Here is a 56,341-nt window from a genome sequence, read left to right as displayed (position 1 = left end):
CTCTCGCGGGTAGTTCAAAACCGGCATTTGGTACGGCTTGCCAACCGTCGTAGGGTTGATCGCATGGGCATGCTGTGCGCGGTCAGCTTCAACCGGTACGGCCGCCTCTACTACCTCGATCCCGCCGGTTTCACCCCGGCTGTCGGTGACCGCGTCCTGGTCCCGACCGATGACGGTCCCGAGGTGGCGGAGTGCGTCTGGGCGCCGCAATGGGTCGACGAGGACACCGATGGGTTCCCCAAGGTCGTCGGTCTCGCCGATGATCAGGACCTGCGCCGGGACGAGACGCTTCGTAAACGCAAGGCCGAGGCCAAGGTCGCCGCGAAGAAGCTGATCAAGGCGCATGACCTGCCGATGAAGGTCGTCGCCGTCGATCACGTGCTGGACGCGCCCGGCAACGGCGGCGCTCGCACCACGATCTACTTCACGGCCCCGCACCGTGTCGACTTCCGATCGCTGGTCCGTGACCTGGGTGCCACCCTGCACTGCCGGGTCGAGCTGCGCCAGCTGTCGGCCCGTGACTCGGCCCGCGTCCAGGGCGGCATCGGCTCGTGTGGCCGCGACCTCTGCTGTGCCACCTTCCTGACCGACTTCGAGCCGGTCACGATCCGCATGGCGAAGGATCAGGATCTGCCGCTCAACCCGTTGCGCATCTCCGGCGCGTGTGGCCGCCTGATGTGCTGCCTCAAATACGAGCACCCGCTCTACCAGCAGTTCCAGGCCTCGGCCCCGCCCATCGGCACGCGGGTGACGAGCCCGGAGGGTGACGGTCGCGTCGTCGCGCACAGTGTGCCGAAGGACTCGGTCGTGGTCCGGCTGGATGCTGACGGGTCCCGTTGCTCGTGCAGCCGGGCCTCGGTGTGTGCCCCGCGCCAGGCTCACGACGCCCACTACAACGCCGGTGACGCTACGGCGTGAGCCTGGTGACCCACTCCCTCGGCACCTGGATGGTGTTGTCGAGGTAATCGGTGAGCACGGCCGTCTCGTGCGATCGCCCTCCTGATGCTCTGGATGATCGGGATCGGTCACGACCTGAGGGTGGGGGTCACGCGACCGTGAACGGCTCCTCGATCCGGTGCACGGTGAGCGGCGTCTGCGGGCGCAACCACGACGCGTGCGGGTCGCCGTCGGGGTCGGCCTCCCAGCTCTTGCAGATCCGTTCGACGCCGAGCGGGTGGACGGTCAGGGTGCCGTCCGCGCCGATGTGCAGGCGCAGGAAACTCTTCGCCTGCTCGATGCCCTGGCCGGCGTACAACTCGTTGAGGTTGACGTCGAACCTGGCGGCGATCAGCAGATAGAGGGCGAGGAGCTGGGTGGAGACGATCGCGATCACCGGGCCGTAGGCGAGTGCCGCGACGGCCAGCGGTCCCGGCCACTGCCAGTTCCGGAACGGGAACTGTTCCCACACCCAGGTGCCACCGACCGCGAGCCCGATCTGACCGAGACCGTGTGCCGCGCCGAGGACCCAGTGCCGTACGTTCCCGTCCGGTTTCGCGAACAGCACCGTGCCCGCCATGATCAGAACCAGCATCAGGACCAGCGGGATGCTGAACAGCCGCTGGATGTTGCCGCCCTGGCTGACCGCGCCGGCCATCGCCAGCATGGTGAGGGTGTGGATGATGCCGAGCATCGTGGCGAAACCGGCGTTGCGGTGCGGCACCCGGTGGAAGACGCCCCAGCCCATCCGCCATGACGCCGTCGAGTCGGGGAAGGTCGCCTTCCGCTCGTAGCGGCGGCTGCGGCTCCGGCTGCGGGCCAGCGTCTCCTTCGGCGGCACCATCAGGTGGTCCGGAAGGTTCTGCGTCCCCAGCGTGTACGCCCCACCGCCACCGCAGGTGATCAGTTCCCGGTCCTCGCCGGAGTAGCGCGCGTAATGGTGCAGGTCGCCGGAGACGAGCACCCGCACCTGCGCCTGGGTGGGCGCGAGGATGGTGCGGATGAAGTAGTCGACGGCGTCGTACGCGTTCGGATCCTGCCGTGCCTTGACCCAGGTCGGTGACGGTGTCATCAGGATGACCCGGTCCTGTGGCCCGACGTTCTCGGCGGCCCGCTCGAAGTAGAGCAGTTGCGGGTCGTCGATGTAGGCGCCGAACTGCTCGTCCACCGCGAACAGCCACCAGTCGCCCGGCAGCTTGACCGCGAAGTACGACCGCCGCTGCTCGGTGCGCCAGCCGCCGATGTGGCCGTCCTTGCGCCGTGCGAAGAGTCGCAGGAACGCGGTCAGCCCGTCATACCAGTCGTGGTTGCCGGGCAGGGCGAAGAGAGTGGGGCGCGGCACACCGGCCGGTGCCTCGGGCAGAGCCGCACGGTACGGCCCTTTCATCCGGTTCTCGTAGCCGTCGCCGCTGGCCAGCGGATAGACCTGGTCGCCACCCATCAGCAGCAGCCGGCCGCGGGGCAGCCGATCACCGTCGACCTCGAGCTCCTCCTGGGCCAGCAGGTAGGCGATGGAGTACGTGGCGTCGAACCCGTCCCCGAGGTCGGCCACGTAATCCAGCCACAACTCACCGGTGGCGGTGGCCGAGTGGTCGAAGACGTCACCGTCGAGCGCGTTCTGCAGCTCCCGCTTGTCGAGATAGGCCCCGAACAGGATGTGCAGCAGTGTCCGCAACCCGGTGCTGAGCAGCAGCAGCGGCGCGAGCCAGCCGATCGGACCCTTCCGGGTGAACCCGAGCTCCTGCGGATCGAGGCTCCGAGGCCGGTTCGGCACACTCGGTTCGGACTCGGCGAGACGCTGTCGGGGAACGATGGTCACCGAACGATCCTCCCCCGGCGAGAGCGCGTCCGTCTATGCAGTACACTTGGCAATCGCTGCCGCCTTAGCTCAGTCGGCTAGAGCGACGCACTCGTAATGCGTAGGTCGACGGTTCGATTCCGTCAGGCGGCTCCATCGACGATGGGCCGGACCCTCTGGGTCCGGCCCATTCGTGTTTCTCCGCGGCAGTGGCACTTGCCCCCGCGGGTCACGGTTCCGGACGGGGCAGACACAGAGATCGATGTCCGTTAGGGTGCGTGTGAGCCTTAACAAAGGCAGATGTCTATTTCACGGGGAGGTAATTGTGGCATCGAATCTGCGTAAGAAGGGCCTGGCCGCGGCGGCCGTGGCCGGGGTCGCGGCCTCGGTGATGGTCGGCACCCCCGCCCTCGCCATCAGCGACGGATGCTCGCTGACCAGCGTGGGTAGTTTGACCAGCTGTCAGTCGCTGTACATCAACGCCAACTACTCCGGTCACTTCATCGACTGGCGGGTCTGCGGCGGCACGCTCGGCACCAACTGGCGTGTCCGTGACTACACGGGCGGCGTCGTCGTGGGTAGTGGCATCGTTAACACGGCGCAGTGCAAGTCGGGCCGGATCAATGGCCTCTACTCGATCTACCGGATCGAGCTCTACGCCGGCACGCCGGGTGCCTCCGGCACCATCGACAACGTCTGACGGCTATTCGCAAATGCGCAAAGGAATGGCCCGGATCGTCGATCCGGGCCATTCCGGCGCGTCGGATTCCAGCGGTCCGTCAGTAGTTCCGGTTGCCGACCGCGGCGCGGGCGAACGCCGGTGGGCGCCCGTTGGCGATCTCGCCGCCGAACCATGCGCCGAAGCCGGCCAGTGCGAGGGCCAGTAGCTCGACGGTGAACAGCCCGCCGCCGATGATCCGGTCAGCGGCCTGCACCCGCAGCATCGCGATGACCGCGAAGACCACCAGCACGCCCACGTTGATCAGGCTGCGCAGCGCGCCGAGCCGACGGTCCTGCGAGCGGCGGGCGAACATCACGTCGGCCGCACTCGCCACGGTGGCCAGTGCCCCGCCGACCAGGCCGGCCACGATGTTCCAGTAGGCGAGGGCACCGAGAATGCTAGGCCCGCCCAACAAGTCCGCCATATCGAACATAACGGCCATTGCGAACAGCCCGAGTGGGAACATCACCAGAATCGGCTGCACCGCCTGGCCGGCGACGCTCAATCGGCTCTCCATTCGGTATCGCCCTTCCTACCTGCACAAACGCAGGTTCATACGGCATCCGAGGTTGGCCTACCCGGTCGCTTCAGGCGGCAAACACGTAGGCGTCCGCCGATGGCTCGGCGTGGCAAACGTCGCACAGCTTGTACGCAATCTGCAACATGGCAGATTGAGTGGTGGCGGGCTGCCGGGTGGCGTGCTTCACTTCTTGTAGGGCAACAAGGGCGGAGTTGGAGGGAGAGACAAGCAACGGCACCCGGCGGCAAACGGGTGCCGTTGTCTGCCTCTGAGGCTTACTCCTCAGCGGCAGCTTTCTCAGCGGCTTCGTTCGTTGCGACTCGAGCGAGGCGGGAATGGGTCTCTCGCGCCAATGGTGGCTCGACTCCTTCTCCTCTCGCAAGAATCCGTGAAGAGGAGTTCGCCATGCGCACACGGATCTACTATCGCGGGCCGGACGCCCTGGTGTCCGACGATCGGTTCGTCTGGCACCCCACTACCGCGCCGCTGGTCTTCACCATTCCGGATCTTCGCAATGTCGGCCTGGTCCAGGCGCCCGCCCGGGTCCGTCCCTACGCTCCCGCATTCGCCGTCGTCGCCATCGCCGCGGCGGCCGCCGGCTGGATCCTGCTCCCGGATCCGGCCGTCTACGTTCTCGTCTTCCTGGGCCTGGCCATACCCGGAGTAGCGATGCTGTGGCGTGAGCCTGGCCGCTGGGAGCTGCACGCGCAGTACCGCGGAACAGCCGTGGTGCTCTACTCGTCCGCTGATGCACGAGTGTTCAATCAGGTCAGCAGGGCCCTGAGGCGTGCCATGGAGGACCGGCGCCGGACCTCGTGGGGCTATGGGCTCGCGGCAGCCTGACCTGCGCTTTTGTGAGGACCTCTCGGGTGAGATTGCGAATTGATCAAAACCGCACCTTGCACCCGTCGTTCTGATAGGACAGTAATAGGATGTCCGCGACCTCGCTGGTTGCCACCTGGCAGGCAGCGAGGTGGCTTACCGCAGCTTAGCCGTTACTGATCGTCACCACACGCTTCGACGATGAAGGACTCATGACCGAGGGTGACTCGCCGACGATCGCGCGCCGGCGCGTGCGTCTCGCGCTCCGTGAAGCGCGAGAGCGAGCCGGTCTCACCCAAAATCAGGTCGCCGAAGAGATGGAGTGGTCGCACAGCAAGGTCATCCGGATCGAGAACGGTGATGTCAGCATCTCCCAGAACGATCTGCGACCGTTGCTGAGTTTCCTCGGTGTGAAGGACAAGGCGGTCATCGCCGATCTGGTCGCCGCCGCACGCATCGCCCGGACCCGTCAGCAGGTGTGGTATCAGGCCGCCGAATTCCGCGACACCCTCACCGACGGCATGCGTAAACTGATCGAGTACGAGAGCGAGGCCTCGGAGATCCGCTCGTACTCGATTTATTACATACCGGGTCACCTACAGACGCCCGCCTACGCGGAAGCGCTGATGTCCCGGTTCGAGGACGAACTCTCCGCGGACCAGCGCACAAGACGCATCGAGGCGAGGAACAAACGGCGCGAGGTCCTCGAGGCCCGCGACGTGATGTTCCTCCTCATGGTGGACGAGTCAGTGCTCCGCCGTACCATCGGCGGCCCGGAGGTCTTCGCGGAGCAGCTCCGACACCTGAAGCAGAACGTTGAGAACGGCTACGTCCGTATCCGGATGGTGCCGTTCTCGCTCGACGCGTCGGTGACCAACAACGCCAGCTTCGACCTGCTTCAGCTGGGTCAGGGTGAGGTGCTGTACCGGGAGACCGGTCTCAATGACGAAATGATCGAGGACCGGGAGACGATCGCGAAACATCGCGCTCGCTACGACCGGGTCTGGCACGAGGCCGCCGGTGAGGAAGACACGATCCAATTCATCGAACGGCAGATAAAGGAACTGGAACGTGGAAATACAGGTTCCGCGTCCCCGGAAAAAACATAAATCAGCGAGTAACACTGTCCGAGAGGTCCTCATGGAAGAGATGAACGTGCCCGCATGGCGGAAGAGCAGCCGCTGCGGAACGTCGACGTGCGTCGAGGTCGCGAAGGTCGAAGACCAGTACCTGATCCGTGACTCGAAGAACCCCGAGGCGCCTGCTCTGAGCTTCACCCGGGCCGAGTGGGACGCCTTCGTGGAGGGTGTGGCCGCGGGCGAGTTCCGCTTCTGAAGTCGTTCGGCCGCGCCCGCTCTGGCCGCGAGGCAATCAGAGCGGGCCGGTCCAAAAAATTCACAAAAGTGAATAATGACAATAAATTGACGCCGCATAACTCGCATTGAGTGAGTTAAGCGGCATTTTTTCATTTTCATTCACGTACGCGTCCGCCCTGGTCCGATTTCCTCGCATAACGTGGATTCCGAACCGTCACGGAGGTGCACAGACATGATCAAACCGACGGAAGAGCCCCGTTGGCGCAAGAGTCGTCGATGTGCCTACGGCGCGTGTGTCGAGGTGGCCCGGGTCGAGGACCGGTTGCTGGTCCGCGACTCGAAGAACCCCGGCACCGTGTCCCTCAGTTTCAGTGAAGAGCAGTGGGACGCGTTCGTGGCAGGAGTCAAGGCGGGAACCTTCGGTTTCTGATGACTCACCTTCCTTCGGTGGACCCCGGCGTCGCGGGCCGAGCGCGGCATACTGCATGGGTGGACGGCAAACCGGGTGCCACCGAGACCGACCGCTTCGCCACTCTGCACGAGGCGGCCGAAATCCTGCTGGACGAGCTCACCGAGCGCTACCAGGTGGAGCGCCGGGAGGGCAAGGAACCACTCGGGCTCGACGAGGCGCTCGTGCGGACCGTCCGGCTCATCCCCCGCATGCCGACCGCCGCGCCCTTGGCGGTCCACTTCACCGAGCCGGGGCTCTCGCTCCGATTCGGCCGATGGTGGGCGGAGACTCTGCCGGTGTGCGCCTGCGAAACCTGCGAGGAGGACCCGGCGATCCTGGCCGACCGGCTGCGCATCCACACCGGTGCGCTCGTCGAGGGCGGGCTGTGGGAACGCGTTCGCCGTGGATTGAGCGGGTCCTGGTTCGAGACCAGGCTGATCGGCACGGGCGTCAAATCCGACCGGGAGGGGCCGCTGTCCGCGGCCGGGGCCCGGGACGCCCGGCGCGGTGGTTTCGCCGCGCCGATCCAGTGGGCGCCCTGGCAGCGTCGTTCCCTCTGACCGCCGTCATCACCGGGCGGGTGGCTGACCCGGCCGCCCGCCCACCACGCGAATGCTGCCCACCACGCGGATACGGTGAACGGAGCAAACGCTCTCACAGCACCCCCGGAGTCATCGTTTGAGTACGGTCGAGACAGCTGACCTGCGGGCCACCACCCGGTCGGTCTACATCACCTTCATCTTCCTCGGCGTGGCCATGGCCAGCTTCGCCGCCCGCATTCCGCAGATCCGTGACCACCTCGGGCTCACCCCGTCCGGGATCGGTCTCGTCCTGCTCGCCATCGCCGCCGGGTCGATCACCTCGCTGCCACTGGCCGGGCACCTGGTTCACCGCTTCGGCTCCCGCACCATGGTCGGCACCATGGCGGTGGTGCTCGGTGCGGCGCTGGCCGGCGCCGCGGTCGGCTACCAGTACGGCGTACTCCCGGTGGTCATCGCGCTCTACGTCTACGGCTTCTCCACCGGCGCGTGGGACGTCGCCATGAACGTGCAGGCCGCCGTGGTGGAACGCCGCCTCGGCCGGTCGATCATGTCCCGGTTCCACGCCGGCTACAGCGTCGGCACGGTCGCCGGTGCACTGGCCGGGGCGGCTGCGGTCAAGGCCGGACTCCCGGTCACGCAGCACGTGGTGATCGCCAGTGTCCTGGTGGTGATCGCGGTGGTCCTCGCGGTCCGCGGGTTCGTCGTCGACGAGAGCACACCCGAGGAGGAGACCGGCAAGTCCGGTGGCGCTCTGGCCGCCTGGACCGAGCCCCGGACCCTGCTGATCGGCCTCTTCGTGCTGGCCTTCGCGCTCACCGAGGGCGCCGGCATCGACTGGATCAACATCGCGCTCATCGACGATCACGGCACCGACGCCTCCACCGGCACGCTCGGCTTCGCGGTGTTCCTGGCCGCGATGACGGTCGGCCGCTGGTTCGGCCCCAACCTGCTGGACCGATACGGGCGGGTGCCGGTGCTCCGGTTGCTGGCCGTCACCGGGCTGGCCGGGCTGCTGATCTTCGTGTTCGGGCCGCACCCGGCGGTCGCCTTCGCCGGGGCGCTGCTCTGGGGGCTGGGCGCCTCACTCGGCTTCCCGGTCGGGATGAGCGCCGCCGCCGACGAGCCGGCGAAGGCGCCGGCCCGGGTCGGGGTGGTCGCCTCCATCGGGTACTGCGCGTTCCTCGGTGGACCGCCGCTGATCGGTTTCCTCGGTGACCACTTCACGGTCTCCCGCGGCCTGCTGGCCGTGGCGATGCTGCTGGTGCTGTCACTGGCCCTGACCCCGGCGCTGCGAGAACCGCGGTAGGGCACCACCGCCGTCCCGCGCTGCGGGAACCCGGCGGTAGGGCCGCCGCTGTCAGGCTTCCGGGGCGGACCCGGTGCGGAAGGCGGCGGTGGCGTTCCACTCGTCGTCGGCAGCCTTCTTCAGGGCCATGCCGTGCTCGCCGTTGTAGCGCAGGAACTTCGGCAGGGCGGCGGCCAGGGCAAGGCTGCCGGCGACGCACAGGACACCACCGACCCAGATGGAGCCGGCCACGCCCAGACCGGTACGGGCCATCGCGCCGGCCCGGAGCTGTCCGAGCAGAGGGCCGGTCGTGTAGGAGAGCATCTCGATGCCGGCCAGGCGTCCGCGCAGGTGGTCGGGGATGGTCTGGTTCCAGATGATCATGCGGAACAGGCCGGAGACCATGTCCGCCGCTCCGGCGAAGGCCAGGCAGAACAGGGTCAGCCACAGGGTGTTCGACAGGCCCACGCCGACGATGCCGACACCCCACAGGGCGGCGGCGATGAGCACCATGAGGCCGTGCCGGTGCACGCGGGCGGTCCAGCCGGAGCCGATCGTCGCCAGCAGCGAACCGATCGCCGGGGCCGCGTAGAGCAGGCCCAGCACCTTCGGGCCGCCCAGGTCCTCGGCCAGGAACGGGTACAGCGCGGACGGCATGCCGAAGAACATCGCGTTGATGTCGACCAGGTAGGTGCCGAGCAGTTCGGGGCGGGACTTCGCGTACTTCAGGCCGGTGACCACGCTCTTCACCGACGGGCGGTCGGCGGCCACCGGCGGCGGGACCGCTTTCACCAGGAACAGGCAGACCAGCGAGGCGGCGAAGGTCAGCAGGTCGAACGCGTAGACCCAGGCCAGGTCGAAGCTGGCGAGCAGGACGCCGGCCAGCGGCATGCCGGCGAGCTGGGCGAACTGCATACTGAGCGACTGCAGCGACATGGTGGCCGGCAGTTCCTCCGGCTTCACCAGCCGGGGGACCATCGCCTGCAGAGCCGGGCGCTGCAGGCCGGCGACGGCGGCGGTCAGGAACGCGGCGACGTAGAGCAGCCACAGATGCGGTTCGTCGGAGAGCGAGTTGAGCAGCAGGATGCCGCAGATCACGGCGAGTGCGGCCTCGCTGCCCCAGACGAGCAGCCGCCGGTCGATGTAGTCGGCCAGCGCTCCGCCGACGAACGACATGAAGATCAGCGGCAGCAGCTCGCAGACGCCGATCAGGCCGACCATCAGGGGATCGTCGGTCAGCTTCGCCACCTGGTAGGGGATGGTGACGTAGCTGATGAACGAACCGAACGCGGTCACCAAGCCGGCGATGAACACGAGCCGGAAGTCCCGGGAGGTGCGTAACGGGGACAGATCCAGGCTCACGCGGCGCTTCTTGGTCACGAAGGGCCATCCTGCCCCAGCTAACCGGACGCCGCACCGCGATTTAGCCCACCCTTACTTCATCACGAGGATCCCGGTCTCGCGGAAGGTGGCCAGGTCGGCCAGCGCCTCGTCGATGACGAACGATTTCTGGCCGGGCAGCGCGTCCAGCGGGAAGAAGCCGGCGTCCACGCTCTCCTCGGTCTCGCGCAGCAGCTCACCCTCCCACGAGTGCACCACGAACGTCATGAGCACCTGCTGGTACGTGTGCTCGTACTCGTTCGTGTAGGTGTAGGCCGTGTAGAACGCATACGGCGTGAGGGACGTGGCACGCAGGCCGGTCTCCTCCCACAGCTCGCGGACGGCGCACTCCTCCATGCTCTCGCCGAGCTCCATCGCACCGGCCGGGATCGCCCAGCGGTGATTGTCGGACCGCTGGATCAGCAGCAGCCGGCCCTGCTCGTCGAACACCACCGTGCGGGCGCCGACGAAGAAGATCGTGTCGGTGTCGCCGATGCTGGCGCGCACCTTGCCGAGGTAAGAATCCGCCCATGCAACTCCCATGGGAGAAGATTAGTCACGCCGACTTCTTGGTGGCCTTCCGCGGCGTGGTGGTTTTCCGTGGTGCTGACGCGCGGGGCGCCCGGGCCGCCTTTTTCGCTGGTGGGGGCGCGTCGTCCGTACCCTCGCCGCGGGCTTTCTTGGCTCTTTCGACCGAGGCCTTGAGCGCTGCCATCAGGTCGACGGCGGCGGCCGGCGCCTCCTCGGCCTCCTCCGGCTGGACCACCTCGCGCCCCTCGATCTTGGCGTCGATGACCTCCTGCAACGCGGCCCGGTAGTTGTCGGTGAACTCGTCGGGCTTGAAGCTGCCGGCCATCGAGTCGATCAGCGAAGCGGCCATCGCGAGTTCGGCCGGGCGGGTCTCGATGTCGTCGTCGAGGAAGCCGAATTCGGGGGTACGGACCTCGTCCGGCCACATCATCGTGTTGAGGACCAGCACGTCGTCACGGACCCGGAGGGTAGCGAGCTGCTCGCGCTGCCGGATCGCGATCTTGACGATGGCCACGCGCTCGGCGTCCCGGAGGGCGTCGCGCAGGAGCACGTAGGGTTTCGCGGCCTGGCCCTCGGGTTCCAGATAGTAGGCCTTCGCGAAGAGGATCGGGTCGATCTGCTCAGCGGGGACGAATTCGAGCACGTCGATAGCCCGGGAGGTGCTCAGTGGCAGGTCGGCGAAATCCTCATCAGTCAAGATCACCATTTCCCCGCCACCGACGTCGTAGCCCTTGGCGATGTCGTCATAGCTGACCACCTCGCCGTCCACCGAGCACGTGCGCTGGTACTTGATACGGCCCCCGTCGGTGCGATGCACCTGGTGGAAGCGGATGTCCTTCTCCTCGGTCGCCGAATAGAGCTTGACCGCGATCGACACCAGACCGAATGAGACAGCGCCCTTCCAGATCGCTCGCATGTCCTCAGAATGGCATCACTGGGACGCCTGCGTAAGGTGAATGCTTTTGCCTATGGTGATCGGGTGGCCGGATCACCGCTCACCCCGATGCTCGCGACAGCGGGCGGGTTGCCGGTGGGCCCGGACTGGAGCTACGAGTTCAAGTGGGACGGCGTCCGCGTCCTGGCGCTGTTCGGTGACGGCCCGCCCGCGCTCTACGCCCGCTCCGGTGCCGTGGTCACCGCCGCCTATCCGGAGATCGCCGACCTGCACCTGCCGGAGGGCACTCTCCTGGACGGCGAGATGGTGGTCTTCGACGCGGACGGCCGGCCCTCGTTCACCGCGCTGGCCGAGCGGATGCACGTCCGCGACAAGAGCAAGGCGGCGCGGCTGGCGGCGGCACTTCCGGTCACCTACCTGATCTTCGACCTGCTCTACCTCGACGGCATGGACTACACCGGCCTGCCCTACCTTGCCCGGCGCGAGCGCCTGGAGGAACTCGACCTGGCCGGGCCACGCTGGATGGTGCCGCCGTCCTTCGGTGACGGGCCGGCCACCGAGGCCGCCGCTCGCGAGAACCGGCTCGAAGGCGTCATGGCCAAACGATCCGATTCGGTCTACCTGCCCGGCCTCCGATCGCCGGACTGGGTCAAGGTCAAGTTTGATCGGACCGGCGACTACGTCATCGGCGGCTGGCGGCCCGGCGCACGCAAACTCGGCGGCCTCCTGGTCGGCGTGCCGACACCGGACGGTCTGGCCTTCCGGGGCCGGGTCGGCGGCGGCATCGGGGCGGCGGCCGAACGTGACCTGCTCTCGCGGCTGGCGCCGCTCGCGACCGACGATTCGCCGTTCGCTCCCGGTGCGGTGCCGCGCGAGGACGCCAAGGGCACCCATTGGGTACGGCCGGAGCTCGTGGCCGAGATCCGCTATGGCAACCAGACACCCGACCGTCGCCTGCGCTTCCCCCGCTTCCTGCGGCTGCGCGACGACAAGAAGCCCTCGGAGTGTGCCGACGATGCCCCGTGACCGTATCCCGGTGACCATCGAGGGCCGTGAGCTCGAACTCTCCAACCTGGACAAGGTCATGTATCCGGCGGCCGGCTTCACCAAGGGCGAGGTGATCGACTACTACACGCGGATCTCGCCGGTCCTGTTGCCGCACCTGCGGGACCGGGCGGTCACCCGGATCCGCTATCCCAACGGCGTCGACGAGGCGCATTTCTTCGAGAAGAACAAACCGGGGGGTACGCCGTCCTGGGTCCGCCTGGAGACGATGCCGGTGCCCGGTTCCACCAAGAGCCGGGAGACCATCGACTTCGTGGTCGTCGACGAGCTGCCCACCCTCGTCTGGCTGGCCAACCTCGCCGCGATCGAGCTGCACACCCCGCAGTGGCGGATCGGCGCCGACCCGGACATGCTGGTCGTCGACCTGGATCCGGGTGCGCCGGCCGGGCTGACCGAGTGCTGCGCGGTGGCGGTGCTGATGCGGGACCGCCTGGCCGCCTCCGGGATCGCGGCCTATCCGAAGACCTCGGGCAAGAAGGGGATGCAACTGTGCTGCCCGATCTCCGGCACACAGTCCGCCGAGGTCGTCGCCGCCTTCGCGCACGCGGTCGCCGAGGAGCTGGCCGCCATGGTGCCCGGGTCGATCACCGCGAAGATGGCCAAGCAGCTGCGACCGGGGAAGATCTTCATCGACTGGAGCCAGAACAGCGCGGCGAAGACGACGGTCACGCCGTATTCCCTGCGCGCGGGCTCGTCGCCGGCCGTCTCGGCCCCGTTGACCTGGGACGAGGTCGTCGCCATGGCCACCGGCGAGACACCGGCCCGCCAGCTCGGGCCGGCCGAGGTCTTGGACCGGGTCGCCACCCACGGCGATCTGCTCGCCGACCTGTTGCGGCCAGGCCCTAGGGTGCCCGATCAGGACACTTCTCATCGGGGGACATCGCGGTGACGGCGCCGATGTCATCGTGGTCGAAGCAAACGGCAGGTCCCGTCCGTTCCGCGCCGATACCGCCGTCGAGATCCGCGCGTGGCGCGCTGACACCAGCTCCTCGGGAAACGGCCCGGCTCCTGGTGAGCCGGGCCGTTTTCCTTTTCCGGAAGTGCTGTGTATAACTGTTCTAGAACTCAGTTCTAGAACAGTGGAGGTGTGGCATGACCGAGATCGCGTTGCCGCGGCCGGCCGCCAGTGTCATGAGCGATCCCGGGGCGCTCGGGCGGTTCGGGGAGTACGGCGGGCGCTACGTGCCCGAGTCGCTCGTCCCGGCCTGCGCGGCTCTGGAGGAGGCGTTCCGGGAGGCGTGGGCCGATCCGCGGTTCCGGCGCGACCTGGACCGGCTGCTCGCCGTGCATGCGGGCCGGCCCACCGCGCTCACCCCGGCCTGGCGGCTCTCCGCTGAGCTGGGCGTGAACGTGCTGCTCAAGCGTGAGGACCTGGCGCACACCGGCTCACACAAGATCAACAATGTGCTGGGACAGGCGCTGCTCGCCCGGCGGATGGGCAAGACCAGGCTCCTCGCCGAGACCGGCGCCGGACAGCACGGTGTTGCCACCGCCACGGCCGCCGCGCTCCTCGGGCTCGAAGCGACCGTCTACATGGGTGAGGTCGACATCGAGCGGCAGGCCCTCAACGTCTTCCGGATGAAGATGCTCGGGGCCGAGGTCGTCCCCGTCACCAGCGGCACCCGCACACTCAAGGACTCCACGAGTGAGGCCCTCCGGCAGTGGGTGACCTGCGTCGACGAGGCGCACTACTGCCTCGGATCGGTGATGGGGCCGCATCCGTACCCCTGGATGGTCCGTGAATTTCAAAGGGTCATCGGCGACGAGGCCCGGCAGCAGTGCGCGGCCGAGCTCAGCACCGGGATCCCCGACTACGTGGTCGCCTGCGTCGGTGGCGGGTCGAACGCGGCCGGCACGTTCGCCGGATTCGTCGACACTCCGGCCCAGCTGGTCGGCGTCGAGGCGGAGGGAGGTGCGGCCGTCGCGTTCGGGCAGGTCGGTGTGCTGCACGGGTTCCGGTCCTACCTCATGCAGGATGAGTTCGGGCAGGTCACCGAGGCGCACTCGATCGCCGCGGGGCTCGACTATCCGGGTATCGGACCGGAGCACGCGCACCTCAAGGACAGTGGGCGGGCGCGGTATGTCACGGTTCGCGACGAGGAGATCGTTCCGGCTGTGCACCGGCTCGCCCGTACCGAAGGAATTCTTCCCGCCCTTGAATCCGCACACGCCATCGCGTGGGTGATCCGTGCCGCCGAATCCGGCGAACTGCCGCCGTGGTCGACGGTGCTGGTGACGCTCTCCGGCCGCGGCGACAAGGACATGGCGACCCTGATGGAGGCGTCATGACCACGCTGGTCCGCACCGGACGACCGCTGCTGGTGCCCTACGTGACCGGCGGCATCCGGCCGGATTGGACCGACTACCTGCACGAATACGCCCGCAACGGTGCCGACGCCATCGAGATCGGGCTGCCGTTCTCCGATCCGATCCTGGACGGGCCGACCATCCAGGAGGCGTCCGACGCCGCCCTGCGCCGTGGGGTGACGGTCCGGAGCATCCTCGACGAGGTCGCCGCGATCGACGCCGGTGTCCCGCTGATCGCGATGACCTACTACAACCTCGTCGTGCACCGCGACGCCTCGACGTTCTGCCGTGACCTGGCCGCCGCCGGGATCCACGGACTGATCGTCCCGGACGTGCCGGTCGACGAGTCCGCCCCGCTCGCCGCCGCTGCCGCCTCCGCCGGGGTCGACCTGACGCTGCTGGCGGCACCGACCACACCGGCCGGCCGGCTCGCCGAGATCGCGGCGGTGTCCCGGGGATTCGTCTACGCGGTCTCGACGATGGGCACCACCGGCTCCGCCTTCGCCGCGTCGGGTGGCCGGCTGGCCGCCGAGCTACGGCCGCTCACCGACCTGCCGGTGCTGCTCGCCTTCGGTATCGCCAGCCACGCCGACGCGGTGACCGCGAGACGGTCCTCCGACGGCGTGGTGATCGGGGCCGCGCTGATGCGGCGCATCCTCGACGGCGGCACTCCGGCAGAACTCGGCGCGGTGCTGGCCGGGTTCCGCCGGGCCCTCGACGACGATGGGCCAGACTGTGTCCCGTGAAAGTTCCCGCATACCGGCGTATCGCAGCGGACCTGGCCGACAAGATCAGGGCGGGGGAGTACCGGCCGGGTGACGCGCTGCCGGCCCAGCGGGAGCTCAGCGCCGGTTACGGGGTCACGCTGATGACCCTGCGACAGGCGTTGCAGCAGCTCCGTGAGGACGGGTTGATCGTCCAGCAGGCCGGGCGGGGGACGTTCGTGGCGCCGGTGCAGGCCGCCTACCGGGTCGACACGCTGCGCAGTTTCGTCGAGGACCTGCGCGAGCAGGGGCATCAGGTCACCACCGAGGTCGTCTCGGCCTCCGCCGGCCCGGAGTTCCGGCTGGAGCGGCTGCGGGTCCTCGACGGGCGGCCGGTGATCCACCAGACGTCGCGGGTCCCGTCGCCGTGGGCGGCCGCTCTGGTCGGCGAGGACTTCCGGCGGATTTCGCTCTACGCGGCGCTGGCCGAGGCCGGGGTGACGATCGTGCGGGCCTCGGAGCGGATCGTTCCGGGGCTGCTCGCCGAGCCGATCGCGGGGTTGCTGCGGCGTCCGGCCGGGGAGCCGGTGTTCGTCAGCGAGCGGACGACCTATGCGATGGACGAGCAGCCGGTGGTCGTCGACCGTGCGGTGATCCTCGGCGATCTCATGGAGATCCGGGCCGAGCGGGCAGCCACCCGCCTGTCCCTGCAATGGGGGACGGTACGGGACCGTCCAAACGGTTGATCGACGCCGATGATCACTACCCGTAGGCTGCCGGAGCAGCCATTTCACGGGGAGCTTCCACAATGGGCATACGAAGCCTCGCTGTCGTCACAGCGCTTTCCACCTCACTGATCCTCACCTCCGCTCTGCCCGCGGCGGCCGCCGCACCGGCGATCGTCTCGACCGGACTGACTCCCGGTCAGGTCCTCGGCATCGAGACGACCATCTATCCCCAGTTCGCCGGCGAGACCTACGGCCTGGATCGGCTCGACGTGCTGATCGACGGCGTCGTCGTGGGTACCCGGACCAGCGCCGAAGGCAATGTCGCGCTCCGCGGTGTCACGTTCAAAGCACCGGTCGCCCACGACGGCAAAGAGGTGCAGCTGGTGGTCCGCGCCACCGACTTCGTGGGCGCGACCAGCGAAGCGGCCACCTCGGTCGTCATCGACACCACGCCGCCGGTCCTGGCCGACTTCGGCCCGGCGGCGGGCACCCTCCTGCCCGGCCAGGTCACCTTCACACCGACCGGGCTCTCCAGCGACGTCGCCTCGGTGGAGCTCCTGCCGCCGACCGCCTACGGCTCACAATGGCCGGCCAGCAAGGCGACCGCCGCCCCCTGGGCCCTCACCTGGGACAACAGGGGTAGTCACAACACCACTGTGACGGTCTCGATCAGGGTCACCGACCGGGCCGGCAACCAGAACCAGTACAACCGGGAATACCGGATCGACAACAAGGGCCCGTACATCAGCCTGGACTACTTCCCCGAGGTGGGTACCGGACCGAGCCGGCTCAGCGCCTGGGTGACCGACGACAACGGGGTCGATCGCCTCGAATGGTGGATCGACGGCGCGGTCCGGTCCACCGCCGAGACCTTCGACTACGACTTCGGCAAACGTGACCGCACCGTCCCCGTGCTGCTCAAGGCCTGGGACACGCTGGGCAACCTGGGCACCGCGGAGGTCGACGTCAAGGTCGACGCGACCGCGCCGGCCGTCACCGTGCTGACGCCGGGGAGCTACGTCCGGCAGCGGGGGATCATCAGCCGGGCCCGGGTGTCCGACGCCAGCGGTGTCGCCTACGTCGGCATGCGAGGCGGAAGTAAGGCCCGTGTGGTGAACGGCGCGTTCGAGTCGCGGATCAGCCTCGCCGAGGGCAAGCGGGAACTGGTCTGGGAGGCGATCGACACCAACGGGAACATGCGCGTCGTCCGCCGGACCGTCATCGTCGACGTCACCGCGCCGGCCCTCAAGGTGACAAAGGCTCCGAAGAACAAGGCCAAGGTCAAGGGCACCGTCAAGGTCACCGCCTCGTCGACCGACCGGTTCGGCGTCGCCCGGGTCGAGCTGCTGATCAACGGCAAGGTGGTCGCGACCGACTACAAGGCCGGCTACGCCTTCTCGATCAACACCAAGAAGTACGGCAAGAAGTTCAAGGTCCAGCTGCGCGCCTACGACCGGGCCGGCAACTCGCGGGTCACCGCGGCCCGCACCTGGTACCGCTGAGCAAGGGACCACACGTGAACTACTCGCTCATCGAACTGCGCCACCCGCCGATGTCGTTCTTCGGCCTCAGCTCGCCCAAGGTCTTCCTCGACGGGATCGAGCAGCCGGCCCGCGGCTGGGGTCAGCGGTGGCTCGCGATGACACCGGGCCCGCACCGCATCGACGTGTACGTGCCGTACATCCTGCCGCTTCGCGCCGGTAAGGCGACCCTCGAGCTGACGGTCCCCGAGTCCGGGGTGTCACTGGAGTACATGGCCCCGACCGTCTCGTTCGCCGCCGGGTCGATCGGCGCACCCGGCCAGCAGAAGTCCACCGGCTTCAGCACCGTCATGGTGCTCAACGTGCTGGCCATCGTCCTGCTGGTCGGTGTCGTGCTCGCCAACCTGTTCAGCTGACCGCGACGGGCCGGGTCCCCGAGGACCCGGCCCGTCGGCGCGTCCGCGTCTGATCAGTCGATCCGGGGGAGGGGCGGGCCGAGAACGTCGTCCGCGTCGATGATCTTGTAGGCGTACCCCTGCTCGGCCAGGAATCTCTGACGGTGCGCCGCATACTCCGTGTCGATCGTGTCGCGGGAGACCACCGTGTAGAAGTGCGCCTGCCGCCCGTCACCCTTAGGCCGCAGCACCCGGCCGAGACGCTGCGCCTCCTCCTGCCGCGACCCGAACGTGCCGGACACCTGGATGGCCACCGCCGCCTCCGGCAGGTCGATCGAGAAGTTACCGACCTTCGACAGCACCAGAGTCCGCAGTGAACCGTCGCGGAACGCGTCGAACAACCGCTCCCGCTCCTTGTTGGTGGTCGACCCCTGCACGATCGGCGCGTCCAGGAACTCGCCCAGCTCGTGCAACTGGTCCAGGAAACCGCCGATCACCAGCACCTGCTCGCCCGGGTGGCGGTTGACCAGGGCTTTCACGACGGGCAATTTGGTACGCGCGGTCGCCGCCGCCCGATAGCGCTCCTCGGCCTCGGTCACCGCGTACGACATCCGCTCGGCATCGGTCAGCGTGACCCGGACCTCGACACACTCGGCCGGCGCGATCCAGCCCTGCGCCTCGATGTCCTTCCACGGCGCGTCGTAGCGTTTCGGCCCGATCAGCGAGAACACGTCACCCTCACGGCCGTCCTCGCGGACCAGGGTCGCGGTGAGACCGAGCCGCCGGCGCGCCTGCAGGTCGGCGGTGAACCGGAAGATCGGCGCCGGCAGCAGGTGCACCTCGTCGTAGATGACCAGGCCCCAGTCACGGGCGCCGAACAGGTCGAGATGCGTGAACGTGCCACCGCGCCGGGACGTCAGCACCTGATAGGTCGCGATGGTGACCGGGCGGATCTCCTTGCGCTCCCCGCTGTACTCCCCGATCTCCTCCTCGGTCAGCGTGGTCCGGGCCAGCAGCTCCCGTTTCCACTGCCGGCCGGCGACCGTGTTGGTGACCAGGATCAACGTGGTCGCCTTGGCAGTCGCCATCGCCGCCGCGCCGACGAGGGTCTTGCCCGCCCCGCACGGCAGCACGACGACCCCGGAGCCACCCGCCCAGAAACCATCGACAGCCTCCTGCTGGTACGACCGGAGCGTCCACCCGTCCTCAGCGAGGCCGATCTCGTGCGCCTCACCGTCGACGTAACCGGCCAGGTCCTCGGCCGGCCAGCCCAGCTTGAGCAGCGCCTGCTTGAGCCGCCCGCGCTCCGAACCGTGCACCGCGATGGTCTCGTCGTCGAGGCGGGCGCCGAGCATGCCGGCCAGCTTCTTCGATTTCGCCACCTCGATCAGCACGATCTTGTCGAGACCGCGCAGGACCAACCCGTGCACCGGATCGTTCAGCAGCTGCAGGCGCCCGTAGCGGTCCATCGTCTCGGCGACGTCCACCAGCAGCGCATGCGGCACCGGATAACGCGAGAACTTGATCAGCGAATCGACCACGCTCTCCGCGTCGTGGCCCGCCGCCCTGCTGTTCCACAACCCGAGTGGGGTCAGCCGATAGGTGTGCACATGCTCCGGCGATCGCTCCAGCTCCGCGAACGGTGCGATCGCCATCCGGCACGCCTGAGCGTCCGGGTGGTCCACCTCCAGGAGCAGGGTCTTGTCCGACTGCACGATCAGTGGTCCGCCACTCACGCGTACACCCTCCGAAGGTCGAAAAAGACGACCCTCAAGTGTGCCACGAAATTCGTTTACAACCTTTCGCCCCGCTCGCGCGTCGGTACTTACGGCCGGGTCGTGCGTCAACGGGGGCGCGCGACCCGGCAAAGACCCTCTACCCCTCAGCGGCGAGCGCGTCGAGCTCATCCAGGGAATCGAATGCCGCGCGCTTGGCGGCGACGGGCAGTGCTTGGCTGACGAGCGCCTCAGCGATCAGTTTCGCCCGTTTCTCGTCGACCCCGCGGTGCACCAGAAGCTGCACAGCGTCGTCGTGTGTGCCCTCCAGGCGACCTTCGACGACGCCCTCGGCGTGGCCTTCGGCGTGAAGCGCATCCGCCCACGTCAGGTCATTGTTGTTGTCGATGGACATGCCGGCCTCCCTCAAGGCTTCCTCGATATCTTCTCGTTTCATCACGATGGCGGCAAAGGCCAGCGTGGTTCTGGTGAGGTCCCGGTAGAGGGACTTCGAGTCGACCGATGTCGCTGCTCGTAGGATTTCGATGAGTCGTGCCTCCCGTTCCTTGTGGTCGAGGGTGCCTGCGAGCATCGCCCACGGCGCTGTCAACGGTTGGGTGAGTGCTCTCGCCGGATCGAGATCCCGGACGTAATGCGTTTCGAAGGCGTAAACGAGATCGGGTGGCTCGTCGATGCGACTGGGTGATCTGCCCTCACCGAGAACGATGACGTGCTGCTGGATGCGTTTGCCCGCGCAGGCGGGCTCGACCCGGAGCAGACCTCGATAGATGAGCATCCGGTCCGCCATGCGGGGATCGGCTCGACGCTGAAACTCGAGATGGAGCACCTGGTCGTCTCCGGACAGGACCAGATCGGCGTTTCGCCGGTCGGCGTGGACCTCGGCGAGATTGAGCTCGGTGGCTTCGACCTTGGCCTCGATCGGGACAGTGATCCCGAAGACCTTTCCGAACAGGGCTGGATCGGTGTTGACGAGGCGTTTGGTGACGACGTCGTACTGATTGACTGCAGGCGCGATGGCACTGCCCTCCCCTGAAAGCGGGCGACTAGCTGATCAGAGCCTATAGTCTCTGTTCAGCTAGTCGCAAGCCACCTAGACGGGAGACTACTCCTCGGTCACCGCCGCGGTGATGCGGTGCAGGGCGAAGGTGTGCAGGCTCTCGCCCCGTTCGTCCTCGGCTCGTAGGTAACCGGCGGACAGCGAGACCGGGCGGACCAGGCGGGACAACGTGGCGCCGTGTGAGTCGACGTAACCGACCCACACCCGGGCCTTGTCGCGGACCGCCTGCTGGAGCACCGCCATCGCCTGGGTGTGCTGCTGGACCGCGGTGAGGCCGGGGACGGCCTGGCCATGGGCGGCACGGACGGTGACGGGCGCGCGCCGGGCGGCCCGGGTCGCGATGTCGCCGCGGCGCAGCTGCTCGACGACCCCGGCGAGACGCGGGCCGGTGAGGACCGGGCCGGACGGTTCGGTGACCCGGGGGGTGCGTGACGGGGCCCGCCGGGCTTTCGGCCTGGTCAGGACGGTGGCACCGCCGGCGTCCTCAGCGACGGGGGCGTAACCGTTCTCGCGGAGGGCGCCGAGCAGCCGGGCCACCGGGCGCGGGCTGACCAGCACGGTCGGCGCGATCGATCGGAGGTCGAGGCTGGTCAGGCGCCGGTCGGCGACGACCTCGGCGAGCAGGGCCTCGTCGTCGCTGCGCAGGTAGGAGCCGGCCGAGCCGCTTCGCAGGCCGCCGTGCCGCCGGGCGGCGTCGTCGATCAGATAGGTCAGCGTCTGCGGCACCGGGGTGCGGGACCGGCGCCGGAACAGCGCATGCAGGTCGGCGGCCTGGTAGCCGACGTCGAGGGCACGCCGCACGCTGGCCGGGGTGACCCGGAAGACACTGGCGCCGCCGGCCGACTCCGGCTCGGCCAGGACGTCGAGCTCGGTGGCGAGCTCGGGCTCGGGCGGACCGGGCACGATCACGGTCAGGTCGGCCTGGACCAGGATGTGGTCGACCGGCGCGGGCAGCAGCTGGTCGAGGGCGCGCACGGCGTCGGCGTGGGCATCCTCCGGATGCACCCCCAGCGGGTCACCGTCGTCCGGTCCGGTGTCGGTCAAGAGCAATCGGGCGTACGACGTGAGCGCCCCCAGCCCGGTGATCCCGAGGAGGGCCGCCCCGGTGTAGGCGTCCCGATGTGCCGTCTCCCGGCCGCGGGAGCGCCGTGGCGCCTGCCAGGCGAGCAATGCCAGCAGGTCGTCGGGAGCGGGCGCGGCGCCGGCGTCGAGCTCCGCCAGGGCGGCCAGCGCCTCCCGCCGGGCCTGGGGCGCACCGGCCCGCTCGGCGTCGGGGGCGAGGGCGTTGATCGGCCGGTCGCGCTCGTCGCGGCGGCCCACGAGTCCGGGCTGCCGGGACATGGTGAGCCAGGCACGGGCCAGGGCGGCCCATCGGTGGGCGATGCCGGTCGCGCGCCACAGGTCGTACGCCCCGGTGGGTAGGAAGGTGTCCTGGTTCTGACCGTTCTCGGACTCGCCGAGCAGGCCCGCCGCATAGGTGATCTCGACGAGCAGCGCGGCACCGGCCTCGTCGACGCCGGCGGCCTTGGCCAGCCGTTTGAGGTCGCGGACGCCGAGCCCGCCGGCGCGCAGCACCGGCGCCGGCTCGGCGGCGAGTGATTCGAGCACCGCCTCGGCGGCCCGGACCGCCTCCATGGTCTGGCCGGCGCCGGCCGAGTCGGCGGACTGCTGGGTGCGTGCCGGGCCGCCGGGCCGGGGCGCGGCCGGGCGCAGCTCGCCGAGCGGGCCGGTGTCGCGGCGCAGCAGCATGCCGATCTCGCGGGGCAGCTCGACCAGCTCGCCGTCGGGGCGTGGGGCGCGGCCGGCCTCCGAGACGGGGACCAGCACGTGCTGGTCGACGAGCCACCGGACGGGCTCGGCGACGGCGTCGCGGGTGAGGGCGCCGATCGGGGGACCGGCGGCGAGCCGGTCGAGGACCGCGCGGGCGCCGGGCGGTGCGGCGAGCACGGTGCGGCGCAGCTTGGCGCGGTCGGCGACGAGGGCGGCGGCCTGCGGGTCGAGGAAGTCGGCGGGGCGGCCGAGGCCGGCCGGGTACGGCGAGGTGACCTCGTCGACGGCACCGACGACCTGCAGCCCGTCCTCCGGCCCGTGCAGCAGGAACCGCACGCGCAGCCGGTCGATCGCGAGCCGGACCTCGTCCTCCGGGACCCCGGTGGCGAGCTCGAGGATGGCGCCGACCGAGGTCAGCGCGGTGTCGGCGGCCCGGGTGAGGCGGGCCGCGTCCAGAACGACGAGGGTGAACTCGTCGAGGCCGTCCAGGCAGCGGGCGACCGAGTTGCGGGACTGTGCGCGCACGGCGAGGGCCGAGATGTCAGCCGGCACCGGGATGACGAGATCCGGGCGCAGTTGTATGAGCGCGCCCAGAGCCTCGTCGGGGAGCGACCGGAGTTGATCGGCGAATGTGGTGGCCATCGTCTTCAACGCTAACGTTCATGGGACGATGTTGTGGGTCCGGGCGTGGCCGGACCCAGACTCGAGGAGGACCGAAAGTGGCGAAGCCCAAGACGGCGACCGGCGCGGTGCCGGCTACCGAGCACTCCGGGCCGCGTGGTGTGGACATGAAGGGCCAGATGCACGTCTCCGAGCTCATCTCCGACCGCGCCGCCGCTCCGTCCCCCTTCGGTGACGACCAGACGTTCCCTCTTCCGGTGGAGAGCCTGACCTACAAGGCGCGTCGCGCTCAGTGACGCCCGCGGTCGGTTTCGACCTGGACATGACCCTGATCGATTCCCGCCCGGGCATCCGGGCGGCGTATCAGGAGCTCACCGCACGTACCGGTGTCTTCGTCGACGCCGATCTCGCCGTGTCCCGGCTCGGTCCGCCGCTGCGTACCGAGCTGCGGCACTGGTTCCCGGAGTCCGAGGTCGAGGCGGCGGTCACCACCTATCGCGGGCTCTATCCGGAGTTCGCGATCACCCCCAGCGTGCCCACGCCGGGTGCGGTCGAGGCTCTCGACGCGGTCCGTGCGGCCGGCCTGCGGGTGGTCGTGGTGACGTCGAAACTGGGCCGGCTGGCCGCTCTGCACCTGGACCATCTGGGCATGCGGGCCGATGAGCTGGCCGGTGACCTGTTCGCCGAGGGCAAGGCATCCGCGCTGGTGGAGCACGGTGTGCGGTGGTATGTGGGTGATCACGCGGCGGACATGGTGGCGGCCCGGACCGCCGGTGTGCCCGGCGTCGGCGTGACGACCGGCCCGTGTTCGGAGCCCGAGTTGCGGGCCGCCGGCGCTTCGTACGTCTTGTCCGACCTGACCGTGTTCCCGGCATTACTCAGTGAGATTGCAGTTGGGCCGGAGGCGTCGGCTAGATAGCCTTGGCGTGAGCGGTTGTGTCCATTGAGTGAAGTTGAGGTCAGCGGTGCCCACGGGTCGAGTGAAGTGGTACGACGCTACGAAGGGATTCGGTTTCGTCACCAGTGATGAGGGCGGAGACGTGTTCCTTCCCAAGGGTGCGCTGCCGGCGGGGGTCACGGAACTGAAAACGGGCCAGCGGATCGAGTTCGGCGTCGTCGACAGCCGAAAGGGCGCGCAGGCCATGGGTGTGAAGCTTCTGGACGCCCCGCCGTCCCTGGCCGAGTTGCGCCGCCGCCCGGCGGACGAGCTGGCCAGCATGATCGAAGACATGATCAAGGTCCTGGAGAGCTCGGTGCAGCCGTCCCTGCAGCGAGGTCGCTATCCGGACAAGAAGACCTCGCTGAAGATCGCGCAGCTGGTGCACGCGGTCGCCCGCGAGTTCGAGACCTGAGCCGGCCAAAGTCGACGATCTATAGAAACGACGGCACAGCAGGCGTGAGACCCGCCGCCGCCGCGCGCCCGAGCAGGGCGTCGGCGGCGGCGAGTCCGTCTTTGCCCAGTTCCAGGGTGAACTCGTTGACGTAGAGCTCGATGTGCTGACGGACCACGGCGGGTTCCATCTCCTGCGCGTTGGCGAGGATGAAGTCGTGGCTCGCGGACGGGTCGCGCCAGCCGTACCGCAATGATTCGCGGATCCAGCCGGTCGCCTCGGCCGGGTCGACGGTGCCGCGTTTGGCGAGGATCGCGCCGAGCGGGATCGGCAGGCCGGTGTCGCTCTCCCACCACTCGCCGAGGTCGACCAGGGCGGTCAACCCGTACCGCTGGTAGGTGAAGCGGGCCTCGTGGATGACCAGGCCGGCGTCGAAGCGGCCCTCGGCCACCCCGGGCATGATCTGGTGGAACGGGACGACCTCGATGCGGGCCGGTTGCTGACCGGCGGCCCAGAGGCGGAACAGGAGGTACGCCGTGGTCCGGTCACCGGGGACGGCGACGGTCGCCCCGTTGAGGTCGGCGCGGCCGTTCGTGAGCACCAGCGGGCCGCAGCCCCGGCCGAGCGCGCCCCCGCAGGGCAGCAGCTCGTAGTCGCCGAGCAGCCACGGCAGTGCCGCATAACTCACCTTGACCAGGTCGAACGCGCCGTCGAGCGCGGCCGTGTTGGTGACGTCGACGTCGGCGAACGTGAGATCGACCGGCGGCGCGCCGGGGACCAGACCGTGCACGAGAGCGTGGAAGACGAAGGTGTCGTTGGGGCACGGCGAGACCGCGAGTGAAAGCGCCACGGTCTCACGCTAGTCCGTACTCCAGGGAAAATATTCACGTCTCCCTCTGGCCCTGGAGGTGTGATCCTTCCTACACTCCGCCTTGTTGGATCAAGTGATCGACCAAGGGGGTGCCGTGTGACTCGTAAGCTGGTCGCGGGCGTCTTGGTGCTCGGCCTCGTTGGTGGGCTGCCCACGCCTGCCAGCGCCGCGAGCTGGACGCCCGCCTATGACCTGGAGGGCGCTTGCGTCACCCTCCAGGCTTTCAACGGATCGACCTCGATCGGCTATGTCTGGAAGGACTCGGTCGGGTACGGCTTCAAGAGCGCCGTCGCCAGTGCCGAGCCGTTCCGGCTGGAGGCCACTCAGCTCGGGCGCTACACACTCCGCGACCAGGACGGCGCGCCCGCCTACCAGAGCGTGATGAACTGGGTGTGGGCCGGCTCCGAGTACGGCGCCCGCGCCGACTGGACCGTCACCACCGACGGCAGCAGCTACAAGTTCGTCAGCACCGCGACCGGTCAGCAGGCCGGCTCCTACCTCGGCGGGCTCGGCGCCGGTAGCGCCACCTTCAAGCTCGCCCCGGCCAGTGGCTGCGCCGCGAACCCGGACATCGCCACCGGCGTCAGCGGCACCCCGGCGCCCGGCGTCGACGCCAACGGCAAGCTCGTCGGCTGGATCGATGCGCACGCGCACATCACCGCCGGTGAGGCGTTCGGCGGGGCACTGCACTGCGGTGACGCGTACGCGCCGGGTGGCGTCACGGTCGCCCTCAAGGGCTGCGCCTCGCACGGCACCCTCGGCTGGGGCGCCCTGCTGGAGGCGATCATCGCCGGCACCGACCCGATCAACTCGGCCGAGGACGGCTGGCCCACCTTCGGTGACTGGCCGCAGTACGACACGCTGCTGCACGAGGCCTCCTACTTCCGCAGCCTGGAACGGACCTGGAAGTCCGGCCAGCGGGTGCTCAACGTGCTGCTGGTGGCCAACCGGGTGATCTGTGACCTGACGCCCGAGCACACCTCCTGCAACGAGATGGACCAGATCCGCGCGCAGGCCACCTATCTGCAGAAGATGCAGGACTATGTGGACGCCCGCAGCGGCGGTCCGGGCAAGGGCTGGTTCCGGCTGGCGAAGACCCCGGCCGAGGTACGCAGCATCGCCGCCCAGGGCAAACTCGCTGTCACGATCGGTGTGGAGAACTCCGAGATCTTCAACTGCCGGGAGATCAACAACGTCCCGCAGTGCACCAAGGCCGACATCGACGCCGGGCTGAACGAACTCGAGAGCCTGGGCGTCAGCGGCCTCTACCCGGTGCACAAGTTCGACAACGCGTTCGGCGGCACCCGCTTCGACGAGGGCGTCACCGGCGCCGCGATCAACGTCGGCAACCTGATCTCCACCGGGCACTGGTGGCAGGCGACCAGCTGCACCGGGCCGTCCGACAACGAGCAGCCGCTGGTCAGTGACGACTTCGCGAAGCTGCTGCAGCTCGGGGTCGGTCTTCCGGCCGGCGCGATCCTGCCGGTCTACCCGAGCGGCAAGATCTGCAACACGCGAGGACTGACCGAGCTCGGCACGTACCTGATCAACCGGATGATCGACCGCGGCATGATCATCCACGTCGACCACATGGGCGTGAAGACCGCGTCGGCGGTCCTCGACCTGGCCCAGCAGGCGAACTACCCGGGCGTCGCCTCGGTGCACACCTGGTCCGACCCGGCTCTGGTCAACCGGATCCTCGGCCTGGGCGGTTTCGTCGCCAGCTATGCCTTCTCGGCCACCGACGACGGCCAGGACACCGGCACCTTCCTCGACGAGTGGCGCACCCACCGGGCGCTCGCCAACGGCTCGAAGATCACCGGCTACGGCGTCGGCACCGACGTGAACGGGCTGGGCCCGCAGGCAGCCCCCCGCCTCAACGCCGGGTCCAGCCCGCTCACCTACCCGTTCACCGCGACCAACGGCACCACGGTCGCCAAGCAGGTCTACGGCACCCGCACCTTCGACATCAACACCGACGGCGTCGCCCAGTACGGGCTCTACGCCGACTGGGTGACCGACCTGATCAACCAGGCCGGACCCGACGGCCCGCTGCTCAAGCAGCAGCTGCTCAGTGGTGCCGAGGCGTACACGGTGATGTGGGAAAGGTCCCGTGCGTGACGCTCGTTGAAGCACCGGTCCGCCGGTCATGGATGGTCGCTTACGCGCTCGCCATGATCGGCGTGGCCGCCGGTTGGTTCGGGCCGATCCAGATCCTGCTCCCCGAGCAGGCGGCCCACCTCGCCGGCGACGGCGGCAAAGAGGCGCTGCTCGCCCTGGTCACGGCCTGGGGTGCGGCGGCGTCGATGGTGGCCAATCCGCTGTGGGGGATGGTCTCCGACCGGCTCGGCAAGCGCCGGCCGATCTTCGTGGCCGGTACCGCGATCGGCGTCGTGGGGCTGGTCGTCCTCTCCGCGGCCGACACCACCACGCTGATGGTCACCGGCTGGATCCTGGTGCAGGTCGGCCTCAACGGGCCGATGGCCGCACTGGCCGCCATGATCGGCGACCGGGTGCCGGAGAGCCAGCGCGGCACGGTCGGCGCGCTCTTCGGCGTCGCCCAGATCATCGGCGTCATCCTCGGCACCGCGGTCGCCGTCGTCGCCGGTTCCACGGCGCTCGGCTACCTCGCGGTGGCCGTCGCCGTCCCCGCCCTCGGCGCCAGCCTGCTGATCATCAACCGGGAGCAGCCACTCCGCGCCCCGGAGAAGCAGAAGTGGCACTGGCCGGGCGGGCAGTTCGCCTGGGCCTGGGTGATCCGCTTCCTGCTCAACCTGGTCAACGCCCTCGTCCTGGTCTACCTGCTCTACTACCTGTCGGACGAGGTCGGCGTCGACGACGCGGCGACCTGGGTGCTCATCGTGACCGTGGTGAACGTGCTGTTCGCCGGCGTCTTCGGCTTCGCCGGTGGCGTGCTCTCGGACCGCTGGGAGAAGCGTCGCGTCTTCGTGGCGGCCGGTGCGGTCGTCCTGGCCGTCGGCACCACACTGATGGCCCTCGTCCCGGTCGTGCCCGTGGTGCTCGCCGCTTCGGTGCTGGTCGGTGTCGGCTGGGGCGCCTACATCGCCGTCGACATGGCCGTACTCACCCAGGTCCTCCCGGACCCGGAGACCCGGGCCACCATGCTCGGCGTCGCCAACGTGGCCGGAACCCTGCCACAGATGCTTGCCCCGGTGCTGGCCGCGCCGATCGTCACCGCGCTCGGCGGCTACCGCACGCTCTACCTGGTCACGGCCGGTTTCGCACTACTGGCACTGGCCCTGCTACCCCGCCTCCGGGCGATCCACTGAAAGGAACCACCTTGTACCCCCAGTTCCCACCCGGTTTCCGGTTCGGCATGTCCACCTCGGCCTACCAGATCGAGGGCGCGGCCGACGCGGGCGGCAAGGGCCCGAGCATCTGGGACACCTTCACCGCACAGGGCGGAACCGTCCGGAACGGCCAGGACGGCCGGGTGGCGATCGACCACTACCACCGGTACGCCGAAGACGTCGCCCTGATCGCCGGGGCCGGGGTGCAGGACTACCGGTTCTCGTTCTCCTGGCCGCGGGTGCTCGCCGGAGACGTCGACTTCTACGAGCGGCTCGTCGACTCGATCCTGGAGAACGGGCTGCGACCGGTCCCGACGCTCTACCACTGGGACCTGCCGCAGGAGCTGGAGGACGCCGGCGGCTGGATGAACCGGGACACCGCGCACCGGCTCGCCGACTACGCCAGCACCCTCGTGCTGCGGCTCGGCGACCGGGTCCGGGACTGGATCACCATGAACGAGATGAACGTGCACACGCTCTACGGGTATGCACTCGGCGATCACGCGCCGGCCCGCGGGCTCGGCCTCGGGGCTCTTCCCGCCGGGCATCACCAGCTCCTCGCCCATGGGTTGGCGGTGCAGGTTCTCCGTACCCATGGAGCTCGCAGTGTAGGGATCGCCAACCAGCACTTCCCGGTGACGCCGGCCACCGACTCGCCCGAGGATGTCGCGGCAGCGACGCTCTTCTCCGACCTCACCAACTGGACCTTCTCCGACCCGATCCTGCTCGGCGACTACCCGAGCGAGCTGATCAGGGCCGGGGTCGGAGTGCCCGACGCGCAGCTCGACCGGGACCTCGAACTGATCAAGGCGCGGCTCGACTTCTACGGCGTCAACTACTACGAGCCGACGATGATCGAGGCGCCGCGGGTCGGCAAGGACTACAGCGGTGTGCTCGAAGTGGACATTCCGGAGGGGATGCCGTTCTCGCCGGTGCCGGTCAAGAGCGACGAACGCACCGATTTCGGGTGGGCGATCGTGCCGTCCGGGCTCACCGACATCCTGGTCACGCTCAAGGAGCGGTACCCGGCGCTGCCACCGGTGATCATCACCGAGAACGGTGCGTCGTTCCACGACGCCGCCCCCGGGCCGGACGGCCGGGTCCACGACGAGCGGCGCATCGCTTACCTCGACGCCCACCTCTCTGCCGTGGCTGATGCCATTTCCGCAGGTGTACGGGTGGACGGCTACTACTGCTGGTCGGCTCTCGACAACTTCGAGTGGGCGGCCGGGTTCGACGAGCGGTTCGGTTTGATCTACGTCGACTTCTCGGATCTGTCGCGGACACCGAAGGATTCCTACTACTGGTACCGGGACCTGATCGCCTCTCAGGCTCGCAGCTGATTCACGAACTGGTTGGCGAGGCGGGACAGCCGGTCGGCGCGTCCCTCCTCGGCCCAGCCGTCCACCAGGCTGAGCAGAGTGCTGCCCTCGACCAGGATGATGAAGTCGTCGATCACCGCCTCGTCGTCCACCCCGGGCCGCAGCTCGCCCAGCTCACGGGCCTCCCGCAGGCAGTTGATCAGGTGCACGCGGATCGCCCGGTGCGAATCACGCCGCGACTCGGCCAGCCTCGGATGTGACAGGGCCGCCCCCGCGAACGCCACATTGACGTGCGCGTCCGCGGCCCGCTCCTCGTCGAGCGGCAGCACCGCCTCCAGAGCCGCCCGCAGCCCGTCCAACCCGAAAAGATCGCCGCCTATCTCGAAGGCGCGCTCCACTATCCGGTCGTAGATCGCCTTCTGCGCGGCCACCAGGATGTCGTCCTTGCCGCCCAGGAAATGCGCCAGCACACTCAGCGAACAGCCCGCCTCGTCGGCTATCGCCCGGGTCGTGGTGCCCTCGACACCCCGCACCCGCACCACACGCCAGGCGGCGGCCAGCAGCTCCGCCCGCCGCAGGTCACGATCCACCAGCTTCGGCACGGGCACAGCTTGCCACACCGCAGGCGTGCCGGTTCGCACCGCTCACACCGGCCGGCCGGGTTCTCCTTCTCAGCTGACGGCGGGCTCGCGGACGGTCAGCTGGCCCACGCGGCGGGCCAAGGGGAGAGTCGCCACCACGGCGATCACCGGAATCAGGAACGCCCACTGCAGCCCGATCGGCTCCGACAGCGCACCCAGCAGCACCGCGCCGAGCAGCGCGCCGCCGTAGTTGAACAGATTGACCTTGGCGATGACCTCGTCACTGCTCTCCATCGCCGCCTCACCGGCAGCACTGAACGCCAACGGCACCAGCACACCCACACCGATGCCGGCGATCGCGAACCCGGTCACCGCCGCACCGATCGCCGGCAGCGCCACCACCAGACCGCATCCGACCCCGCACACCGCCAGAGCACCGAGCGCGATCGGAGTACGGCCGGCCCGCGGCACCACATGGTCGGCAACCAGGCGGCTGACCAGCACGGCGGCCTGATAGGCGGCGTAGCCCAGGGGAGCCACCGACGCGGCGGCGGTCAGCGAGTCCTGCAGGTAGACCGAACTCCACGTGCTGACCGCCGAGTCCACCAGAAACGCCGTGAAGATCAACATCCCGCAGACCAGGACGATCGGGCGTACGCTCCGGCCACTTCCGGCGTGCGCGACACTCGACCGCAGAGTCCGGCCCGGCTCGAACGACCGCCACCCGATCAGACCCACCAGCACCGCGAAGACGGCGGCCACACCGACCGCCACCGCCGCCCCCGCACCCGACTCCAGCGAACCCGACATGATCAGGGCGGCGGCGATGGCGGCGGCCGTGTACGCCGCGAACAGACGGCTCATCACACTGCGCCCCAGGCGGGCCTGCACCAGCACACCCTGCATGCTGAGCGACGCGTCGACCGCGCCCAGGCCGATGCCGTACGCGAAAAGGACCATGGCGAAGACCGCATTGGGTGACCACACGGTGCTGCCGGCGAGGCCCGCACCGGCCAGGAACAGGCCGGACGCCAGTGCATAACGGCTGCCCCAGCGGGCCGCGACCTGGTCGGCGAGAATCGATCCACCGGCCGCCGCGACCACCACCAGAAGCAGCAGCGCCGACACGAACGTGTCATCGATGTGCTGCCGGTCCTTGAACGTCGGCAGCGCGGTCACCACCGCGGCATAGCCCAGCCCCTGCGCGGCATAACCGGCGCCGATCAGCCGGGCCCGCGCGCCGGCTGACATGCCGCCCGCGCTCACGTCGTCCATCGATGCCTCGTTTCGCTGTCCGCAGCACGTGGTCCCGATCACAGGGCCGTCAGCGCAGCATGCCGCTCACGATCGCCGACAGCAACATTTTCCGTGTAAACGATTCATCCACACCCCGAAGCACCCAGCCGGGTCGCCCCCGGGCCATCCCCACCCGCCCACCATCCACGCCGCCTGCCGTTCGCGCTGCTTGCCGTTCGCGCTGCTTGCCGTTCGCGCTGCTTGCCGTTCGGGCCGCCTGCCGTTCGGGCCGTCCGCCGTCCGCCGCTTGCGTTTGCCCATCCCCATCCCCATCCCCGTCCCCGTCGCCCGCCACCCACCTGGTCGCGATCCGCCCGGTCGCCATCCGGTGCCGCCGCCATCCGGTGCCTGCCGCCATCCGTCCCCGCCGGCTGCCCAGGTTGCTCGGATGCCTGGCTTTCGGGTGCCCAGTCGCTCCGGCCGGCGTCCAGACGTGCCACACCAGCCGAATTCCATGCCTGAACAACGGCAATCGGAGCGCCCGCCAACGTCTCCCGGGCCGGGTGCCTGCCGATCTTGCGCGTTTTGCCACCGAGAACGGTGGTCTGGCGCTCAAGAACGGTGGGAGTGGGCAGCTTCCAGGTCGGTGCCTGCCGATCTTGCGCGGTTTGCCACCGAGAACGGTGGTGTAGCGCTCAAGAACGGTAGGAGCGAGCGATCAGCGGACTCGCGGTTCCGGAAACCGCCAGACCTCGCGAGTTCACTACGCCACCAGAGCGGGCACCGGCTGAGGGCCAGGGGTGATCCGCCTGGAGGCCGGGGGGAATCGCCTGGAAGTGGGGAGAGCGCGGCCTGGAGACCCGGGGTGAATCGACTGCTGCTCGGGGGAGAGCCGCCTGGACGTAGGGGGGAGAGCCGCCCTGGACGTCGGGGGAGAGCCGCCTGGTGGTCGGGGGAGAGCCGCCTGGAGGCCGAGGGGAGGGCCGGCGGGAGGTCGGGAGAAGCGGCTGGAGGTCAGGGGAGGGTGGCCACGGCGGGTGCGGCGGCACGGAGGGCGGCGAAGGCCTCGCCGAGGCGCCAGGCCGCCCGGTCGCGGGGGCCGACCGGGTTGGAGATGGCGCGAAGTTCGGCGAATGGCACGCCCGCGTCAGCCGCCGCGGTCGCCACTCCGTAGCCCTCCATCGCCTCGGCCGCGGCCAGCGGGAAGCGGGTGGCGAGCCGATCGGCGGTGGCGGCGGTACCGGTGACGGTGGCGAGTGTGAGGACGTCGCCCGGCACCGCGTGGGGAAGTGCGATCTGCAGCGCCTTGACCAGGTGCGGGTCGGCGTCGAGAACGCTCGTTCCGAATCCCAGGTCCTCGATCGGCAGGAATCCGCCGGGGGACTCGGCGCCCAGGTCGGCGGCGATGCTGCGGGTCGCGATCACCAGGCTGCCGACGTCGGCGCGTCCGGGGAAGCCGCCGGCGATGCCGATGCTGACCACGGCACGGTAGGCGCGGCCGGCGAGGAGCCGTGCGGTTCCGGCGGCGGCTGCGGCCGGGCCGACCCCTACGGCCTCGATCACGACGTCTGCGGGGTCTAGGCCCGCCCGGATTGCATCGGCCTCGGCGCTCACCGCGGTCACGACCAACAGGGGGTACGACCTCACGACTCCTCATTCTCCGCGGGCTCACCGTTGCGCGTCTCCGACCCGGCGGACGACGGCCGGTAGACGTGGAATCCGGGCGGCGCCACCGGCGGCCCGGCGCTCGAATCAGAGTCGCCGGCGCCGGCGTCCCGGTCATCGCGTCCTCGCGTCCGGTCCCGGCCACCACCGGCGCCCAGCCCGCCGCCGCCACGCCGCCCAGCACTGTCGCGGTCGCCGCCGCCGGGCCGGGAACCGCCGGTTGTCCCGAAGTCTCGGCCTGCGGTCCGTCCGCCGGGCCCGGGGGTGTCGCCGGCTTGACCGCCGCTGTCCGTGGGGAAGGCGTCCGGCCGGCCGCTGTCGGTGCGGCCCGTTGCTCGCGGCCGGCGGGCGGTGGCTGTGCTCTTACGTTTGCGTTGCCACCAGCGTTTGGCGTCCGGTTCGGCGTCGAGTCGTTGGGTGTCGCCGTCACGGGACTGCTGGTCGGACGGGTGCCGGGGGCCGGGGGCTCCGCCGGGGCGTGCGGTGCGATCGTCGCGGCGGCCCGCCCGGGTGTTGTTGCCCTGTCCGGCCCGGCCGTGGGACGAGCCGCTCTGCACCCCGTCGCCACCGGCTGTCCAGGGCGCGTCGGTCCAGGTCTCCTCGGCCTCGATCCACGCTTCCCGGTCACCGCCGGACTCGGCGCCGGCCCGGCCGCGAGAGGACTGGCCGCGAGAGGACTCACTGCGAGAGGACTGGCTGCGGGAGGAGGGGTGGTAACTGGAGGTGGAGTCACCGTCGGGCGCGGCGTCGGCGCGGCCGGGGAAGAAGGGAGGGCCGCCCGACGAAGCCGACGGATGGCGGTAGTCGGAGGAGGACGAGGAGGAGGACGAGGGAGTGGTGCCGGGCGGAGAGGGCGGGAGCAGGTCGGTCGGGTCGTCGGGGGCGGCTCCGGCCGTACCACCGAGGTCTTCTGGGACGACGGCGTCGGGGCGGCCCGCAAGCCTCTCGTTGTGCAGGCGTGCCGCCGACCATGCGGCCCTGGCCGCCGCGAGCACCGCGAGCAGCGCGGCGAAGGCCAGGCCGAGCCGTCCGTCGAAGGGGACCAGGCCGAGGCCGCCGCCGGCGACCCACGCGAGCATCAGGGCCGTCTCGGAGTGGGCGAAGGCGGTGGCTCGCTGCCGTTCGGGGACTCGTTCCTGGATGCTGGCGTCGACGGCCAGTTTCGCGATGCCGCTGAAGACCGCGGTGAGCAGCGCCAGCAGGGTGACCATCGCGAGGTTGTAGAGGATCGTGGTGAGCACGGCGACGCCGGCGGTCACGATGAGGCCGCTGGACTGCAGGGCGAGTGGCCGCCGGATGCGCAGACCGGTGCCGGCCGCGGTGGAGATGAAGGTGCCGAGGGCCAGGGCGCCGCCGATGAGGCCGACCGCCATGTTGCGCCCCAGGTCGTAGCCGAAGACCTCGGTGGTCAGCTGGTCGCCCATGATCGCGAAGGTGAGGAAGAGCAGCAGGAAACCGTAGAGCAGGCGCAGGCTGCTGCTGCCGATCAGCGTGGCGACGACCAGGCGGTTGGAGAGCGGGCGGTCCGAGCCGCGGCCGATGCCTAGGACGGTCCGCCAGGCCCTGGGCATCGCCTCCGGCGGGTCGGAGTCGGCGCGTGGTGGCAGGCGCAGCGACACCACCACGCCGATCATGAAGATGACGGTGGCGACGCGGAGCGGCCACTGTGGCCCGAATTTGAAGGCGAGCAGGCCGATCGGTGCGACCAGAGCACCGGCGAACGTGCCGTAGACGCTGGCGCGCGCGCCCACCTGGGACAGTCCGATGCCCTCGGGCAGCAGGCGGGGCACGGCGGCGGAGCGGGCCACCCCGTACGCCCGGGAGAGGGCCAGCACACCGAACGCCGCCGGATAGAGGCCCCAGCCGAGCAGGTTGTCGGACATGACGTAGGCAAGGAACGCCCGGCCCAGGAACGTGGTGGCCAAGGCATACCGCCGGCCGTGCCGGAAGTGGTCGAGCAACGGGCCGACGACCGGCGCCAGCAGCGCGAACGGCACCATCGTGATGAGCAGGTAGAGCGCCACTTTGCTGCGGGCCTCGCCGAGCGGGACGCTGAAGATGGTCCCGGCGAGTCCGATGGCGATGAGGGCGTCACCGGCACAGGAGACTGCGTGCAGGTCGAAGAGCCGGATCATGCCGATCTCGTTGGCGGCGCCCTTGGCCCGTGCCAGGCCGACGCGACGGGTGGCCCAGGCGCCACCACGCACCGAGCCGCGCACCACCAGACGGCCCGCTTTGATGCCGGTGCCGACGATGCGCCCGAGCGCGGAGAACTGCGGCATGGGAACCATCCTGACTGATGCGGGCGACCCGCGTCGCCTCTGACGCCCGGCTATCTGGGGAGTCGTTGCGGGCACCCGGGTTCGGTAGGCAACAATGGGCGGGTGACCTCCAGGACCACCTCCCGCGCCGCCCGACTCGACCAGGTCTGTGCCGATGCCGTCGGGGTGGCCCGTGGTGCCATCACCGAAGTGGACCCCACCGACGTCGGCGACCACCTCGAAGCCATCGCCGAAGGCGACCGTGTGGTTACTCACTTCTTCGAGAGTCACCTCGACGGTTACCGCGGCTGGCGGTGGGCCGTCACGGTGACCCGGGTGCCGCGCAGCCGCCACGTGACAGTCTGCGAGACCGTGCTGTTGCCCGGTCCGGATGCTCTGCTCGCCCCCGGCTGGGTGCCGTGGAACGAGCGGGTGCAGCCCGGCGATCTGGGTGTCGGCGACCTGATGCCGACAGCTCCCGACGACGACCGTCTCGCCCCGGGCTATGTGCTCAGTGACGACGCCGCCGTCGAGGGTGTCTCCTGGGAGCTGGGCCTCGGCCGGTCCCGGGTGATGTCCCAGGAGGGCCGGATGGAGACGGCCCAGAGGTGGTATGACGGGGACGCCGGCCCGGAGGCGCCGATCTCCAGCGCTGCCCCGCGTAACGCCCGTTGCGGCACCTGTGGCTTCTACCTGCCGCTCGCCGGTTCGCTGCGCACGATGTTCGGCGTCTGCGGCAACCTCTACGCGCCCGACGACGGCCGGGCGGTCAGCGCCGACCACGGTTGCGGCGCGCACTCGGAGGCGCTGCTGAGCGCGGCCGAGCAGCCGGTCGACGAGCTGCCCACGGTTTACGACGACAGTGAGGTCGAGGCGGTGGCGGTCAGCCGTGGCCACGGCTCGGTCGAGTCGGGCGACCCGGCCGAGGATTACGGCCACAGCTAGGGTTTTTCCTCCACCACCTGGAAATCCGGGTGGGTCAGCGCGCGGCGTCGTGCACGGCCCCGGTCGTGCACGACCATGGTCAACGTGCCCGGGATGCCCCACACCAGGCCCGCGACGCTGATCTCGACCCACGACTGCGGTGCACCACCGAGCCAGGTGATCAGGGACGCGGCGGCGAAGGCGGCGACACCGGCGAGCGCGAACGGGACCATGGGTGGGTCCAGCGGCTCGGGCCTCGGTTTCGTCCCGGTCACCACGGCGAGGACCGGCAGGGGTTCGCCGGTTTGCGTGGCGGGAGACAGGTCACTCACTCTGTCAGGGTACGGCCACTACGGATCGCATCGGCGCAGCGCGTGAGAGTTGTAACATCACTTCGCTTTTGCGGAGGTAGTTGCATCTGAAAGCATGCGCGCGTTCACCCCTGCGCCATCCTTTCGGAAGGTCCCCATGTCTGCTGATACCGAAGCGGCATCCGCAACCGCGAAGAACGGCTTCGACCGGTTCTTCGAGATAACCAAGCGCGGCTCGACGCTGAGCCGGGAGATCCGTGGCGGCGTCGTCACGTTCTTCACGATGGCCTACATCGTGGTCCTGAACCCCCTCATCCTGGCCGGTGGCATCGACGCCGACGGTCAGAAGCTCCCGATCACCGCCCTTGCCGCCGGGACCGCGCTGGTCGCCGGTGTGATCACGATCCTGATGGGCGTGGTGGGCCGCTTCCCGCTGGCCCTGGCCGCCGGTCTCGGCGTCAACGCGCTGGTGGCGTACGAGATCGCGCCCGAGATGACCTGGGCCGACGCGATGGGCCTGATCGTCATCGAGGGTGTGCTGATCCTCATCCTGGTGCTGACCGGGCTGCGGACGGCCGTCTTCAAGGCGGTCCCGACCCAGCTGAAGACCGCGATCGGCGTGGGCATCGGCCTGTTCCTGATGATCATCGGCCTGGTCGACGCCGGGTTCGTGCACCGGATCCCGGACGCGGCCGGTACCACCGTCCCGGTCGAGCTCGGCCTGGGTGGCAAGCTGGTGACCTGGCCGACCTTCGTCTTCGTGATCGGTCTGCTGTTCACGCTGGTGCTGTTCGTCCGCAAGGTCAAGGGCGCGATCCTGATCGGCATCCTCGGCACCACGGTGCTGGCGATCATCGTGGAGGCGGTGGCGAAGCTGGGTCCGGCCTTCCTCAAGCCGGGTGGCTGGTCGCTGAACGTGCCGGCGCTGCCAGACCAGATCATCGATGCCCCGGACCTGTCGCTGCTCGGCAAGTTCAACGTGCTCGACTCGTGGAGCACCGCGGGCCCGCTGGTCGTGCTGATGTTCGTCTTCACGCTGCTGGTGACGGACTTCTTCGACACCATGGGCACGATGGTCGCGGTCGGCCAGGAGGGTGAGCTCCTCGACTCCGAGGGCATGCCGCCCCGCACCAAGGAGATCCTGCTCGTCGACTCGGTCGCCGCGGTGGCCGGCGGTGCGGCCAGCGTTTCGAGCAACACGTCGTACGTGGAGAGCGCCTCCGGTGTCGGTGAGGGCGCCCGCACGGGTGTTGCGAGCCTGGTCACCGGCGCGCTGTTCCTGGTGGCGATGTTCTTCGCCCCGCTGGTGAAGGTGGTGCCGTTCGAGGCGGCGTCGACCGCGCTGGTCGTGGTCGGTTTCCTGATGATCACCACGGTCCGGCAGATCGACTGGTCGGACTACACGATCGCGGTGCCCGCGTTCCTGACCGTCACGCTGATGCCGTTCACGTACTCGATCTCCAACGGCATCGGTGCCGGGATCATCACGTACGTGGTCCTGAAGGTGTTCACCGGCAAGGCGCGCGACATCCACCCGCTGATGTACGGCATCGCGGCCCTGTTCGTGCTGTACTTCGCCCGGGGTCCCCTGGAATCCTGGATCCTCTGAGTTTCTTCCAGCCGTCACCGGGTGCGTCAACGACCCGGTGACGGCTGTCATATGGGTCAGCGGATGTCGTTAGCCAGGCTTATTAGTTAGGCTAAGGACTGTGACGGAGCGGGTGATGACGACGGAGCGCACGACAGCGGACACGCTGGCCAAAACGCTGCGGGACGCGATCATCCGGTTCAGCCGGCGAGTCCGGCAGGCCCGCCCGGTCGGTGACCTGACGTTCAGTCAGCTCTCCGCGCTGACCAGCCTCCAACTGGCCGGTGCGCTGACTCCTCGTGAGCTCGCCGACGTGGAGAGGGTCCAGCCCCCGACGATGACCAAGATCGTGGGGAAGCTGGAGGAGCGCGGGCTCGTGGCGCGCACACCGCATCCGACCGACGGGCGCCAGGTGATCCTGGCCGCCACCGACGAGGGCCGGGCGGTCTACGCGTTGCACGAGCGAGCCCGCAACGAGTGGCTGGCCGCGGCACTGGACCAGCTCACTCCGGAGGAACGGGAAACGCTGGCGCAGGCCGCTGAGATCATGCAGCGAGTCGCGCGCGGCTGAGAAGCCCCTGGTCGTTCCGCTTCGTCACGTGTGGATGACGCGTACGACGAAACTAGGGGGCGGCTGCTCTGAACGCCATGTTCCGATCCCTACAGGTCAAGAACTACCGGCTCTTCACCGCCGGACAGATGGTGAAGCTCATCGGCGTGTGGATGATGTTCACCGCCCAGGACTGGCTGGTCCTCGAACTCTCCGACAACTCCCCAGGCGCCCTCGGTGTGGTGACGGCGCTCCAGTTCGTACCGGTGATGCTCCTGACCCTCTGGAGCGGCCGCCTGGCCGACCGCTACGACAAGCGCAAGCTGCTGATCGCGGCGAACGCCGCCTTCGCGTTCTTCGCCATCGTCTTCGCGGTGCTGGTCGCCGCCGGCGTGGTCGAGCTCTGGCACGTGTTCGTCTCCGCGCTGTTCCTCGGCATCGCCAACGCGGTCGAGACCCCCGTCCGGCAGTCGTTCGTCTCCGAACTGGTCGAGTTGCACCTGCTGCCGAACGCGCTGGCGCTCTCGGCGGCCACCTTCAACGTGGCCCGGATCAGCGGCCCGGCGCTGGCCGGTGTGCTGCTCGCGCTGCTGTCCACCCCCGGTGTGTTCCTGATCTCGACGGCACTGGCGATCGCGCCTGTCTTCACCTACCTGCGGATGCGCCCCGACGATCTCTACCGCGCCGAGCGCAAGAACCGCGGCGGCGCCCGCGTCATCGACGGCCTGCGGTACGTCGGGAGTCGTCACGACCTCCTGCTGCCGATCTGCATGATGGCCGTGATCGGGATGATCGGGTTCAACTTCCCGGTCACCCTCGCCGCCCTCGCGAAGATCGACTTCAACGCCGGACCGTCGACGTTCGGCCTGCTCACCACATGTCTGGCGATCGGTTCGCTGGGCGGGGCGCTGGCCGGCACCCGGCGTCGTGCGCGCCCCGGGCCGTACCTCGTGATCGGTGCCGCTCTGCTCTTCGGGGTCTTCGAGTTCGCTGTCGGGTTCGCGCCGAACTTCGTCACCGCCGCCCTGCTGCTCGTGCCGACCGGGTTCTTCTCGATCTATCTCGCACAGGGCTGCAACCATCGGGTCCAGATGGGTGTCGACCCCGAGTTCCGTGGTCGGGTCATGGCGCTCTACGTGCTGGTCTTCCTCGGGACCACACCCATCGGAGCGACGCTGTCCGGCTGGTGGGGCGAGCGTTTCGGGGTGCCGTCGAGCATCTGGGCCGCCGGGCTCGTCAGTTTCCTGGCGGCGGTCGGCGCGCTGATCTGGCAGCTGCGGGTCAGCGGCGACCGGATCCGTTTCACACCACGGGCCCGCCCGCGGATGCGCCTGGAAATCGCCGAGACACCCGCGGCACCTCTCCGGCCGCACGCCGAACCGCTGGTCAAGTCGGGTTCGGGCGTCAGCGTCTGAATCCGCACCTACCGTGATGTTGGCACGACCGGCTCCACCGAACGGGTATTCCCGCCTGCCGGGTCAGCGCCTAGCGTCGAACCGTGGCGATCGCGCACATTGCTGTGCTGTCGGCGGCGCTGTCGGCGCTGCTGATCCTGCCGTGCGCCGCGACCATCATGATCACCGGTGGTGCCGGTGACCTGCGCCGACTGTTCACCCGCCGGGGCCGCAGCGAGTTGCGTGACCGCAACCACCGATCCTCCGGCCGTCGCGTGGTCCGGCGATACCGCCGCCGCGTCGACCGGGGGCCCCGCGGCCGTGACGACCGCGCCTACCGCCGCCTGGACCGCACGATGCGGACCTGGGACCCGGTGGCGCGCCTCGCGGCACTGCGGATGCCTTCGATCGAGCAGATCGCGTACGACCTGCGCCGTCTCGACTACCGGCGCCGCACCGGCCCACACGGCGAAACCTATCTCGCGGCCGTGATGACCGCCTACGACGCACGGTTGCGGCTCGCCTGCCGGTGCCTCGGCATCCGGGAGTTCCTGCACGGGCTGGAGGGCGTGGAACTCGACCTCGAACGCTGCCGCGTCGAGACCCTCCTGGAAGAGGCGGGCCTGGCCCTGCGCCATGAGTCCGGCCCCACCTTCTGACCGGGCCTGGCCCTGCGCCACGAGTGCGGCCCCACCTTCTGACCGGGCCGGCCCTGCGCTACGAGTGCGGCCCCGCCTTCTGACCGGGCCGGCCCTGCGCTACGAGTGCGGCCCCGTCTTCTGACCGGGCCGCCAGTCGCCCGGTTCCTGCTTCGCCTTCTGACCGGGCCGCCAGTCGCCCGGTTCCTGCTTCGCCTTCTGACCGGGCCGCCAGTCGCCCGGTTCCTGCTTCGCTGACCGTCGCCGGAGAGTTGGGGCGGTCGACGGGCCGGTAGCGGACGCTCGGCGGCTGTTGCCTGTCGGCTCGGCGTTCGTCGTTCTGGGCTTTGCCGGACGGCTCGACGGCGTCGTACGGGCCGAAGGTCCAACGGCTGCGTCTGGGATCAGTGCCTCACCGGCATTCTCGGCGCGGTCCGCGCGGTGGCCGCTGTGCTGTTCGGCTGAGGTGTCGCTGATCGGGTCTTACGGGCCGTAGGTGCCGGAGATCGACAAGGTTGCGTGAGGTCCTGGCTCCGGAGTCGCAAGCGCTGCGTCCGCGGCGAGGCGTGCCGTGCCGTGCCGTGCCGCACCGCACCGCACCGTGCCGCACCGCACCGCACCGCACCGCACCGTGCCGCACCGCACCGCACCGCGCCGCACCGTGCCGTGCCGTGCCGCGCCGCACCGCACCGCGTCGCGTCGCACCGCGCCGCGCCCGATCTTGGAGACTTCACCACCGTTTTCGGTGGTGAAGTCTCCAAGATCGGCGAGGGAAGTCGGTGATCGGCAATCTGGGTCGGGCGCGGCCGAGACCGCTGTAAAAGATTGAGGGGTAGCGGCCGAAGCTGCCAGCGAAGGGCGAAGGGCGAAGGGCGAAGGGCGAAGGGCGAAGGGCGAAGGGCGAAGAGGAGAAGGGCGGAGGGCGAAGGGCGAAGAGGAGAAGGGCGGAGGGCGAAGGGCGAAGAGGAGAAGGGCGGAAGGGCGGAAGGGCGGAGGGGCGAAGGGACGAAGGGCGAAGGGGTGGACGGGCGGAGGGACGAAGGGCGAAGGGGTGGACGGGCGGAGGGGCGAAGGGCGAAGGGGTGGACGGGCGGAGGGGCGAAGGGGAGAAGGGCGAAGGGGAGAAGGGCGGAGGGACGAAGGGACGAAGGGCGAAGAGGAGAAGGGCGGAGGGCAGAAGGGCGAAGAGGAGAAAGGCGAAGAGGAGAAGGGCGAAGGGGCGAAGTGCGAAGGCGAAGGCGAAGGCGAAGGGGCAGACGGGCGGAGAGGAGAAGGGCGGGGACGGAGGGTGGACGGCCGGCGGAGGGCTGAGGGTGGACGGCGGACGGTGGGCGTGGCTGCCCAAGGGCGGCGACTCGCTAAGCCGGGGACAACCGGTGGGTCGACAGCGGGACGTAATCGCCGTCGATGCTGTCCACCAAGGCGAACTCATGCACGGTCCAGGACGGGCCGGAGTAGCTTTCGAGGGTGGTTGTGAGGCGGCGGTCGTACCGATAAGAGATCGTGAAATGCGGCCGGAACGGTCGCGCGTCGATCGGGAAGCCCGCCTCGGCCAGTGCGTGCCGGATGTCCTCGCGGAAGGTGGTCAGGCGCTCCAGGTCGCCGTGCACGCCGGCCCAGGTCACCGAACCGAAACGGCCCGCGCCGGCCAGCCGCAAGGTGATCGGGCCGGGCGGTGGTACGGCGGCGAGCGCGTCGGTGACGAGTGGGACGTCGGGGTCCGGGACGTCACCGAGGAAGGCCAGTGTGACGTGCCATTTCTCTGGCCGGCGTGCCGCCGACGAGGGCAGCACCCGGCACAGATGATCGACGGCCTCCTCGGACGGGAAGACCGCGACGAAAAGTCGGCTCAGGAGGACTCGCGGGCTGCCGGACCGCCGCCGAACAACACGTCGTCCCAGCTGGGGAGCCGCTTGCGCGGCTTGCTGTTCTCCTCGGACTCGGTGCCCGCCTGGTTGGCCTGACCAACTGTGCGGCGCGGGCGCAGCACCGCGAGGGACGGGACGGCCGGCACCTCCTTGGGCAGGTCGGCGTCGTCGTCGAAGGCCGAACCGGAACCGCCACCGAGCAGCGCGGCAGCGCCCCCGGCGACCGGACGGCGAGCCGGGGACTCCAGGCTGCGGCCGGACGAACCCTCCAGCGGACGGTCCAGTGAGGCGAGCAGCGCGTCACGGCTGGCCCGGATCGAGTCGCGGGTCGACCGCGCGGCAGCGGGGTCGGCGCTGGGCAGGCCGTGGCCGCCGCGGGTCGGCTCGCCGCTGCGGGCCGGGCCGGGCAGGCCGTGACCGCCACGCTCGGGCGCCGGCTCCTGACCGAGGATCTGGGTGGGCCGCTCGGCACACAGATACTGCGCCATGTCGTCGTGCGGGGAGACCACCTGGCGGCCCTTGTCGAGGTCCCAGATGGCCTGCGCGGTGGCCTTGCCGGACGGCCAGGTCGCGACGATGCGCCAGGTGCCGTCGTCGCGGCGGAACGCGTCCCACGAGATCTTCTCGGTGTCGATGCCGTGCTGCGCGAGGCGGCTGTCGACCACCTCGGCCAGAGGCTGACCCGAATCGGACGTCTTCAGCCGGGTGCGGCGGGCGTGCTGCGCCAGCATCGCCCGCTCCTGGAGCACCGGACCGGCGTAGCGGAGGACCCGGTCGACCGGCACACCCGCGATGCGGGCCACATCCTCCGCGGACTCGCCGGAGCGGATGCGGGCCTGGATGTCACGCGGCGACAGGGTAGGCGTGCTGGGGTCGGACGTCAGGACCGAGACCACACTGCCAGGGGCCACCGGACCCTCGTGGAGCGCACCCGAGATCCGGTCGTCGATGGGAAGAGCCAGGAGCCGGCCGACCTCGTCGGCGAGCACCAGAGCATGACCGTCCTCGGAGAGGGCGACGAAGCGTACCGGCCGCATGCGTTGCCTCCGTCCCGTCGCGTTGGCCTGGACATCCCGAGAGTCATCCACCCGGGCGCGTTTCGGAACACGGTACGCGCCTCGGTCACCCAATGGGGGTAAGCCACGCCGTCAAGATGCTGACCAGCGGAGATGATCTTCATCGTCCGCAACCGCATTCCTGCAAACCCTTTTATGGGTACGGGTACCCCGTCGTCAACCGCAATGAACCCCGTCACTGATCGGACGGGTGATTTCTACATGCGCTCCACGACGTAGTCGATGCACGTGGTCAGGGCCGTGACGTCGGACGGGTCGACGGTCGGGTAGAGAGCGACCCGCAGCTGGTTGCGGCCCAGTTTGCGGTAGGGCTCGGTGTCGACGACGTCGTTGGCGCGCAGCACCTTCGCGATCGCCGCGGCATCCACACCCTCGGCGAAGTCGATGGTCGCGACCGCGGCCGACCGCAGCGCCGGGTCGGTGATGAACGGCTCGGCGAACGTGGACCGGTCGGCCCAGCCGTAGATCGCGGCCGCACTCTCCGCACTGCGCTTGACCGCCCACGACAGACCGCCCTGCGCGTTCATCCAGTCGACCTGCTCGGCGGCGAGGAAGACGGTGGCCAGCGCCGGCGTGTTGTAGGTCTGCTCCAGACGGGACTGCTCGATCGCGGTCACCAGGTCGAGGAACTGCGGGATGTAGCGCCCGGACGACTTGATCTCGAAAGCCCGCTCGATCGCGGCCGGCGACATCAGGGCCAGCCAGATCCCGCCGTCGGAGCCGAGCGCCTTCTGCGGGGCCAGGTAGTAGACGTCGGTCTCGCTGACGTCGACGTCGAGGCTGCCACCGCCGGAGGTGGCGTCGGTGAGCAGCAGCGCGCCCGGGTCGGCGCCCTCGACCCGGCGGACCGGCACGGCCACACCGGTGGACGTCTCGTTCTGCACGGTGGCGTAGACGTCGACGCCGGCCTCGGCGCTCAGGTAGGCCGCCTGGCCACCCGGAGCCCGGTGCACGGTCGGCTCGGCCAGGAACGGCGCGTCGGTGACGGCCTGCACGAACTTGGCGCCGAACTCGCCGAACTCGGCGAACTGAGCCTTCTCCCGGACCAGGCCGAACGTCGCGACCTCCCAGAACGCGCTGGTGCCGCCGTTGGACAGGATCACCTCGTAGCCGTCCGGCATCGAGAAGAACTCGGCCAGCCCGCGCCGCAGCCGGGCCACGTGGTCCCTCACCGTCCTCTGCCGGTGGGAGGTGCCCATGAAGGTGCGGGACACCGCGGAGAGCGCCTCGACGCCTTCGGGACGAACCTTGCTCGGCCCGGAGCCGAACCGTCCGTCGACGGGCTTGATCGCGTCGGGAATCCGGATGTCAGTCACGGTCACACATTATGCGGGAGCTGATCCCAGCCCTCGACCTCCTGCGGCTTCCTCGGCTCCGGTCCCACATAGTGGAGACCCGGGCGCAGGATCCGGCCGAGTTTCTTCTGCTCCAGGATGTGCGCGCTCCAGCCGGCGACCCGCGCGCAGGTGAACATCGACGTGAACATGTGCGCCGGGACCTCGGCGAAGTCGAGCACCACGGCCGCCCAGAACTCCACGTTCGTCCACAGGTGCTGATCGGGCCTGCGCTCGTGGAGCTGGGCCAGCGCCGCCCGCTCCAGGGCCTCGGCCACCTCGTACCGCGGGGCACCGAGGTCCTTGGCGATCCGGCGCAGCACCCGGGCCCGCGGGTCCTCGGCGCGGTAGACCCGGTGACCGAAACCCATCAGCCTGTCGCCGTTGTCGAGCGCGTCCTTCACGAACGCCTCGGCGTCGCCGCTGCGCTCAACCGCTTCGATCATCTGCAGCACCCGGGTGGGCGCACCGCCGTGCAGCGGGCCGGAGAGCGCACCGATGCCCGACGAGATGCAGGCTGCCGCGTCGGCGCCGGTGGAGGCGACGATCCGGGCGGTGAACGTGGACGCGTTGAGCCCGTGCTCGCAGGACGAGATGAAATACGCGTCGACGGCCTTGACGTGCCGCGGGTCGGGCTCGCCGCGCCACCGGCGCATGAACCGCTCCACGATGGTCTCGGCCTTGTCGATGTCCTTCTGCGGGACGGCCGGCAGACCCAGGCCGCGGGCCGCCTGCGCCACGAACGAGAGCGCGGTCACCGACACCCGGGCCAGGTCACGGCGGGCCTGCTCGTCGCCGATGTCGAACATCTGCGACAGCCCCCAGTAGGGCGCCAGCATCGCGACCGCGGACTGCACGTCGACGCGGATGTCGCCGGAGTGCACCGGCACCGGGAACGGCTCGGCCGGTGGCAGCCCCGGCCCGAACCGGCCGTCCACCAGCAGGCCCCAGACGTTGCCGAACGAGACCTGTCCGATCAGGTCCTCGATGTCGACGCCGCGGTACCGCAGGGCGCCACCGTCCCGATCGGGCTCGGCGATCTCGGTCTCGAACGCGATGACGCCCTCGAGCCCGGGCTTGAAGTCGGTCACGGCACTCCCTGTGGAACCGAACTGCGGTGGGTGATTCATATTGCCCGCCGGGTAACCGCACGGTCGACCCGTCGCGATTGTGCTCTCGATGACACCCATCCTGGTTCAACTGACGTTTCCGGGCGGGGGACTTACGGTCGTTTCCGCCCCCTGGAAGCGTCCGGGAGGCGCCGAGACGGGATGCGAAGGAGGCGGTGTGGCCACTGAACCGCCGTCACCAGCCGGGATGCGCCGGGATTACACCGAGTGGCCGCCACTTGTCGAGAACGCCCTGGCCGGCTCCTGGACCAGCCAGTTCGCGATCTGGTTCGCCGACGCGACGGCCTTCGGCCTGCCGGAACCCAACGCGATGATCGTGGCCAGCGTGGGCGAGAGGGCTCGGCCGTCGGCGCGCACGGTCCTCCTCAAGGGGTACGACGAGGACGGTTTCGTCTTTTTCACGAACTATGAGTCGCGCAAAGGTACGGAGCTGGCGCTTCACCCGTACGCGAGCCTGGTCTTCCCCTGGTTTCCGATGCAGCGCCAGGTGATCGTCGCCGGCCCGGTCGAGCGCGTGTCCCGCGAGGAGACCGAGGAGTACTTCGCGTCCCGCCCGCGCGGCTCCCAGCTCGGCGCCTGGGCCAGCCCGCAGTCCCGGGTGCTGCCCGGCCCCGAGGCGCTGGACGAGGGGCTCGCCGCGGTGGCCGAGAGGTTCGCCGAGGGCCCGGTGCCTCCGCCGCCGCACTGGGGTGGGCTGCGGGTGCGGCCGGAGAGCGTGGAGTTCTGGCAGGGGCGCAGCAGCCGGCTGCACGACCGGCTCCGGTTCCGCCGCGACGAGACGAGCCGCGACGGGCTGGACTGGGTCGTCGAGAGGCTCGCGCCTTGAGCCAGGGCACCAGGGAGCCCCGGTCCTGGATGATCGACACCCGTCCGCTGAGCGTGCCGACGTTCCGCCGGACATGGGTCGGCAACGGCGCCGCGTACTTCGGTTTCCAGTTCACCGCGGTCGCCGTGCCGGTGCAGATGTTCGCCATCACGGATTCGCCCACCTGGGTCGGGCTGATCGGGGTCGCGGGTCTCGTACCCCTGCTGATCTTCGGGTTGTGGGGCGGCGCCGCCGCCGACGTGGTGGATCGCCGCAAGCTGCTGCTCGCCGGCTCGCTGATCACCTGGGTGACCACCGTCGTGCTGCTGGTGCAGGCGGTGGCCGGGGTGCGCAGCCCGCATCTGCTGCTGGTGCTGACCGCGATCCAGGCGGCCGGGTTCGCGGTGAGCTCGCCGGCCCGGCAGGCGATCGTCCCGCGGATCGTGCCGGAGCCGCTGGTACCGGCCGCGAACACGCTCAACTACACGGCCTCCACGGCCGGCGGGGTGCTCGGGCCGCTGGCCGCCGGCGTGATCATGGGCATCTGGTCGACCGGCACCGGCGTCGAGGTGGCGTACGCGCTGGACGCCCTGCTGTTCACGGTGACGTTCTGGGCGACCTGGCGGCTGCCGGACATTCCGCCGGTGATCCCGGACTCCTCCGAGGCACCCGAGAAGCCCAGCGTGGGCCTGCGCGGCATCCTGACCGGCCTGAGGTTCCTGGTCACCCAGCCGGTGCTGCTGCTCTCGTTCGCCGTCGACCTGGTCGCGATGGTGTTCGCCATGCCGCGGGCGCTGTTCCCCGCGGTCGCGCAGGAGCAGTTCGGCGGCGGCTCGGCGGTCGGCTGGCTGTACAGCGCGATTGCGATCGGCGCGATGGTCGGCGGGCTCACCTCCGGCTGGATCAGCCGGGTCCGCAGGCAGGGGCTCGCCCTGATCGCCGCGGTGGTCGTCTGGGGCCTGGCGATCTCGTTGTCCGGTCTGGCGCGCAGCCTGTGGCTGATGGTGCTGCTGCTGGCCCTGGCCGGTATGGCCGACCTGGTCAGCGCGGTCTACCGGCAGACGATCATGCAGACCTTCGCGCCGGACCACCTGCGCGGGCGGCTCCAGGGCGTGTTCACCGTCGTGGTCGCCGGCGGCCCGCGCCTGGGTGACCTGCGTGCCGGCGCGACCGCCGACCTGACCAGCGTGTCCACCTCCTGGGTGGGTGGTGGCCTGGTCGCCGCCGGGCTGGCCGTGGTGCTGGGACTCAGTTCGCCCGCACTCATCCGATACCGGCCCGAGCGCGATCCGGAGGACGACCGATAGTGTCGCGGGTATGAGCGCAGAGTCAGCCGCCAGGTCCGGCATCCAGTGGTCGATCGAGGCGGACGGGCACCGGGCCGTTCTCGTGGAGGTCGGCGGGACGCTCCGGTCGTACTCCGTGGACGGCGCAGAGATCCTGGACGGGTTCGGCACCGACGAGATCTCACCCGGGTCGGCCGGCCAGATCCTCGCGCCCTGGCCCAACCGTATCCGTGACGGGCAGTACGAGTTCGAGGGGCAGGCCTACCAGCTCGCGCTCACCGAGCCGGCCAAGCGGACGGCCATCCACGGCCTGGTCAACTGGGCCCGCTGGCGGCTCGCCGAGCAGACCCCCGCCTCGGTGACGTTGGAGTTCGAGTTGCCGGCGCAGGTCGGCTACCCGTGGTCGCTGCTGCTGCGGGCCCGCTGGTCGGTCTCGGCCGACGGTCTCCGGTGCGATCAGGAGGTGGTCAACACCTCGGCGGCCAACGCGCCGTGGGGTTACTCCGTCCACCCGTACTTCCGGCTGCCCGGTGTGTCGGTCGACGACACGGTGCTGCACGTGCCGGCCAAGTCCCGCATCCAGGCCGACGCCCGCCTGCTCCCGATCGGCGCCACCAAGATCGCCGGCACCGAGTTCGACTTCTCCGAGCCGCGACGCATCGGTGACCTGGTGCTCGACACCACCTTCGGCGACATCGACTTCGACGCCGACGGCATCACCACCCTCACCCTGGCCGACCCGGCTGCGGATCGGCGGATCCTGGTGTGGGCCGACGAGAAGTTCAAGTACTGGCAGGTGTTCTCGGCCGACACGCTGCACGGCGAGCGGTTCCGCCGCTCGATCGCGATCGAGCCGATGACCTGCCCGCCGGACGCCTATCGCACCGGCCGTGACCTGACCGTCCTCTCCCCGGGCGAGACCTGGGCGACGTCGTGGGGCGTCCGGGTCACCCTCTGATGGAGTTCGACGAGGTGGTCCGCCGCCGGCGGATGGTGCGCGCCTACGACCCGGATCGTCCGGTTCCTCCGGAGCTGGTCGACAAGATCGTCCGGCACGGATTGCGGGCGCCGTCGGCCGGGTTCAGCCAGGGGTGGAGTTTCCTGGTCCTGACGGCGCCGGAGGACCGGGAGCGGTACTGGGCGGTGACCGCCGATGCCGACGGGCCGGCCGACGGCTGGCTGACCCGGATGCGGACGGCGCCGCTGATCATCGTGGCGCTGTCCAACAAATCGGCCTATCTCGACCGTTATGCGCAGCCGGACAAGGGCTGGGCGGATCGCGACGAGTCCCGCTGGCCGGTGCCGTACTGGGACATCGACACCGGCTTCGCCGCCCTGCTCATGCACCTGACCGCGGTCAACGAGGACCTGGGTTCGTGCTTCTTCGGGGTGCCCGCGGCACGGTTGCCGGCCTTCAAGGACGCCTTCGGGGTGCCGGACGAGTTCCACCCGATCGGGGCGCTCACCGTGGGGTACCGGATGGCCGACAAGAGGTCACCGTCACTGCGGCGTGGCCATCGGCCGGTGGCGGACGTGGTGCATCATGGCCGGTGGGCTTCGTCGGGCGAGGTCTGACCTGCCCGCGGCTACGCTGTCATGCGGGTGGAACATTTCTCACGGAAAGGGCAGCCGCCGTGATCTTCAAAGCGGTCCGGGACGGAGCCCCGTACCCCGATCACCAGACGACACTCAAGGAGTGGGCGGAGATTCCGCCGCGCCCGATCCGGCTCGCTGATCTGATCACCACCAAGCGCGAGCTCGCGCTCGACAAGCTTCTCGCCGAGGACTCCACGTTCTACGGAGACCTGTTCCCGCACGTCGTGGAGTATCAGGGGCATCTCTATCTGGAGGACGGGCTGCATCGGGCGCTGCGGGCGGCTCTCCAGCAGCGCAACCAGATCCACGCCCGGGTCCTGGTCGTGGAGGACTGACCCGGCTCGGCGCGCTGCTCTCCGGTCGCGAATGTCGTACCCCCTCCGTACCGTAAGGGCATGGCCGCATCGCCCACCCCCGACGAACCGACCAGCGAATATCCGGCCGTGCACGATCGGCCGGACGCTCCGGAGCCCACGCCTGAGCCCGCCCCCGGGCCGAGCGGCTTCGCGCGGCTGCTGATCTTCGTCGGCTTCGTCTTCGCACTGATCGTGGCGTCCTGCCTCGGGCTCCGCGCGATCAATGTGCTGCCCACCTTCGACAACCCGTTCGCCCAGGAGACCACCGACCGCAGTCAGCCGGTGCTCCTCCAGTCCATGCGCGACCTTCAGCGCTATGTGGCGGCCGACGGTACCTTCCAGGTGATCGTCGATCTCCAGGAGAACAGGGACAACATCCCCGACTTCCTGATCAACCGGCGGACGCTGTTCGTCGGCTCGGGCACTGTCGAGACCTACGTGGACTTCAGCGGTCTCTCCGGCGACGCGCTGAAGATCGACGAGGAGAAGAAGACGATCGAGCTGACGCTGCCCGCCCCGCAGCAGTCCACCGCGGCGCTCGACATGGAGCGCAGCTACGTCGTGGCGGAGGAGCGGGGCCTGTTCAACCGGATCGGCGACGCCTTCCGTGACGATCCAGGCAAGCAGCAGCAGGTCTATCAGCTCGCCCAGCAGCGGATCACCGAGGCAGCGCGGGCGAGCGAGCTCGACGAGCGGGCCCGGGAGAACACGCAGCGGATGCTGGAGAGCCTCTTCGCCCGGCTCGGCTACACCACGGTCACGGTGTCCTTCGCGAGCCCATGAGCCGCCGGCGGTGAGCCGCTGGTGGTGAGACACAGGCGGGCCGCGTCCCGGGCTTCGTTGCCCGGGGCGCGGCCCGTCCGTCGGTTCCGGGCGCCCCGACACGGGGGCAGGGCGGGGCGCCCGGAGGTCTCGTCATGCCCGCTGCCGGCGGTTACTCGCTCGGCATCAGAGCCCAGAGGATCAGGTAGATGAGGAACTGGGGGCCGGGCAGGAGGCACGAGACGACGAAGAGGAGCCGGACCGTCCCCGGCCGCATGCCGAAACGCTGGGCCAGACCGGCGCAGACACCGGCGATCCTGCGGTTGTGACGAGGGCGGGAGAACGAGCGGGTCCTGAGGGGGCTGGTCACTTCATCCACTCCTTCGGCGGTGGCCCCGGCTTCCTGCCGTGGCCACTTCGACGGTAGGTACGGGAGAGCCGCCGCCCCTCGTCCCCGAGGTGGATGCCGGCGAGACAACTCCCGTAAGGGTTACCCGTACCCATCTGATGTCCGCTGTTAACCTGAAGCCGCTTCGGCCCTGGTGAGGGCCGTTTTGCCGGCGTCCAGGAGTGGTCCGGGCTCGTTGAGGACGGGGGTGCCGGCACGCGGTCGCGGCCGGATCGGCGCGTGGTTCAGGAGGCAAGCGGTGGTGCACGGGTGACTCTCGCCGTTCTGACCGCCCGGGCCGGCCATGGCATACCGGACGGCGAGGCCGATCGGATCGCCGCGGACCTCACCGCCGCGTTGCGGGCCGCGGGTGTCACAGCGATAGACCGGCTTGTTCCCGGCGCGGACGAGGAATCCCGGCTGCGCGAGCTGGCCCGGCGGGCCCGGGACGCCGGCGAGTCGCTGCTGATCTGCCCGGACAATCTGGTGGCCCACGGCAGCCTGCTCCGGATCCTGGCCACCGATCCGGCCGGGCGCAGCACCGTGCTCGTCATCGCCGACCGGGCCCGGGAGAAGCAGGAGCGGGCCGGGGAGAAGCAGGAGCGGGCCAGGGAGAGGCAGGAGCGGGCCGGGGAGGAGCAGGAGCGGGCCGGGGAGAAGCAGGAGCGGGCCAGGGAGAGGCAGGAGCGGGCCGGGGAGGAGCAGGAGCGGGCCGGGGAGGAGCAGGAGCGGGCCGGGGAGAGGCAGGAGCGGGCCGGTGCGGAGCGGGGCCGGGCCCGGGGCGGGGAACTGCGGGAGGAGCGCGGCCGGGTGGTCGTCGCGCCGCCGGGTGGCGGGACCGTGCGCCATCTCGGCGCCGTCTGTGTCGCCCCGGCCGACCTGTCGCTGCTGGAGAAGGCTCTCGACCGCCCCGATCCGCTGGGCGAGATGCTGGCCGACGGATTCGTCCCGGTCGCCACCCGGGTCCGGTTGCTGCACGCCGAGCAGGTGGAGACCACGGATCAGCTGGCCGCCGCACGGGACGCGATCGCCGCGGTGGACGAGGACGCGGCGCGCCTCCGGCTCGCGGTCAAGGAGCAGGACGACTTCTTCACGACGTACGCCGTGAGCACCTGGTCGCCGCACCTGACGCGACTGGCCGCGCGCCTGCGGTTGAGCCCGGCCGCCGTGACGGGGTTGTCGGTGCTGTTCGCGGCCGGTGCGGCGCTGCTGTTCTGGCAGGCGTCCCGGGTCGGCCTGGTGCTCGGCGGGGTGCTGCTCTATCTCGGCTTCGTGCTCGACTGCGTGGACGGTCAGCTGGCCCGGTACACGCGCAGGTTCGACGCGTTCGGTGGCTGGCTCGACACGATGGCCGACCGGGCCAAGGAGTACATGGTCTATGCCGGGCTGGCGGCCGGGGCGGATCGGATGGGGTTGCCCTACGCCTGGCCGTTGGCGATCACCGCGATCGTGCTGCAGACCGCCCGGCACATGACCGACACCTGGTACGGCGCGCTGCACGACGAGGCGGCCGCCCGGCCCGCCCCGGCTGCGCCCGGTGGGTTCGGTGCACGTCTCGGTGCCGTGTCGGTGCGGGCGCAGGTCCGGCGGGGCTCGTTCGTCTACTGGGCCAAGCGGATCGTGGTGTTCCCGATCGGGGAGCGGTGGGCGCTGATCGCGGTGCTGGCGGCTTTCACCGACGGGCGGGTCACCCTCGCCGTGGTCGTCGGGTTCGGGCTGTTCGCCGCGGCGTACACGCTGGTGCTGCGTTCGCTGCGGGCGTTGCCGATGCGGATGTCGGTGCTCGACCGGGTGGACACCGCGCGGCACCGCGACGACGGGCCGCTGGTCCGGGTGGTGCTGAGCCGGGTCCGCGCCGGACGGCCCCTGCCGTTCGCCGCGATCTTCCTGGCGTACGCGCTGGCCGCCGTCACGGTGCTCGCCGGTGGTGGGCCGGGCGCCGCTCCCTGGCTGCTCGCGCTCGTCGTCGTCCCGGTGCTGCTCGCCGGCTTCACCGGGCGGACCCGGCACGGCGGAGCCTTGGACTGGCTGGTGCCTGCCGCCCTGCGCGCCGCCGAATACCTGGTGGTGGTCGCGGCCGGGCGGTACGGGGACGTTCCGCCGCCGCTGATCTTCCTGTTGCTGTTCACGCTCACACTGCGGCACTACGACCTGACCGCGCGGATGGAGAAGGGCGCGCCGGCGATCGGGGCCAACGGCGCCGTGCTGGGCTGGGACGGCCGGGTGCTGCTGCTCGTACTGGCCGCCTTGATCGGATGGGCCACCGCCGGGACGGTTCTGCTGGCCTCCGTGGTGGCCGGTGCGTTCACGCTCACAGCCGTCAATGGCTGGCGCGCCTCCCGCTGAGGTCGCGGCCGCTCGTCGACACGTCGTGGCTGTGAACGTGCACACGCTGGACCTGCGATGTTCAGTCTTCTGTAATCGATTGATCACTATGTGCGAATGGCACTTTCGTCCGATGGTGAACCATCGAAGGCACTCGCAGAGTTAGTGCCCGATCGCCGACCGTCGTGGGTTCGGGATCGCCATCGATCGCGGGAGGTTGACGGTGTCCACCGTCGCGCTCAAAGACGTCACCAAGATCTGGCCAGACGGCACCTACGCCGTCGACAACGTCAGCCTGGAGGTGCAGGACGGCGAGTTCATGGTCCTGCTGGGACCCTCGGGCTGCGGCAAGTCGACCGTGCTGCGCATGATCGCCGGGCTGGAGGATCCCACGCGGGGGGAGATCCTTCTCAATGGTGAGCCGGTGCTGGAGCTGCCGCCCCGGGACCGCAGCATCGCCATGGTGTTTCAGGACTTTGCGCTCTATCCGCACATGACGGTGTCGGAGAACATCGGCTTCCCGCTCAAGCTGTCCGGCATCGAGACGTCGCCCCGGCAGGATCGCGTGGACGCGATCGCGGGCGCCCTGGGGATCGGCGAGGTGCTCGGCCGCCGGCCCAGCCAGCTCTCCGGTGGCCAGCGGCAGCGTGTCGCGATGGGCCGTGCCATGGTGCGGCGACCAGGGATCTTCCTGATGGACGAGCCGCTGTCCAACCTAGACAGCGGGCTGCGGGCCGAGCTGCGGGCCGAGATCAGCAGCATGACGCGCGAGCTCGGCGTCACGACCATGTACGTGACGCACGACCAGGCCGAGGCGCTGACCATGGCCGACCGGGTCGCGATCATGCGCAAGGGCGTGCTCCAGGATCTCGGCACGCCGACCGAGGTCTACCGGCGCCCGGCCACCCTCTACACCGCCGCGTTCCTCGGCTCGCCGAAGATGAACCTGCTGGAGGCCGCGGTCTACGTGCACCTGGACCGCTACATCGCACTGAGCTTCGGCGAGCAGACCCTCTACCTGCCGTGGAGTGACCCACGGGCACGGGCGGTGGCCCGCTATCACGGCGAGCGGATCGTGGTCGGCATCCGGGCCGAGGCGCTCACCCCGGTCACCCCGGACACGCAGGGCCACGTCTTCCAGGGCCGGATCCGTTACCTGGAGCACCACGGACACGAGTCGCTGGCATACCTCGACATCGGCGCCACGGCCATCGTGGTGGACGAGATCGGCGCGGCGGTGACCGACACCACAGCCGGCGGCGGAGGCGCGTTCAAGAGGCTGGGAGGGGCCCTGCAGCGGCTGACGCGCCCGAGCGCGGCGGAAGTGGCCCCGGAGGGCCCCGGAGGTGTGGCCACCGACCCGGGGCGGCACCACCGCAAGCCTGCCGAGCTTGCGGTGCGGCTTGCGCCGTACCCCCAGGTCTCGCCTGGTCATCCGCTTGCGGTGTCGGTCCGGATCGACGCCGTGCACTTCTTCGACCAGCGTGGTGACCGCATCGATGTCGGCTGGCGCTGAGCGCAACGATCCGCGCCACTTCCGGGCGCGTTCCAGGATGCCTCCCGCCACCGTGCGGCCACAGCGCGTAGGCTGCACGACGGTGGAGGACAGGATCGGCCAGAGCGTGCGTTCGGCTCTCGACGGGGAGCCGAGGGTCGATGCCGCCCCGCCCCGGGAGTGGCCGGTCCTGCTGGACCGCCCGTTCGGTCCGGACGACATCGCCGTCCTGCGGCATGAGATCACGCGTCTGCTCGGGGCCGCCGGTCTCGCCGGTGACCGGCAGGACGGGTTCGTGCTGGCCGTCAACGAGGTGCTCACCAACGTCGTGTTGCACGCCGGCGGCAGCGGCCGCGTCGTCCTGAAGATCGAGGACGGTTCGGTGTGGTGCGTGGTGACCGACTCGGGTCCGGGCATCCCGGGTGCCTATCTGGACGAGTTGCGCACCCCGGAGGCGTTCGAGGTCGGCGGGCGCGGGCTGTGGCTGACACATCGGCTCTGTGACGAGGTCACGACGGCCACCGGGCCTATCGGCACGTCGATCGGACTGCGGATCATCTTGGATTCCGCAGCTTGAACGACTTGTAAACCATCGTGGAAATGTGAAGCTGCCCTTCGCCTCTCGCCCGCGATCGGGTCCGGCTACATTGGGCGCGTGCTCGGACTTCCTTCACAGGTGACCGCTTGTCTATTCGATCTTGACGGCGTGCTTACGCAAACCGCGCTGGTGCACAACGCTGCGTGGAAACAGACGTTCGACGCGTTCCTGAAATCGTGGGCCGATCAGCGCGGAGAGCCTTTCGTGCCGTTCGATTCCGAGGCCGACTATCACCGATATGTCGACGGCCGTCAGCGTGCCGACGGGGTCCGGACCTT

Annotated in this window: 55 protein-coding genes, 1 tRNA gene and 1 pseudogene (1 of these 57 running past the window's edge); 38 read left to right on the top strand and 19 right to left on the bottom strand. The window is 69.6% G+C overall.

The features are described 5' to 3' along the window. Positions 1–63 precede the first annotated feature (63 nt). Positions 64–918 (top strand): PSP1 domain-containing protein, encoded by an 855-nt coding sequence (locus tag ACFO0C_RS02570; protein ID WP_378064837.1) that lies wholly within the window; start codon positions 64–66, stop codon positions 916–918. Between the two features lie 127 nt (positions 919–1,045). Here ACFO0C_RS02570 and ACFO0C_RS02565 read toward each other — a convergent pair whose 3' ends face one another. Further along, the gene (locus ACFO0C_RS02565) at positions 1,046–2,755 is read right to left on the bottom strand and encodes a metallophosphoesterase family protein (RefSeq protein ID WP_378064836.1); all 1,710 of its coding nucleotides are present in this window, start codon (positions 2,753–2,755) and stop codon (positions 1,046–1,048) included. A 58-nt stretch (positions 2,756–2,813) separates the two neighbouring features. Between ACFO0C_RS02565 and ACFO0C_RS02560 the strand changes: the two genes are divergently transcribed. Next, a tRNA-Thr gene (locus ACFO0C_RS02560) sits at positions 2,814–2,890 on the top strand. Between the two features lie 169 nt (positions 2,891–3,059). Continuing rightward, complete coding sequence (locus tag ACFO0C_RS02555; protein WP_378064835.1) at positions 3,060–3,434, top strand: hypothetical protein; 375 nt, start codon at positions 3,060–3,062, stop codon at positions 3,432–3,434. Positions 3,435–3,513: 79 nt separating this feature from the next. Here the strand turns inward: ACFO0C_RS02555 and ACFO0C_RS02550 are convergent, their stop codons facing one another. Continuing rightward, complete coding sequence (locus ACFO0C_RS02550; protein WP_378064834.1) at positions 3,514–3,972, bottom strand: DUF2231 domain-containing protein; 459 nt, start codon at positions 3,970–3,972, stop codon at positions 3,514–3,516. A 408-nt stretch (positions 3,973–4,380) separates the two neighbouring features. Here ACFO0C_RS02550 and ACFO0C_RS02545 point away from each other — a divergent pair, with 408 nt between their 5' ends. The 6 genes from ACFO0C_RS02545 to ACFO0C_RS02520 all read left to right on the top strand — a co-directional run bounded on the left by ACFO0C_RS02545 (position 4,381) and on the right by ACFO0C_RS02520 (position 8,412). Then, on the top strand, positions 4,381–4,818 hold the full coding sequence (locus ACFO0C_RS02545; RefSeq protein WP_378064833.1) for a DUF6232 family protein: 438 nt from the start codon (positions 4,381–4,383) through the stop codon (positions 4,816–4,818). Positions 4,819–5,009: 191 nt separating this feature from the next. Beyond that, positions 5,010–5,906 carry a helix-turn-helix domain-containing protein gene (locus tag ACFO0C_RS02540; protein ID WP_378064832.1) on the top strand — a complete coding sequence of 299 codons (897 nt, stop codon included), beginning with the start codon at positions 5,010–5,012 and terminating at the stop codon, positions 5,904–5,906. Between the two features lie 31 nt (positions 5,907–5,937). Further along, positions 5,938–6,132, top strand: a complete 195-nt coding sequence (locus ACFO0C_RS02535; protein WP_378064831.1) for a DUF397 domain-containing protein — start codon at positions 5,938–5,940, stop codon at positions 6,130–6,132. 213 nt (positions 6,133–6,345) lie between these two features. Beyond that, positions 6,346–6,543, top strand: coding sequence for a DUF397 domain-containing protein (locus tag ACFO0C_RS02530; RefSeq protein ID WP_378064830.1), 198 nt, complete (start codon positions 6,346–6,348; stop codon positions 6,541–6,543). A 59-nt stretch (positions 6,544–6,602) separates the two neighbouring features. Then, positions 6,603–7,124 carry a DUF6226 family protein gene (locus ACFO0C_RS02525; RefSeq protein WP_378064829.1) on the top strand — a complete coding sequence of 174 codons (522 nt, stop codon included), beginning with the start codon at positions 6,603–6,605 and terminating at the stop codon, positions 7,122–7,124. A gap of 118 nt (positions 7,125–7,242) precedes the next feature. Further along, positions 7,243–8,412, top strand: coding sequence for an MFS transporter (locus tag ACFO0C_RS02520; RefSeq protein ID WP_378064828.1), 1,170 nt, complete (start codon positions 7,243–7,245; stop codon positions 8,410–8,412). Between the two features lie 51 nt (positions 8,413–8,463). Here ACFO0C_RS02520 and ACFO0C_RS02515 read toward each other — a convergent pair whose 3' ends face one another. The 3 genes from ACFO0C_RS02515 to ku form a co-directional block, all read right to left on the bottom strand. Further along, complete coding sequence (locus ACFO0C_RS02515; RefSeq protein WP_378064827.1) at positions 8,464–9,753, bottom strand: MFS transporter; 1,290 nt, start codon at positions 9,751–9,753, stop codon at positions 8,464–8,466. A gap of 72 nt (positions 9,754–9,825) precedes the next feature. Next, positions 9,826–10,314: an NUDIX domain-containing protein gene (locus tag ACFO0C_RS02510; protein WP_378064826.1), complete on the bottom strand. Its 489-nt coding sequence runs from the start codon at positions 10,312–10,314 to the stop codon at positions 9,826–9,828. 13 nt (positions 10,315–10,327) lie between these two features. Continuing rightward, entirely contained in the window at positions 10,328–11,218 is an 891-nt protein-coding gene (gene ku, locus ACFO0C_RS02505; RefSeq protein ID WP_378064825.1) for a non-homologous end joining protein Ku, read from the bottom strand. A gap of 63 nt (positions 11,219–11,281) precedes the next feature. Here ku and ligD (ACFO0C_RS02500) point away from each other — a divergent pair, with 63 nt between their 5' ends. From ligD (ACFO0C_RS02500) to ACFO0C_RS02470, 7 genes are all read left to right on the top strand, one after another. Then, complete coding sequence (gene ligD / locus ACFO0C_RS02500) at positions 11,282–12,223, top strand: non-homologous end-joining DNA ligase (protein ID WP_378064824.1); 942 nt, start codon at positions 11,282–11,284, stop codon at positions 12,221–12,223. After that, entirely contained in the window at positions 12,213–13,151 is a 939-nt protein-coding gene (ligD, locus tag ACFO0C_RS02495; RefSeq protein WP_378064823.1) for a non-homologous end-joining DNA ligase, read from the top strand. The genes ligD (ACFO0C_RS02500) and ligD (ACFO0C_RS02495) overlap by 11 nt, the downstream gene beginning before the upstream one ends. 203 nt (positions 13,152–13,354) lie before the next feature. Then, positions 13,355–14,551, top strand: a complete 1,197-nt coding sequence (gene trpB / locus ACFO0C_RS02490) for a tryptophan synthase subunit beta (RefSeq protein ID WP_378064821.1) — start codon at positions 13,355–13,357, stop codon at positions 14,549–14,551. Further along, a complete protein-coding gene (trpA, locus tag ACFO0C_RS02485) occupies positions 14,548–15,315 on the top strand; it encodes a tryptophan synthase subunit alpha (protein WP_378064820.1) in 768 nt (255 codons plus the stop codon). Before trpB ends, trpA begins: the two co-directional genes overlap by 4 nt. Beyond that, positions 15,312–16,019 (top strand): GntR family transcriptional regulator, encoded by a 708-nt coding sequence (locus ACFO0C_RS02480; RefSeq protein ID WP_378064819.1) that lies wholly within the window; start codon positions 15,312–15,314, stop codon positions 16,017–16,019. Before trpA ends, ACFO0C_RS02480 begins: the two co-directional genes overlap by 4 nt. A gap of 62 nt (positions 16,020–16,081) precedes the next feature. Further along, positions 16,082–17,503: an Ig-like domain-containing protein gene (locus ACFO0C_RS02475; RefSeq protein WP_378064818.1), complete on the top strand. Its 1,422-nt coding sequence runs from the start codon at positions 16,082–16,084 to the stop codon at positions 17,501–17,503. Positions 17,504–17,517: 14 nt separating this feature from the next. Further along, positions 17,518–17,898: a hypothetical protein gene (locus ACFO0C_RS02470; RefSeq protein ID WP_378064817.1), complete on the top strand. Its 381-nt coding sequence runs from the start codon at positions 17,518–17,520 to the stop codon at positions 17,896–17,898. 53 nt (positions 17,899–17,951) lie between these two features. Here ACFO0C_RS02470 and ACFO0C_RS02465 read toward each other — a convergent pair whose 3' ends face one another. Continuing rightward, entirely contained in the window at positions 17,952–19,613 is a 1,662-nt protein-coding gene (locus ACFO0C_RS02465; protein WP_378064816.1) for a DNA repair helicase XPB, read from the bottom strand. Between the two features lie 139 nt (positions 19,614–19,752). Then, positions 19,753–20,184, bottom strand: coding sequence for a hypothetical protein (locus ACFO0C_RS02460; protein ID WP_378064815.1), 432 nt, complete (start codon positions 20,182–20,184; stop codon positions 19,753–19,755). 138 nt (positions 20,185–20,322) lie between these two features. Between ACFO0C_RS02460 and ACFO0C_RS02455 the strand changes: the two genes are divergently transcribed. After that, the gene (locus tag ACFO0C_RS02455; RefSeq protein ID WP_378064814.1) at positions 20,323–20,646 is read left to right on the top strand and encodes a hypothetical protein; all 324 of its coding nucleotides are present in this window, start codon (positions 20,323–20,325) and stop codon (positions 20,644–20,646) included. A gap of 69 nt (positions 20,647–20,715) precedes the next feature. Here the strand turns inward: ACFO0C_RS02455 and ACFO0C_RS02450 are convergent, their stop codons facing one another. After that, positions 20,716–23,082 (bottom strand): helicase-associated domain-containing protein, encoded by a 2,367-nt coding sequence (locus ACFO0C_RS02450; RefSeq protein WP_378064813.1) that lies wholly within the window; start codon positions 23,080–23,082, stop codon positions 20,716–20,718. Between the two features lie 77 nt (positions 23,083–23,159). Between ACFO0C_RS02450 and ACFO0C_RS02445 the strand changes: the two genes are divergently transcribed. Genes ACFO0C_RS02445 through ACFO0C_RS02435 form a run of 3 tightly spaced genes read left to right on the top strand, consistent with a single transcriptional unit; the run spans position 23,160 to position 24,413 of the window. Next, the gene (locus ACFO0C_RS02445; RefSeq protein WP_378064812.1) at positions 23,160–23,357 is read left to right on the top strand and encodes a hypothetical protein; all 198 of its coding nucleotides are present in this window, start codon (positions 23,160–23,162) and stop codon (positions 23,355–23,357) included. Continuing rightward, positions 23,354–23,980 carry an HAD family hydrolase gene (locus ACFO0C_RS02440; RefSeq protein ID WP_378064811.1) on the top strand — a complete coding sequence of 209 codons (627 nt, stop codon included), beginning with the start codon at positions 23,354–23,356 and terminating at the stop codon, positions 23,978–23,980. The genes ACFO0C_RS02445 and ACFO0C_RS02440 overlap by 4 nt, the downstream gene beginning before the upstream one ends. Positions 23,981–24,026: 46 nt before the next feature. After that, positions 24,027–24,413: a cold-shock protein gene (locus ACFO0C_RS02435; RefSeq protein ID WP_378064810.1), complete on the top strand. Its 387-nt coding sequence runs from the start codon at positions 24,027–24,029 to the stop codon at positions 24,411–24,413. A gap of 19 nt (positions 24,414–24,432) precedes the next feature. On the opposite strand, the gene ACFO0C_RS02430 is transcribed toward ACFO0C_RS02435, so the two are convergent. Then, positions 24,433–25,242 (bottom strand): 1,4-dihydroxy-6-naphthoate synthase, encoded by an 810-nt coding sequence (locus ACFO0C_RS02430; protein ID WP_378064809.1) that lies wholly within the window; start codon positions 25,240–25,242, stop codon positions 24,433–24,435. 117 nt (positions 25,243–25,359) lie between these two features. On the opposite strand from ACFO0C_RS02430, the gene ACFO0C_RS02425 reads away from it, so the two are divergent. From ACFO0C_RS02425 to ACFO0C_RS02415, 3 genes are read left to right on the top strand one after another with little or no spacing between them, the layout of a single operon-like run. After that, a complete protein-coding gene (locus ACFO0C_RS02425; protein ID WP_378064808.1) occupies positions 25,360–27,384 on the top strand; it encodes a hypothetical protein in 2,025 nt (674 codons plus the stop codon). Then, positions 27,381–28,553, top strand: coding sequence for an MFS transporter (locus ACFO0C_RS02420; RefSeq protein ID WP_378064807.1), 1,173 nt, complete (start codon positions 27,381–27,383; stop codon positions 28,551–28,553). The genes ACFO0C_RS02425 and ACFO0C_RS02420 overlap by 4 nt, the downstream gene beginning before the upstream one ends. Before the next feature lie 11 nt (positions 28,554–28,564). Continuing rightward, positions 28,565–29,917, top strand: coding sequence for a GH1 family beta-glucosidase (locus ACFO0C_RS02415; protein WP_378064806.1), 1,353 nt, complete (start codon positions 28,565–28,567; stop codon positions 29,915–29,917). On the opposite strand, the gene ACFO0C_RS02410 is transcribed toward ACFO0C_RS02415, so the two are convergent. From ACFO0C_RS02410 to ACFO0C_RS02395, 4 genes and pseudogenes are all read right to left on the bottom strand, one after another. After that, the gene (locus ACFO0C_RS02410; protein WP_378064805.1) at positions 29,902–30,498 is read right to left on the bottom strand and encodes a TetR/AcrR family transcriptional regulator; all 597 of its coding nucleotides are present in this window, start codon (positions 30,496–30,498) and stop codon (positions 29,902–29,904) included. The genes ACFO0C_RS02415 and ACFO0C_RS02410 overlap by 16 nt on opposite strands. A 69-nt stretch (positions 30,499–30,567) precedes the next feature. Continuing rightward, positions 30,568–31,752 carry an MFS transporter gene (locus tag ACFO0C_RS02405; RefSeq protein ID WP_378064804.1) on the bottom strand — a complete coding sequence of 395 codons (1,185 nt, stop codon included), beginning with the start codon at positions 31,750–31,752 and terminating at the stop codon, positions 30,568–30,570. Between the two features lie 975 nt (positions 31,753–32,727). After that, positions 32,728–33,360: a futalosine hydrolase gene (locus tag ACFO0C_RS02400; RefSeq protein ID WP_378064803.1), complete on the bottom strand. Its 633-nt coding sequence runs from the start codon at positions 33,358–33,360 to the stop codon at positions 32,728–32,730. A gap of 848 nt (positions 33,361–34,208) precedes the next feature. Next, positions 34,209–35,669 (bottom strand): annotated as a pseudogene (locus ACFO0C_RS02395) (MFS transporter); the annotation flags it as partial. A gap of 30 nt (positions 35,670–35,699) precedes the next feature. Between ACFO0C_RS02395 and ACFO0C_RS02390 the strand changes: the two are divergent. Further along, positions 35,700–36,584, top strand: coding sequence for a DUF3027 domain-containing protein (locus ACFO0C_RS02390; protein WP_378064973.1), 885 nt, complete (start codon positions 35,700–35,702; stop codon positions 36,582–36,584). Here the strand turns inward: ACFO0C_RS02390 and ACFO0C_RS02385 are convergent. Further along, positions 36,581–36,796, bottom strand: a complete 216-nt coding sequence (locus ACFO0C_RS02385) for a DUF2530 domain-containing protein (protein WP_378064972.1) — start codon at positions 36,794–36,796, stop codon at positions 36,581–36,583. The two genes, ACFO0C_RS02390 and ACFO0C_RS02385, sit on opposite strands and share 4 nt — an antisense overlap. A gap of 235 nt (positions 36,797–37,031) precedes the next feature. Here ACFO0C_RS02385 and ACFO0C_RS02380 point away from each other — a divergent pair, with 235 nt between their 5' ends. The 4 genes from ACFO0C_RS02380 to ACFO0C_RS02365 all read left to right on the top strand — a co-directional run bounded on the left by ACFO0C_RS02380 (position 37,032) and on the right by ACFO0C_RS02365 (position 41,065). After that, positions 37,032–38,483 (top strand): NCS2 family permease, encoded by a 1,452-nt coding sequence (locus ACFO0C_RS02380; protein ID WP_378064802.1) that lies wholly within the window; start codon positions 37,032–37,034, stop codon positions 38,481–38,483. Positions 38,484–38,583: 100 nt separating this feature from the next. Further along, the gene (locus ACFO0C_RS02375; protein WP_378064801.1) at positions 38,584–39,033 is read left to right on the top strand and encodes a MarR family winged helix-turn-helix transcriptional regulator; all 450 of its coding nucleotides are present in this window, start codon (positions 38,584–38,586) and stop codon (positions 39,031–39,033) included. 77 nt (positions 39,034–39,110) lie between these two features. Then, a complete protein-coding gene (locus ACFO0C_RS02370; protein ID WP_378064799.1) occupies positions 39,111–40,427 on the top strand; it encodes an MFS transporter in 1,317 nt (438 codons plus the stop codon). 83 nt (positions 40,428–40,510) lie between these two features. After that, positions 40,511–41,065: a hypothetical protein gene (locus ACFO0C_RS02365; protein WP_378064798.1), complete on the top strand. Its 555-nt coding sequence runs from the start codon at positions 40,511–40,513 to the stop codon at positions 41,063–41,065. Positions 41,066–42,402: 1,337 nt separating this feature from the next. On the opposite strand, the gene thpR is transcribed toward ACFO0C_RS02365, so the two are convergent. The 4 genes from thpR to ACFO0C_RS02345 all read right to left on the bottom strand — a co-directional run bounded on the left by thpR (position 42,403) and on the right by ACFO0C_RS02345 (position 46,413). Beyond that, positions 42,403–42,897, bottom strand: coding sequence for an RNA 2',3'-cyclic phosphodiesterase (thpR, locus tag ACFO0C_RS02360; RefSeq protein ID WP_378064971.1), 495 nt, complete (start codon positions 42,895–42,897; stop codon positions 42,403–42,405). After that, complete coding sequence (sepH, locus tag ACFO0C_RS02355; RefSeq protein ID WP_378064797.1) at positions 42,894–43,949, bottom strand: septation protein SepH; 1,056 nt, start codon at positions 43,947–43,949, stop codon at positions 42,894–42,896. Before sepH ends, thpR begins: the two co-directional genes overlap by 4 nt. Before the next feature lie 236 nt (positions 43,950–44,185). Next, entirely contained in the window at positions 44,186–45,310 is a 1,125-nt protein-coding gene (gene serC, locus ACFO0C_RS02350) for a phosphoserine transaminase (RefSeq protein WP_378064796.1), read from the bottom strand. Beyond that, positions 45,307–46,413, bottom strand: a complete 1,107-nt coding sequence (locus tag ACFO0C_RS02345; RefSeq protein WP_378064795.1) for a citrate synthase 2 — start codon at positions 46,411–46,413, stop codon at positions 45,307–45,309. The genes serC and ACFO0C_RS02345 overlap by 4 nt, the downstream gene beginning before the upstream one ends. Positions 46,414–46,639: 226 nt before the next feature. On the opposite strand from ACFO0C_RS02345, the gene pdxH reads away from it, so the two are divergent. The 6 genes from pdxH to ACFO0C_RS02315 are packed head-to-tail and all read left to right on the top strand — an operon-like array spanning position 46,640 to position 51,278. Further along, positions 46,640–47,278 carry a pyridoxamine 5'-phosphate oxidase gene (pdxH, locus tag ACFO0C_RS02340; RefSeq protein WP_378064970.1) on the top strand — a complete coding sequence of 213 codons (639 nt, stop codon included), beginning with the start codon at positions 46,640–46,642 and terminating at the stop codon, positions 47,276–47,278. Positions 47,279–47,307: 29 nt separating this feature from the next. Further along, positions 47,308–48,564 (top strand): MFS transporter, encoded by a 1,257-nt coding sequence (locus tag ACFO0C_RS02335; protein ID WP_378064794.1) that lies wholly within the window; start codon positions 47,308–47,310, stop codon positions 48,562–48,564. A gap of 10 nt (positions 48,565–48,574) precedes the next feature. Next, on the top strand, positions 48,575–49,501 hold the full coding sequence (locus tag ACFO0C_RS02330) for an aldose 1-epimerase family protein (RefSeq protein ID WP_378064793.1): 927 nt from the start codon (positions 48,575–48,577) through the stop codon (positions 49,499–49,501). After that, on the top strand, positions 49,501–50,118 hold the full coding sequence (locus ACFO0C_RS02325) for a nitroreductase family protein (RefSeq protein WP_378064792.1): 618 nt from the start codon (positions 49,501–49,503) through the stop codon (positions 50,116–50,118). The genes ACFO0C_RS02330 and ACFO0C_RS02325 overlap by 1 nt, the downstream gene beginning before the upstream one ends. A gap of 59 nt (positions 50,119–50,177) precedes the next feature. Next, complete coding sequence (locus tag ACFO0C_RS02320) at positions 50,178–50,474, top strand: type II toxin-antitoxin system VapB family antitoxin (protein WP_317788963.1); 297 nt, start codon at positions 50,178–50,180, stop codon at positions 50,472–50,474. Positions 50,475–50,534: 60 nt separating this feature from the next. After that, positions 50,535–51,278: a DUF4230 domain-containing protein gene (locus ACFO0C_RS02315; protein ID WP_378064791.1), complete on the top strand. Its 744-nt coding sequence runs from the start codon at positions 50,535–50,537 to the stop codon at positions 51,276–51,278. A 151-nt stretch (positions 51,279–51,429) separates the two neighbouring features. Here ACFO0C_RS02315 and ACFO0C_RS02310 read toward each other — a convergent pair whose 3' ends face one another. Then, positions 51,430–51,627, bottom strand: a complete 198-nt coding sequence (locus ACFO0C_RS02310) for a PspC domain-containing protein (RefSeq protein WP_378064790.1) — start codon at positions 51,625–51,627, stop codon at positions 51,430–51,432. Positions 51,628–51,915: 288 nt separating this feature from the next. Here ACFO0C_RS02310 and ACFO0C_RS02305 point away from each other — a divergent pair, with 288 nt between their 5' ends. The 4 genes from ACFO0C_RS02305 to ACFO0C_RS02290 all read left to right on the top strand — a co-directional run. Beyond that, positions 51,916–53,991, top strand: a complete 2,076-nt coding sequence (locus tag ACFO0C_RS02305) for a DUF5941 domain-containing protein (RefSeq protein ID WP_378064789.1) — start codon at positions 51,916–51,918, stop codon at positions 53,989–53,991. A 202-nt stretch (positions 53,992–54,193) separates the two neighbouring features. Next, positions 54,194–55,486, top strand: coding sequence for an ABC transporter ATP-binding protein (locus ACFO0C_RS02300; RefSeq protein WP_378064788.1), 1,293 nt, complete (start codon positions 54,194–54,196; stop codon positions 55,484–55,486). Between the two features lie 82 nt (positions 55,487–55,568). Continuing rightward, complete coding sequence (locus ACFO0C_RS02295; RefSeq protein ID WP_378064787.1) at positions 55,569–56,042, top strand: ATP-binding protein; 474 nt, start codon at positions 55,569–55,571, stop codon at positions 56,040–56,042. A 78-nt stretch (positions 56,043–56,120) separates the two neighbouring features. Then, on the top strand, positions 56,121–56,341 hold the start of the coding sequence (locus ACFO0C_RS02290) for a beta-phosphoglucomutase family hydrolase (RefSeq protein WP_378064786.1). It continues 514 nt past the right edge of the window; the window shows 221 of its 735 coding nt (coding positions 1–221); its start codon is at positions 56,121–56,123; its stop codon lies off the right edge, out of view.

The sequence above is a fragment of the Actinoplanes subglobosus genome (genome assembly GCF_042650585.1).
Taxonomy (GTDB): domain Bacteria; phylum Actinomycetota; class Actinomycetes; order Mycobacteriales; family Micromonosporaceae; genus Actinoplanes; species Actinoplanes subglobosus.
Note: the sequence above shows the minus strand (reverse complement) of the source record. Positions and strands in the feature narration are given on the sequence as shown.

Excerpts from the sequence above, each read along its gene's own strand:
- ACFO0C_RS02540 (WP_378064832.1), top strand. The coding sequence starts at position 5,010 with ATGACCGAGGGTGACTCGCCGACGATCGCGCGCCGGCGCGTGCGTCTC.
- ACFO0C_RS02460 (WP_378064815.1), bottom strand. The coding sequence starts at position 20,184 with ATGCTCGCAGGCACCCTCGACCACAAGGAACGGGAGGCACGACTCATC.
- ACFO0C_RS02530 (WP_378064830.1), top strand. The coding sequence starts at position 6,346 with ATGATCAAACCGACGGAAGAGCCCCGTTGGCGCAAGAGTCGTCGATGT.
- ACFO0C_RS02370 (WP_378064799.1), top strand. The coding sequence starts at position 39,111 with ATGTTCCGATCCCTACAGGTCAAGAACTACCGGCTCTTCACCGCCGGA.
- trpB (WP_378064821.1), top strand. The coding sequence starts at position 13,355 with ATGACCGAGATCGCGTTGCCGCGGCCGGCCGCCAGTGTCATGAGCGAT.
- ACFO0C_RS02385 (WP_378064972.1), bottom strand. The coding sequence starts at position 36,796 with ATGGTCCCGTTCGCGCTCGCCGGTGTCGCCGCCTTCGCCGCCGCGTCC.
- pdxH (WP_378064970.1), top strand. The coding sequence starts at position 46,640 with ATGCGCCGGGATTACACCGAGTGGCCGCCACTTGTCGAGAACGCCCTG.
- ACFO0C_RS02325 (WP_378064792.1), top strand. The coding sequence starts at position 49,501 with ATGGAGTTCGACGAGGTGGTCCGCCGCCGGCGGATGGTGCGCGCCTAC.
- ku (WP_378064825.1), bottom strand. The coding sequence starts at position 11,218 with ATGCGAGCGATCTGGAAGGGCGCTGTCTCATTCGGTCTGGTGTCGATC.
- trpA (WP_378064820.1), top strand. The coding sequence starts at position 14,548 with ATGACCACGCTGGTCCGCACCGGACGACCGCTGCTGGTGCCCTACGTG.
- ACFO0C_RS02335 (WP_378064794.1), top strand. The coding sequence starts at position 47,308 with ATGATCGACACCCGTCCGCTGAGCGTGCCGACGTTCCGCCGGACATGG.
- ACFO0C_RS02380 (WP_378064802.1), top strand. The coding sequence starts at position 37,032 with ATGTCTGCTGATACCGAAGCGGCATCCGCAACCGCGAAGAACGGCTTC.
- ACFO0C_RS02545 (WP_378064833.1), top strand. The coding sequence starts at position 4,381 with ATGCGCACACGGATCTACTATCGCGGGCCGGACGCCCTGGTGTCCGAC.
- ACFO0C_RS02315 (WP_378064791.1), top strand. The coding sequence starts at position 50,535 with ATGGCCGCATCGCCCACCCCCGACGAACCGACCAGCGAATATCCGGCC.
- ligD (WP_378064823.1), top strand. The coding sequence starts at position 12,213 with ATGCCCCGTGACCGTATCCCGGTGACCATCGAGGGCCGTGAGCTCGAA.
- ACFO0C_RS02535 (WP_378064831.1), top strand. The coding sequence starts at position 5,938 with ATGGAAGAGATGAACGTGCCCGCATGGCGGAAGAGCAGCCGCTGCGGA.
- ACFO0C_RS02330 (WP_378064793.1), top strand. The coding sequence starts at position 48,575 with ATGAGCGCAGAGTCAGCCGCCAGGTCCGGCATCCAGTGGTCGATCGAG.
- ACFO0C_RS02510 (WP_378064826.1), bottom strand. The coding sequence starts at position 10,314 with ATGGGAGTTGCATGGGCGGATTCTTACCTCGGCAAGGTGCGCGCCAGC.
- ACFO0C_RS02550 (WP_378064834.1), bottom strand. The coding sequence starts at position 3,972 with ATGGAGAGCCGATTGAGCGTCGCCGGCCAGGCGGTGCAGCCGATTCTG.
- ACFO0C_RS02450 (WP_378064813.1), bottom strand. The coding sequence starts at position 23,082 with ATGGCCACCACATTCGCCGATCAACTCCGGTCGCTCCCCGACGAGGCT.
- ACFO0C_RS02405 (WP_378064804.1), bottom strand. The coding sequence starts at position 31,752 with ATGGACGACGTGAGCGCGGGCGGCATGTCAGCCGGCGCGCGGGCCCGG.
- ACFO0C_RS02475 (WP_378064818.1), top strand. The coding sequence starts at position 16,082 with ATGGGCATACGAAGCCTCGCTGTCGTCACAGCGCTTTCCACCTCACTG.
- sepH (WP_378064797.1), bottom strand. The coding sequence starts at position 43,949 with ATGCGGCCGGTACGCTTCGTCGCCCTCTCCGAGGACGGTCATGCTCTG.
- ACFO0C_RS02570 (WP_378064837.1), top strand. The coding sequence starts at position 64 with ATGGGCATGCTGTGCGCGGTCAGCTTCAACCGGTACGGCCGCCTCTAC.